Source organism: Amycolatopsis sp. NPDC058340, from assembly GCF_042723975.1.
Classification (GTDB): domain Bacteria; phylum Actinomycetota; class Actinomycetes; order Mycobacteriales; family Pseudonocardiaceae; genus Amycolatopsis.
This window is the reverse complement of the sequence record NZ_JBHXIB010000037.1, coordinates 20,650-74,080: the sequence shown is the minus strand read 5'-3', so window position 1 is coordinate 74,080 and position 53,431 is coordinate 20,650. Positions and strand designations below refer to the sequence as shown.

Here is a 53,431-nt window from a genome sequence, read left to right as displayed (position 1 = left end):
ACTTCCCGGTCAGCGAGCCGAGCCGCACCCCGCCGCCGCTCAGCTCGGCCCACACCAGGTCGTCCTTCTGCCGGTACAGGGTGACCGGCGCGTCCGGGTCGCTGCTGACCTTGCGGAACCGTTTCCCGTCGTAGTTGATCATCCGTCCTGCTCCGTCCGAGTCGGGAACCAAAGGTCGTCCGTGGTCAGATCCGCGAGGTCGTACTTTCCGAGCGCGCTGGCGAGCAGCCGCAGTTCGAGTTCGAGGCAGCGCACCAGCCGCACGAGCCCTTCGTCCGCGTCCTCGTCGACGGCGAGCAGCGCCGCACGCCCGAGGCCGACCGCGGAAGCGCCCATCGCCAGGCACTTCAGCGCGCGGGCTCCTTCCCAGATCCGTCCGGACACCAGCAGCGACGCGTCGGGTTTGCCGACCCGCCGCAGGCATTCCACCAGCGGCAGCCCCACCTGGTCGAGGAAGACCGACGGCGCCCAGCCGGTGCCGCCCTCGGCACCGTCCACGGTGACGGCGTCCGCTCCCGCCGCCCACGCGACCCGCGCGGCTTCGCCGACGTCGCGGCCCGGGTGCAGTTTCACCCAGGCACGCGCCCGCGGGTAGTTGTTGCGCATCAGGTGGATCTGCTGGCGCAGGATCTCCCCGGTGAACGTGCCGGGACTGCTGGACCGCAGCACCATGGCCTGATCCCTGCCGAAGGCTTCGTCCACTGTGTACTGTTCGGCGATCTCGCCGGCGGCCGTGCGCGAGAGCACGGTCATCCCGCCGAGCCCCGGTTTGGCGCCCTGACCGACCTTGAGCTCGAACGCCAGCCGCCCGGTTTCCAGCAGTTCCGTCGCGGACGGGTCGCTGTAGACGAGGTTCCACACCTCCGCGTCGGCGTCTTCGGTGCTCTGCTGCACGACGACACCGCCCAGCCCGTCCGGTACGGCGCCCGCGTACGCGCGGATCCGGCCGAGCAGACCGTCCTCGACGCTTTCGCCCATCCGGCCGTAGCCGTGCATCGGCACGACGTTCTCGCCGATCACCATCGGCATCCCGAGCCTGCCCGCCTGCTCGCTCGCGGCGATGCCGAGCCCGCTGCCCGCGACCTGCGTGGAGCCGAACGCGCACAGGAACACCGGCGACGGCGCGGTGAACCCGCCGAGCACGGTCGAGAGCCCGACGTCGCCGTACACCGGTTCGCGGGCGAGGTCGAACATCTTCTCCAGGCGCCGCGGGACGAACACCGGCGGCACGATCCGCGCGCGGTCGAGTTCGTCCGGCGGGATGCCGGCGTCCGCGCCGAACAGCGACCGGCCGTATCCCGCGACGTCGGGGAAGATCGCCGCGCTGCCTTCCCTCGCCCTGGCCCGGATCGCGTCCTCCGGGAGCTGCCGCGCGGTGATCACGGCGTCGCGATCCCGGGCAGCTTCGGATACGCGTTCGCCTGCCAGATCGCGTCCAGCCCGGCGATGTAGCGTGTCACCCGCTCCAGCCCCATCCCGAAACCGGCGCTCGGCGGCAGCCCCTCGCGCGCGAGGTCGAGGTACCAGGCGTACTTGGCCGGGTTCTCCCCCGTCTCCCGCATCCGCTCGATCAGCCGCCGGTACTCGTGCGTGCGCTCGCCGCCACTGCAGAGCTCGCCGAACCCGTCGGAGGCGATGAGGTCGAAGTTCCGCAGCACCCCCGGTTCGGTGCTGGACTCGCCGTCGGTGAACCCGCGCGACCCCTTGGGGTAGTCGACGATGAAGAACGGCCGGTTCGTCTGCTCCGAGATGATCCGCTCGCCCTGCCAGTCGATCTCCGCGTCGGCGCTCTGCCCGTGCCGGAGACCTTGCAGCCGCGAGACAGCCTCGCGGTGCGTCATCCGCTCGAAGTCCTCCTCCAGCAGCGCCGTGAACGCTTCCTGGTCCCGGCCCAGCGTGGCGAGGTCCACTTTGGACTCTCGCAGGGTGTGGGCGACGACGTGCCGCAGCAGGCCCTGCGCGATGTCGAGGACCTCCTCGCGGCTCGCACGGGCGACCTCGACGTCGATCTGGGTGAACTCGACCAGATGCCGTCCGGTGGTCGAGGTCTCCAGCGGCTCCAGCCGCACGTTCGGGGCGACGTAGAAGATCTTGTCGAACGCGAGCAGCGACGCCTGCTTGTACAGGATGACGCTGGTCATCATCTTGTACTTGTGCCCGTAGTAGTCGACGTCGACCTGTTTGGCCCCACGGCATCCCGGGTCGGTGACCGGGCCGATCAGCGGCGGCTGCAGTTCCACGAAACCGTTCATGCCGAGGTATTCGCGGGTGCCGGCGGTGATGCTGTTCTGGATGCGCAGGGCCGCCTGCGTCACCGGCGACGTCAGATGCTCGCGGGTGCCCGGCGGCAGCGCCGCGTCCGATGGTCCGGTCATGTCCTACTCCCCTGTGTCAGTCGGTTCACGGTCCCGATTCCGGGTAGCCCGTACTTCTCGTCGAACGACCGCTCGACGTACCGGAGCGCGTCCAGCAGATCGTTCGAGGTCATCCGCCGGTCGCCGGGCAGGTCGACGAGGTCGCCCAGCGGCATCGCGCCGATCCGCTGCCACTCCAGGCGGCCGTCGCCTGCCAGCCGTCCGCGGGCGCGGCCCGCGTTGTCCGGATGCAGGCAGAAGGGGACGTCCAGCTGGCCGCGCGCGAACGCGGTGACCAGCGCCCGGCCGAGGTCGGCGTCGAGCGAGAGAACGTTGTCCACCAACGCCTTCGCCTGAGCGTGGATCCCGGTGTCGCCGAGCCTGCCGATCCGGGAGACGCCCCGGGCGGCCTCGGCGGCGTGCTCCAGCGCGGTCACGTTCTCCGCCACGGTCGGCAGCCGGTGCGCTTCGGCGGTGGTCTTGACGATCAGCCTGCTCGCCCCGGTGCGGGCGGCCAGCCGCGCGGACTCCGCGATCAGCTCCAGCGCGCCGCCCGGTGTCCTCGGATAGACGCCCATGTAGCCGTAGATCACCACGTGCGTCCGCGCGTGCGGCACGTATTCCCTGATCAGCGCGTGCAGCGCGGCGACGGCCTCCTCGTCCTGCCCGGCGTGGGTCTGCTGCGCGTAGCTGAAGGACAGGCAGCGGATCCCGTGCCGCCAGAAGAACATCCCCTCCAGCACGCTGAGCGCGACCAGGAGCGCGGGCGGGCACAGCTGACCCATCATGCAGCCGCCGAAGGTCTCCAGATGCGGTTCCAGTTCGGGACCCCGGGCCTCGGCCAGCGTCTCGCAGGAGCGCCGCCAGCTGTCGACGGCCGCCGAAAGCGGCATCCGGCTGTACGGCAGGCAGTACGACACCGGGCCGCCCTCGGTCGCGTGCAGCCCGAAGTCCAACAGCGCCCGCACGATCCGGCGGGGATCCGCCGAACCGTGCCGCACCTGCACCGGGAAATCCACGGTCAGCGCCCCGTCGAGCAATGCCGTCGTCGTCACTGGGTCGTGGTCGACGAGCGGATAGCCGTTGAGGTCGGCGCCCGCCGCGAGTGCCGCGCGCGCCGCCTCGTGGTCGCCGACCCTGGTGTAGCTGTCGATCGTGATCGTGCCGACCGTCGCGGCCCGCGCCGACCGCGTCGCCAGCAGCCCCCTTGCCATCCGTCCCGGATCGGCGAACCCCATCCGGGGCTGGACGACCAGTTCCCCCTGCGCGTGGTGGCGTGCGACCACCTCGCCGAACGAAAGTCCCCGCGGCGGGGCGAGCACGTTCATCCCGCGCCCAGCGGGACACCGGGGGCGCGGACGGACAAGGTGCGGAGGAACGTGCGGAACGGGGTGAGCCCGGCGGAGTCCTCGAACACCGCGTCGAAGCCGGCCTCCAGCAGGCGGGCCGCGTTGCTGCCGCCCGTGACGTCGAGCTTCCCGCCGATGACGACCGGCGTCGTGACCAGCTCCGGCCGGGCGCGGAAGGCCTCCATCAGCCGGACGCCGTCCTGACGGCCGTGCCCGTTGAGGCTGCTGATCACCAGCAGATCCGGCCGCCGGGTGACGCATTCGCGCACGATGGTCGCGTCCGGGACGCAGGCGCCGAGGTTGGTGACCCGGCAGCCCAGTTCCTCCAGCAACAGCTCCAGGTACACCAGGTTCCAGGTGTGCGCGTCGGACGAAAGCCCGGTGACGATCACGTCGAGACCGGCGTCCGGGAGCGTGGGCTGGACGGCTTCGATGGTCATGGTGCGGCGTTCTCCCTCTCTCCACGGTCCGGCCGCACGTCGATCTCGATCAGCGCGACCGCCTCTTCGGCCAGGCGCGACGCCTCCGCCGGGCTGTCCGCGGTCACCATCAGATCGCCGACGCGGTCCCACGAACTGCGCAGCCCGTCGAACCGGTCACCCGCCGAGACACTGACGTCGCACATGAACACGCCTTCGGCCTGCGACGCCTTCTCCACCCCGCGCACGTCCTCGATACGGCCGGGTTCGATCGACAGAAACCGCACCGCGGCGCCGCGTTCGGCCTTGCGCGGCAACACGTCCACGACCGGTTCGTCCTTCATCACCGAGAAGTAGGCGCGGTTCAGCTCCACCGGGTAGGCGCGCTGGATCAGCTCGATGATGCCGTCGCCCGCGAACCGGCCGGCGCATTCGACCAGGTACGGGACGCCGTCCGAGACGATCCACTCGCAGTGGACGATCCCGGTGCGGAACCCGGTCGCGCCGGTGAGCCGCCGCGTCTCCTCGGTCAGCGTCGCGGTCAGCTCGTCCGGGATGTCGGCGGGGACGATATGCGCGAGTTCGATCGGACGCGGACCGGGGAACAGCCGCTTGCCGGTGACGTTGGCGAACAGCGGCTCGCCGTCCCGCAGCAGCATCTCGACGCTGAACTCGTCGCCCTCGACGAAGCTCTCGGCGAGCATCTTCAGGTCCATCGCGCGGTCCGGGACGAAGATCCCCTCGTCCTGCACGACACAGTTCGTCCACGCCTGCTCGGCCTCGGCCGGGTCGGTGAGCACCTGCGTCCCCACCGAGGCCTGCCGGTTCGACGGCTTCAGCACGATCTTCCCCGGATGCCGCGCCATGAACTCACGGACCTGCTCCGGGCTCTCGACGCGCGCCGACGCCGGGTTCGCGATCCCCGCCGCCCGGCTGACCAGGCGCAGCACCGCCTTGTCCCGCAGGATCTGCGCCGCGCCGAACCCCGCTCCCGGCAGGCCGTAGCGTTCCGCGAGCCGGGCCGCGAACGGCGTCGCGTACTCGGTCAGCGGGACGACGGCGGCCGGGCCGAGGTCGTGGTGGACGTGGTAGAACTCGTCCGCCTTGCCGGGCAGGTGGAACTCCCACTCGATGAGCTCGCGGACCAGCGCCGAACCGGCCACCGTCTTCCGCGCTTCGCGTTTGCGGACGACGTCGGGTTCTTCCACGAAGATGACCGAGCCGTCCGGCTGGAAGTCCTTGATGGACGAACCCAGCGCCGCGGCCACGAACCCGACCAGCACCACCGGCCGCGTCATGACTGCTCCTCGACGTAATACCAGTTCTCGGGGTTGATCAAGCCGTACGGGTTGATCGGCGAGAAACCGCGCAGATTCCCCGCGACCTCGAACAACCGCCGGGGGAACGTCGGCATGAAGATCACCGGCGCCTGCTCGGCGATGTACTCCTGGTATTCGTAGAGCGCTTCGAGCGAGTCGGTGGTGACGGTCTTCGCGATCAGCTCGTCCGCCTTGGCGTCGCGCCAGTTGCTGAAGTTGCAGGCCGCGCCGCTCTGGAAGAGGTTCTCCCCTGTCGGGTAGTTGTAGACCCAGCCACCGCCCCAGCAGGACAGCTGCCACATCCGCTTCTCGCCCGGACCGTCCTCCGCCACCAGGACCGAACCCATCACCTCTTCGAGGCGGATCTCGATCCCGGCCTTGGCCGCGTCGTCCCGGAACTGCGCCATGAGCCGCGCCAGCGACGGCCGCCCTTCCCAGTAGCGCAGGGAAAAGCTCAGTTCGGTGCCGGCGGGGATGCCTTCACCCGCTTCACCGGGACCGGTGCCGGGCCGCACGCACACCGCGGGCGAGGTGGTGACGTCCCAGCCGTTGTCTGCGAGCAGCTGCCGCGCCTTCTCCAGGTCGAACGGCCAGAACCCGCCGCGCTCGGTGATCTTCGGCGAGACCAGGTCGCTCTTGGGCAGCACCGGGATCGAGCCCGTCTGGCTCCAGCCGTATCCCTGGTAGACCTCGCGAGCCCCGTACTCCTGGTCGAAGCAGCTCTGGAGGGCCTGTCGGACGTACGGCTGCCGGATCATGTTCCCGGCGACGGTCGGGTTGCTGAAGTTGACCGCCATGAAGTTGATGTTGAACAGGATCTGCGGTTCCAGCTGGAAGCCGTCGCCCAGCGGGTTCGGACCGCCCTTCGTCGGGTCTCCGTCCGGCTGGACGCCCATCCCTGGTGGCAGGAAGCCGACCTGGACGTCACCGGACTGCAACAGCTCGTACTGCTGCTCGTCCGACGTCGTCGAGACCTGGCGAAGCTCGTCGAGATGCGGCGGGTTGGGCCCGCTGTAGTGCTCGTTCGGGACGAAGGTGACGACACCTTCCTCGGTGTAGCTCTTGAGCCGCCACGGCCCGTTCACGACACTCCACACCGGACTGTCGGCCCAGCGTGTGCGGTGCGAGTTGTCCTCTTCGACGACGTCGCCGTTCTCCGCCATCAAGAACTCGTAGACCGCTTCGGCCTGCCCGATGTCGTGCGTCGCGTCGGCCGGGCCGTCCGCGGTGCGGTCCCACGCCTTCGGCATCGGCGTGATCATGGTGAGCTGGTTCAGCAGCACCCAGTTCTTCGAGTACGCCTTGTCGAAGGTGAAGCTCACCTTGTCGTCGGCGACCTTGGCGAACGACACCAGGTTGTCCGGGAAGTAGCCCTCGGAGTACGCCCCGAACCTCGGCCCCTTCACCTTCAGCATGTTCATCCAGAAGATGACGTTGTCCGCGCAGAGTGTCTCGCCGTTGGACCATTTCCACGGTTTGATCCGGACCACGCAGGTGCGGCCGGTCTCGTCCCACACCGGCTCTTCGCCGATGCTGAGGTCCCAGTCGATCTCCGGCGCGCCGTCCCGGCCCAGCCAGTAGAGCGGCCGGTACATCAGCATCTGGAACTCGTAGAGGCTCCGCACGCCGAAACGTTCACCCGGGGTGAAGGGGAAGATCACCGCGGGCGGGAACCCGGGCAGGCAGGCCCAGGTGGCGACGCCACCCTTGATCGGCTTGTCCGTCATGACTTTCGCTTCCTCCGCATGTCGGCCGCGCTTAGTGGTTGCCATCGGATGTCCTTCGGGGGTATTCGGTGGATCCAGGTTTCCGCTGGGCGTGCGGTCGTGAGGTCCTCGTACCGGGGTTGTACTCGGGCCTCGCGGCCGTGCGTCCAGCGGGAAGCTGGGCCGTCGAGAGCTCCGGAGGACCTCCGATGGTGACCACTTACGCGGCGGTCGCCTCGAGAACCTCGGCCGGCCGCTTCTCCTGCGCCGACAGCGGTTTCGCCAAGCTGAAGTAGGTACCGATCACGATCGCGCCCTGCAGGATCGCCAAGCCCCAGAAGGCGTAGGGCACGGTGGTCGCGTCCGCCAGCGAGGACAACGCGACCGTCGCGCCGACGCCGAGCCCGAGACCGAGGGCCTGCGTGCCTCCGAAGATCCGGCCGACCCGCTCCTCCGGGCTGGCCCGCATCAGCAGCGTGCGGGCCGCGATCCGGCCCTGCGCGAAGCAGAACCCGGCGAACGGGATCGCCGCCATCAGCGCGATGTAGTGCAGCGGCTGGATCGCGAGGCAGATCAGGTTGCCCAGCGTGCCGAACACGGCCAGATGGATGCCCTTGAACCGTTTGCTGACCTTGCCGTACGCGGCGGCGCCGACGATGAACCCGACACCCGCCAGCGCGTCGACCACGCCGATCATCCACGCGCCCTGATTGAAGGTCTGCAGGATCAGCGTCGTCAGGATGACGTTGGCGACCATCAGGCCGATGTTGCCGTTGGCGTACAACAGCGCGAGCCGCTTGATCGGCTGGCGCACAGGGACTTCGGCCGGCGCCGACGGGTCGGTCGCGACGGTCTCCTCGATCACCGGTGCCTTGGCGGGTTTGCGGCCGATCGCGTAGACCAGCACGGCCGAGAGGACGAAGCTCAGCGAGTTGAACACGAACAACGGCGTGGCGCCGAACCAGATCACCAGGAAGCCCGCCAGCGAAGACGCCAGCAGCATGCCGGCGTTGCTCGCCATCTCGAAATGCGAGTTGAACTTCCCGAGCCGTTCGTCGCGGATCCGTTCCTTGATGAGCCCGTTGCTCGCGGGCATGAACAACGCCGCGGTGCAGGCGAGCATGAAGTTCGCTATGTAGGAGCCGAGGTTCGCCGGGCCGCCGATCCACAGCCACACGGGCAACGCGAACGCGGTCATCGCGCTCACGAGGTCCGCCGCCACGCACAGCATCCGGCGGTCGACCTTGTCGACCAGCTTCCCGAACAGGACCGCGAGCGCGACCTGCGGGATGGACACCGCGATGAACAGCCAGCCGACCGCCAGGGTGGTCTGCTCGGCGTGGAAGACCAGGATCGCGGCGGCGGTGATCTGGAAGGCGTTGCCCGCGGTGGTGATGAATCCCGCCGGGACCAGCAGGCGTTCGGCGAGCCGGGAACTCCGGATCGCGTCGGTGGACAAGGTGCTGTCGAGTGACATGGTGGGTCAGACCTCGCTCGTCGGGGGGAATTCCAGTGATGGCACGGGGAAAGCCGTGGTGTGCGTGACGTCGAAGGCGGCCGCGGTGATCCGGGGCTCGAATCCGCCCGCTTCGGCGGCGCGTTCGGCGAGGTCGATCAGGATCGGCGAGGCACAGCCGATCAGGGCCCGCAGTTCGAGGAAGAGGTCGCCGAGCCGCGCGCGGAGCATCTCCTGGTCGAGGTTGCCCTTCAGCGTGCGTTCCGTCGCCGCCCGCAGGCGTTCGACGTGCTGCACGATCAGATCGGCGGCCCGGCTGAGGCTGAAGTCCTCCAGCTCGTAGTTCAGGGCGAACCGGGAGACCATCGCCGCCGCGCGTTCCGTGGCTTCGGTCGACACCGGGAGCGAGCCGTTCTCGCCGCCGATCTCGGCGGTGAGCTTGGCCAGTGTCTCGGCGAGCTCGTTCCAGGGCGTGACGAGCCGCTCCCCCGCGACCTTTTCCAGTGCGGCGCGGGAGAAGTTGGTCCGCGCGAACTCGGGGGCGGTGAGGTTGAGGTGGAACCGCGCGATGTCGCGCGGCACCTCGGCCGCCAGCTCACGGGCCCAGACCACATGTCCCTTGCTGGTGGAGAACTTCTCGTTCTCCAGTTCGTAGAACTCGTTGACCAGCAAGGTGTCCGGGAGGACGTAGCGGCCTTCGAGGGCGATCAGCTCGGCGACGTGGACGACGCCCCAGGTGAACAGCGGATCGAATCCCATGAACACCACGACCCGCGCGTCGTTCTCCGCGAGCCAGGCGTCGTCGTCGGCGGCCATCGGCTTCCCGTTGCGCCGCAACGCGTACTCGGTGCAGTACATCGAGGCGGGCATCCCCTCGACCCACGCGTTGAGCCGTTGCCCCGGTGTCTGGAGGAACGGCGCCGGCAGCCCCCATTTCACCGGGTACGTGATCGCGAAGTCGGGCAACGGCCCGGCGAGCAGTTCCCGCATCAGCCCGAGCACGTGCGGCCGCCACGCGGGGCCGCGTTCCTCGTAATAGGCCAACAGCTGTTCGCGGTACTCCGAAACCGGGAAGACCATGATCTCGGTCTCGCGGTAGGTCACCTCGTCGGCCGGGTCGAGGACCGAATACGGCTCGATCAGCGCGTCGAAGTCGATCGGATGGCCGCAACCCTCGCAGAATCCGCCACGGCTGTCGGCGAGACAGGTCGGGCAGCCACCGCCGACGAACCCCTCGACCAGGAACTCGCCCTTGCGCTCGCTGTAGGGCAGCCGCACCTTGCGCAGGCGCAGCTTTCCCTTGTCGTACAAGCGCTTGACGTAGTCGTAGACGAGCGCCTTGTAGCCTTCGTCCGTCGGTGAGAAGCCGTCGACCTCGACCCCCATCGCCTTGAACGTGCGCTGGATGTTCTCGGTCGACTGCTCCACCAGCTCGGGCGGCGTCAGCCCGACCCTTGCCGCGCTGGTGACGAGGTAGGTCTGGCTGTCGTCGGTGCAGGAGGCGAACACGGCCTCGCGGCCCGCCGCGCGCAGGTACCGGCGGTGCACGTCGGCACCGAGGTACGGGCCCGCGATATGCCCGATGTGCAGGTCGCCGTTGGAGGTCGGCGGGCCGCCGATGATCACCACCGGTCGCTTGTCGGCCATCCTCACGCCTCCGCTTCATGGCGAGCGGCGAACTTCGCCGTCATGTCGGAGTCCCACCAGATCGCGTACATCTCGAAGTCGTCGGCACCGTCGTTGAGGATGCGGTGCTCGGTGCCGGGCTTGTGGAACTCGATGTCGCCGGGCCGGAACGCGCGGCGCTCTCCCCCGGACTCGACGACCGCCTCGCCGCTGACGGCGATGAAGATCTCGTACTCGTGGTGGGAATGCGCGCCCGTCGCGCCGTGCGCGGGCACCGTGACCCAGGCGCCTTCGAACGGCGCGTTCAGCGCCGCCCACGGCAGCAGCCGCTGGCCGTAGGCACCGTTCTCGAAGACCATCTTTTCCCGCTCGAGCGGACGGATCTCCATGACTTCCCTTCCTTCTCGTTGGTCAGCGGGTGGCGACGATGGGGGCGGTTTCCGAGGTCGGCTGCGGTGGCACCGAAGGGGTCTCGCCGCGATGGGCGAGGATGTCCTGCAGGATGTCGTTGGCACGCGGGGCGAGGACGCTCAGCAGCGAGTCCGCGATCCCGTGCGTCGCCTCGTTGACGCCCTGGAGGTAGACGGCCGCGGTGGCGGGCTGCTCGATCTCCAGCCGGTAGTCGCGGGTCACCTTGATCTCCGACAACCCGATCGACTTCGCGATCTCCTGGACCATCCTCGGCATCTCCGGGGAGAAACCGGTGCCGAGCAGCACGAGATCGGTGCGCAGTTCCTGGACCTCGCCGGTGCGCCGGTCCGTCAGTTCCAGCACGATCTCGTCGCCCTCGTCGCGGGCGTCGGTGATGTCGTTCATGGTGATCATCGACAGCCGCGAACGGCCGGAAAGGCGGTCGAGGTAGATCGAGCGGTAGAGCGCGTCCATCGTGCCCGGGGCGAGCCCGGAGTAGTTCGTGTGGTGCATCTCCTTGAGCATCTGCTCGCGCGCTTCGGGCCGCGCTTCGAAGAACTTGTCCACATGGGACGGGAAGAACAGCTCGTTGTTGAACTTGCTGCTCTCGTAGTAGTTCAGGCCGATCGACCGCATCACCATGGTCGGCTTGCATTCGGGCAGATCGTTCTGCACCGCGCTGAACAGTTCCGCCGCGCTCTGCCCGGCGCCGATCACCGCGACGCGGTACGGGAGATCCTTGCGCAGCTTGGCGATCCTCGGCAGGTACTGCGTGCTGTGGATGACGCGGTCCTGGTTCACCGTGCGGAGCAGATCGGGGATCCGCGCGTCGCGGCCGGCGCCGACGACCAGGTACCGGCTGCGGATCGTCTCGCCGTCGGCGACGTGCGTGTCCCAGCCGGTGAGCGTGCCGTCCGTCCACACGGGAGTGATCTCGCGGCATTCCCGGCCGCGCTGCAGGTCCACCAGCGACAGCGAGTCAGCCGTCCACTTGAGATAGTCGGCGAGCTCCACCCGGTACGGGACGAAGCTGCCCATGTTCACGAACTCGTTGAGCCGGTCGGTGGCGTGCAGGTAGTTGAGGAACGAGAAGCGGCTGCGCGGATTGCGCAGGGTCACCAGGTCCTTGAGGAACGAGACCTGCGAGAGGGCCTCGGGCAGGAGCATCCCCCGCTGCCAGGAGACCTCTTCGTCGCGTTCGAGCAGCACCGATTCGCGGGCAAGGCCGGGCGCGAGTTCTTCCAGCGCCACGGCCAAGGCCAGGTTCGACGGTCCTGCTCCGACTGCGAGCAGCTCGACATCACGGTTCGCCATTTGTTCGCTCCGCCATCTTTGTGAGTGCTGGGAAGGTGTTCTGTGGTTCCGGTGCGCGATCAGCCACCGGCGGCCACCGAGGGCAGCAGGGGGTGCGCGGTCAGCCGGACCTGGGCCATGGCCTTGTCCAGCACCGCTTCACAATCGCCGGGATCGACGCCGGCGCAGATCACGTACGCGTGGCGCGAGATGAACTCGGCCGGCGGCAGCCGCAGACGCGAACCCGGCTCGACGAGCACGTCCGCGGCGAGGATCCCGTTGTTCCGCAAGGATTCGGGCACGGACACCGACTCGACGACACAGTCCTGTTTCGGATAGCCGAACCGGACGCCGACCCACCGGGGCTCGGCCTCGTGCGGGATGTGGGGACGCATGCCGAGCGCGACGTCGACCGCGGCCGCGCCGGGGTCGATCCCGGTCGCGAACTTGGCGAGCAACGGGATCAGGTCACCGCCGAGCCTGCCGTTGATCTCCACGATCACCGGTCCGCGCGCGGTGAGCTTGAGCTCGGTGTGGGTGATGCCGTACCGGAAGTCGATCGCGCCGTGCGCGCGGGCCAGCGTCGAGCGCAGGGCCGGGTCGGCGAGCAGTTCGTCCGCGGAACTGACCAGATGGCCGAGCTCCTCGAAGTACGGATGCATGCCGACCGTCTTGTGCGCGACGAACATCGGCGTGTACTCGCCGTCCACGACGGCGCCGTCCACACTGATCTCCGGGCCGCTCAGGTACTCCTCGACCAGCGCCCCACCCTTGTAGGCGGGCGAGCCGCCGAAGCTGGCGTCCTCCGCGGTCCGGAACGCCTTCCGCACCGCCTCGGCGTCTTCCGCGAGACTGACGCCGATGCTGGCCCCGCCGCCGCGCGGTTTGACGACGACCGGATATCCGATCCGCTCCGCGACGCGGACCGCCTGGTCGTCGTCGTGCACGAACCCGAAGTCGGGCTGCGCGACGCCGGCCGCGGTGAGCGTCCGGCGGCTGAACCACTTGTCACGGCAGCCTTCGATCGCGGAGACCCCCGCACCTGGGACGCCGAGCTCGTCCGCGACATGCGCCGCGGCCACGATCAGCGCCTCGTCCCAGGACACCACGCCGAGCACCGGCGTGGTGGCGTGGAGCGCGCGGGCCGCGGCCAGCACGGCGTCCTGGTCCTGCGTGTCCAGCACCGTCGCGCCGGTGATGTAGCGCTCCTGCCAGGTCGGTTCGCTCCCGTTGAACAACCACAAGGGATGCCGGTGCCCGGCCGACGCCAACAGGTACTCCCGGTACGGCCGCATCCCGCAGCCGATCACCAGGACAACACCCTCCGCTGAGCTCATTCCCTCTCCCCACCAGCCCGTCACTTCGTCGCGGGCTACTACATCCCGGGGGCGGGTTGACCGGAACCCTTGATTCGGGAAGAACAATCAACGGGATGCGTGGCGCCGGGGCGGACGCCATGAGGAATACGACCGGCAGGAGGCCGTGATGCTCGAACCTCAGACCGCGAGCGGGAAGGTGCTCTGACACTTCACGATGTCGCTCGACGGCTTCGTCGCGGGCCCGGGCCACGGCATGGACTGGATGACCGGCACCACCTTCCGGCCGGACCTGGTCGGCGAATACGCCACGACCACCGGCGCCGTCCTCGGCGGCCGCGACGGCTGGGACGCCTACCCCGACCCGAGCGGCATCTACGGCGGTGCCTGGAAAGGGCCGCTGTTCGTCCTCACCCATCACCCCGAGGACGCCACACCGACCCCCGGTGTCACGTTCCTGAACTGCGGCGTGGACGAAGCCGTCCGGATCGGCCTGGAAGCGGCGAACGGGAAGAACCTCGAAGTGTTCTCGCCGGACATCGGCCGTCAGTTGCTCGCCTTGGGGTTGATCGACGAGATCGACCTGCACATCGCGCCGGTGCTGCTCGGCGACGGCGTCCGGCTGTACGACAACCCCGGCGGGGCGCCGATCCACCTGCGCGGCGTCGGCCGGGAAGATCCCCACGCGGCGATCGACGTGCGGTTCCGGCCGGCCTAGGCAGGACACCGCCTAGTTGCGGTTGCCGTACGACTGCTAGCACGAGTACCCGTCACGGTCGGCGTCCCGGCTCAGCGGGCGCCCCGCGGTCACCCAGGCGTTGTACGCGTACGTGCAGGAGAACCCTTCGGCGGACAGGCGCTGGCACGACGTGAGCGAAGGCGCCCGGGTGACCGTCACCGGCGGCTCGGCCACGACCACCGAGGTGGCGGGCGGCGGGACGACGGCGGTGGTCGTGGCGGGCGGCGGGACGATCTCCCGCACCACGGTGACCGGTGTCCCGGCCGTCGTCGTCCCGCAACCACCCAGTGCCGCGACGGCACCCGCAAATACCAGCGGTGCCGCGAATATCCTGTTCATCCTCTTGCCTCCCGGTGGAACCGCCGAATCCTCACGTGAGGAGAACGGCGGTTCCACCGGTGACATAACGGGTTCCGCGCGATCGGAGCCGCAAGTCCCCGGAAGCCGGGAGCTTCGGCACGGACCGGGCGAGGCCGGAAGGCCCTAGGATTGAATGACGTTCACCATCCACGAGATGCCGAACTTGTCGGTGCAGGCACCGAATACGTCGCCCCACATCTGCTTTTCGAAGGGAACCGAAACGGTACCTTCGGCGGAGAGTTTCTCCCAGTATCCGCGCAATTCCTCACCGTCGTCGCCGCTGAGGCTGACCGACACGTTGGTGCCCGGTTTGTGCTCCATTCCCGGCGGCGTGTCCGACGCCATGATCGTGTAGCCGCTCGGGGAATCGAGCTGGCTGTGCATGATCTGATCCTCGGCAGGCGTTCCCGCCATACCGGACTCACCGAACGTATTCAGCGTCAGTTCCCCGCCGAACACCGACTTGTAGAACTCCATGGCCTGCCGGGCGTCGCCGGCGAAGCTGATGTAGGGATTGAGACGAGAAGCCACTGGAACGCTCCTTCTGGTCGGGTCACGAGCATCCTGGCAGACGCCCCCTGACGCGACAACGGCTGGACTACGGCCGGGTGAATCCTTCGCGCAACGAAAAATTCAACCCCGTTCGCCGAATACGTGAGCGATTTCCCGAGTGCCGCTTTAATGTCGCCACATGCCCTCGTTCCGGATCCATCCCGCGACCGCCGACCGGTTCGGCGACGTCGCGACCATCCTCAATCCGAACGGGAACGATCGCGCCTGCTGGTGTCTCGCCTACCGCGCGAAACCCGCGGACTACAGCCGGTTGCGCGGCGACGAACGCGCCGGGCACGTCCGCGCCCTGTGCGCGGCGGATCCGGCGCCGGGCGTGCTCGCCTACGACGGCGCCACCCCGGTCGGCTGGTGCGGCGTCGGCCCGCGCGCGCGGCTGCACCGGATGACGCGTTCCCGCACGATGCCGCCGATCGACGACATCCCGGCGTGGACGGTCGTCTGTTTCGTCGTCCGGGCAGGCCATCGCCGGAAAGGTGTGGCGCACGCGCTGCTGGACGGCGCCGTCTCCTACGCGCGGTCGCACGATGCCCCCGTCATCGAGGGCTATCCCGTCGACCCCGGCGAAGGGCGGATCAACTCCTCCGCGGCCCACGTGGGGACCATCGGGCTGTTCGCGGCGGCGGGGTTCGAACTGGTCGCGGAGACGAAGGCGCGGTCGGACCGGAAGCCGCGCTGGCTCATGCGGCTGGACCTGCGCTCCGGCTCGTGAGCGGCGCGTCGCGAAGCCTCGGACACCCGCCGCCGCAGGGCCAGCAGCGTCGCGAAAGCCACTTTCGCGACGTTGAAGGTTGCGAAAGTGGCTTTCGCAACCTTCCCCAGGACGCCCCAAGCGCCGCGCCCCGACGGCCCCGACCACAAACCCGCGCTGGCCGATGCGGCTGGACCTGCGCTCCGGCTCGCGGGCGGCGACCGGCCCGGCCCAGGGCGTCGCGAAAGCCACCCCACGAGGCGCCCGACCACCGCGGACTGAAGGGGCCTTTCACCGCGTCAGATGCGGCGAAGGACGCTTTCAGCCCACCGCCCCTCGATAGCTATCGATTGACTTTCGATAGATAACGCGCGAAACTCGATGCATGATCACAGCTCAACGGGCGGTCGCGCCCCTCCGGGTCTTCCTCGTGCTGCTCTTCGGGATCCTCGTCCTCTTCCAGACCATGTCCCTGCCAAGCCAGTTCGCGCATTTGGCACAGGTTGATCCGGAAATGGCGTACCTGCGCTGGCCCGCGACGGCGATCTCCGTCTTCTGGGTGCTGTGCGTCCAGGTCGTGATCGTCGCCACCTGGCAACTGCTCTCCCTGGTCAAGAAGGACCGGATCTTCACCGAGGCGTCCATGCGCTGGGTGGACGCCATCGTGTGGGCGATCCTCGCGGGCTGGGTGGTGCTGGCGGGCGTGTTCCTCTACGTCGGCTTCAACGCCGACGATCCCGCCCTGCCACTGCTGTTGTTCCTGCCGTTGATCGGCGTCGCCGTGCTCGGCCTGCTCATGATCGTGCTGCGCACCCTGCTGCGGCAGGCCACCACCCTGCGCTCCGACCTCGAACAGGTGATCTGATGCCGATCGTCGTCCGCATCGACGTCGAACTGGCCAAGCGCAAGCTGAGCGTCGGGGAATTCGCCGAGCTCGTCGGCCTCACCCCGGCGAACGTCGCGGTGCTGAAGAACGGCCGCGCCAAAGCCGTCCGGTTCAGCACACTCGAAGCGATGTGCCGGGTGCTCGAATGCCAGCCCGGCGACCTGCTCGAATGGGTCCCAGACGAGCCTTAGGCCGCCGAGAACCTCAGGTGGAAGTTGTCCAGCGTCGCGGGCAACGGCCGCTCCGGCCCGAGGACGGCACCGGAGGCCAGTTCCAAACGGCGGTCCTTGATCAGGTGCGCCAGCATCGTGCTCGTGCAGAACAGCACCAGATCCCGGCCGGGGCAGATGGCGGGCCCGGCGCTGAACGGGACCAGCGCGGGATTCGCCGCCGCACTGCCGTCGAGCCAGATCCCTGGTTCGAACCGGTCGGCGTAGGGCAGCGATTCGGGATCGCGGTGGAAGAACGGGGTGAAGATCAGCACCGTGGTCCCCGCCGGTCCCCACGCCGTCTCGGCCGTGCTCTCGCGCAGCAGCGCGGGCGTGGTCGGCCACAGCCGGACCGATTCGAGGGCGCAGGCGCGCAAGTACGGGAACTGGCCGGGCAGGCTCAGGTCGGCGGCCGCGACCTCCTCGTCGGCGCGTTCCCTGGCGGCCGGGTGGGTGGCCAGCAGCGCGAGCGCGCGGAACGTGACGATCCCGGCGGCGTCGAACGCGAAGAGCCAGTGGGCGACCTGGTCGGCGACGACCTCCATCGTCCGCTCGCCCGCCGGGCCCGCCGACGCGATGGCTTCGGCGAGGCTTCCCGGCTCCGCCCGTTCCAGATGGCCGATGAGCCGGGTGCGGAACTGATCGTGGAGCCGGTCGCGCCGAGGGTGCGCGTATGCCCAGTTCGCGTCCTTCCGCAGCCGGGCGAGCATGTCGGTGAGGCCGTCGTCGCCGGCCGCGGACTCGCCGAGCGTGACCCGGCGGACGATCCGCCACCAGGCGACGTTGAAGGTGTCCCAGTCCAGCGTGCCGCCGTCCCAGAGCGACGCCGCTTCCTCGCCGATCGCCGCGGCGAAGGGGGCGGCGAGGTCGTGCAACGGCTTGCCCGGTTCGAGGACCTCTTCGTTGAACTCGCGGCGCGGCGCCCGCTCCACCGCGTCCGACACGAGTACGCCGTGGGGCTGGAAATGCCCCAGTGCCGCCCGCTTCTCCTTGGTCGACGGGCTGAACGGGACCGGCGCGGCGGCGAGCACGTCACCGACGTCGTCCCCCGACAGCGCCAGATCGATGGTCCGGCCGGGCACCCGCAGGCGCAGCGGCCCCGGGCCGTACTGGGACCGGAGCCGGCACAACAGCCGCACCGCGGGACGGTCCAGCTGGAGTTTCTGCGCCGCGGCCAGCCCCAGCGGCCGCCGTTTGATCACCCCGCCGGCGAGCGTGGGCAGCACGACCCGCAGCGCGACACGCACGGTGTCCTGGACGGAAGCGATGGCTGGTCCGGTCGTAGTCGCCATGGCGAAGGGCTACCCGGCACGGCGCGCACGTAATCGGTTTGTCCCACGGCCGGGCGGGGAATCCGCCGGCCATGGCGACCAAGGCACCCGGGGCGGATCCGCCCGAGACCGCCGACCTGGGCGAGCTGCGTTCGGCGGCGTCCGGCTGCCGCGGCTGCGACCTCTACCGTGACGCCACCCAGACCGTCTTCGGCGAAGGCCCGCGCGCGGCGGAGATCATGGTGATCGGCGAACAACCAGGCGACCAGGAGGATCGGCAGGGCGCCCCGTTCGTGGGACCCGCCGGGCGGCTGCTCGACCGGGCCCTCGACGAAGCGGGCTTCGATCGCGGGAAGATCTACGTCACCAACGCGGTCAAGCATTTCAAATTCAGCCGCGGCGAACGCGGCAAACGGCGTATCCACAAGACACCGTCGAAGACCGAGATCGTCGCCTGCCGTCCGTGGCTGCACGCCGAACTGGCGGCGGTCCATCCGGATCTGCTGATCTTCCTCGGTGCGACGGCGGCGAAGGCGCTGCTGGGCGACGACTTCCGCATCACGCGAAGCCGCGGGGAGCGGATCGACCTCGCCGAGTTCGCCGCCACCGCGGTCGCCACGGTGCACCCGTCCGCGGTACTGCGCGCGCCGGATCGCGACGAGGCCTACCAGGCCTTCGTCGCGGATCTCGTGGCGGCGCGCGGCGCCCGCTGAATCAGGCCACTTCGGAGCTGCGGCCGCTGTCGTGCAGGCCGAGCATGTCCAGCAGGGTCGCGCAGTCTTCGGGGCTCTTGGCCCGCGAAGCCACGGCGAGGGCCGCCTTACGCCGGATGGCCTCTTGCTCCGGTGTGTCCTGACCCTCCGGCAGCAGGTCCGGTACCGGATGAAGTCCGAGGTCGTTGTGCATCGGTTCCCCCTTTGGCTGAAGGATGACGTGTCGCTCTGATACCCGCCTTCGCGGGTTTGAACACAGGTGCCCCCGTTCGGGTGTGCGGAGACACAGCGTCCCTACTCCGTCTGTGTGAATCAGCTCCGCAGTGCCGGGAGCAGCGTGTCCTCGGCGAAGCGCAGGAAGCCTTCCTGCTGGTCGCCGCCGATCTGGATCAAGGCAAGATCGGTGAACCCGGCCGCCTCGAACTCGCCCGCCCGTTTCACGATCCCGTCCACGTCGGGACCGCACGGGATCGCCGCGGCGACGTCGTCCGGCGTGACGAACTGCGTCGCCCCGGCGAACCCCGACGGCCCCGGCAGTTCGGCGTTGACCTTCCAGCCACCGCCGAACCAGCGGAACTGCTCGTGCGCCCGCCGGATCGCGGCGTCGCGATCCTCGCCCCAGGACACCGGCAGCTGGGCGATCTTCCTGGCGGGCGGGCCGAGTTTGGTGGCGTCCCACTCCCGGCTCAGGGATTCGTCCGGTTCCACCGCGATCATCGCGTCGGCGATCGGCGCGAAACGGGTCACCGACTGCGACCCGGACACCGCGACCGCGAGGGGCACGCGCTGTTCCGGCAGATCCCAGAGTTTCGCCGAGTCCACCCGGAAGTGGTCACCCTTGTAGTTGAAGTAGCCGCCGTCGAAGAGCCCGCCGATGATCTGGACCGCTTCGGCCAGCATCTCGTGGCGGATGTTCGCCGGCGGCCAGCCGCGGCCGACGACGTGCTCGTTGAGGTTCTCCCCCGCGCCGAGCCCGAGGGTGAACCGGCCGTTCGACAGCGCCTGGACGGTCGCCGCCTTCTGCGCCACCACCGCCGGGTGATAGCGCATGGTCGGGCACGTCACGAAGGTCATCAGTTCGACCCGTTCGGTGCTCTGCGTGACCGCGCCCAGCACGCTCCACGCGTACGGCGAATGCCCCTGTTCGTCGAGCCACGGCGAATAGTGGTCACTCATCACCTCGAAGTCGAATCCCGCCTTCTCACCCCCGGCGGCGTATCCCACCAGGTCCTTCGGTCCGGCCTGTTCGGTCATGAGCGTGTAGCCGATGCGCATCGAAGCCTCCTTCGCGTCCGACCCCCGCGTACCCGCCCGTTCCCGGGGTCAACCGGACGTTTATCCGGCGAATCGAACGGGGTACCTGACCCGAAGAAGGAGAGGAGCCGCGATGCCGCAGCAGGCTTGGAGCGACAAACGAGAACGTCAGTACGAGCACATCAAGGATTCGGCGAAGGACCGGGGCGCGAGCACCGACCGGGCCGAGGAGATCGCCGCGCGGACGGTGAACAAGAACCGCGCGCAGGCGGGCGAGTCACGCGAGGCGAGCCGGACGTCCCTGGAGGACATGTCACCGCAGCGGCGTGGTGGCAAGCGCTCCGGGAACCGGCTGGGCCCGAACGGCCCGACGAAGGACCAGCTCTACAACGAAGCGAAGCAGCGCAACGTCAAGGGCAGGTCGAAGATGTCCAAAAAGGAGCTTCAACGAGCTCTGGGCCGTTGAGCACGCGTCACGCGGCGGATCCCCGCCGCGGTCTACCCACGGCCATGGACGGATGGACTTCGTAATGGATGCATACGGGCGGGGCGGCCTGACCCCGCAGACCCGGTCCCAGTCGGACGGCCTGTCCGACCGGGTCGAACTGCGTCTGCCCGCCGAGGCGGAGCAGATCCCTCTCGTCCGCACACTCGCCCACGGTCTCGTGGCCCGTGCGGACTTCGGCTTGGACGCCATTTCAGACGCGAAGATGGCCGTCGACGAAGCCTGTTCCCAACTTGTCCAGCCCGCAGAACTGGGAGCCGTTCTTTGTTGTGTCTTTCACGAGATACCGGAAGGAATAGCCGTCTCGATCTCCACGCGGACGAGCAGGCCCTACCTGCCGAGCGAGACGACCTTCGGCTGGCATGTCTTGACGACCTTGACCGGGTCGGTGACCGCGCGATGCGAACCGATCCCCGGCGAACTGGGGGGCACGACGACGATCGAGCTCGTCCTGACCCCGGGAACGAGCGACGGGTGAGTGGCGAGCGCAAGACCCTCACCCGGCAGGCTGACGACTACGCCCATTGCGAACCCCTCTTCGAGGAGTTGTCGTCGCTGCCGGAGGACTCCCCGCGCCGCCAAGATCTGCGCGCCCGCCTCGTCACCGAGCTCCTGCCGCTCGCCGAGCACATCGCCACCAGGTTCTCCGGCCGGGGAGAACCCCGCGAGGACCTGGTGCAGGTGGCGCGGATCGGCCTGATCAACGCGGTCGACCGGTTCGACCCCGGCCGTGGGCACGATTTCCTCTCGTTCGCCGTGCCCACGGTGATGGGCGAGGTCCGGCGTCACTTCCGGGACACCGGCTGGTCGGTGCGGGTTCCGAGGCGGCTCAAGGAACTCCACGTCTCGCTCAGCCAGGGCACCGCCGCGCTGTCCCAGCGGCTCGGCCGCGCGCCGACGCCGACCGAACTCGCCGAACACCTCGGGCTCGAGGTCAACGACGTACGCGAAGGGCTGCTGGCCGGCCAGGCGTACCAGACGCTGTCGGTCGACAAACCGGTCCACGACAACGCCACCGAGGCCCTCTCCCTCGCCGACACGATCGGCGAGGAGGACCACGAGATGGCCTTGGTCGAGACCCACGAGGCGCTGCAACCGCTGCTGCGGGAACTCCCGAAGCGCGAACGCGCGATCCTCGTCATGCGGTTCTTCGGCGGCTACACCCAGACGCAGATCGCGGAACGGATCGGCATCTCGCAGATGCACGTTTCGCGGCTCCTGTCGCAGACGCTGGAACAGCTGCGCGGGAAGCTCTCGGAGTAGCGCTCAAAGCCGAACTCGCGTGCTTACAGGCGTAACTCGCGTGATTGGAGGCGTAACTCGCGTGTTCCGCCTTCAATCACGTGAGTTACGCCTTGGCGCCCGGGCCGGAAAGTACGTGAAGGCCCCCTTCACTGCGTCCAGCGCAGTGAAGGGGGCCTTCACGGAAAAGGATCAGGCGGGTTTCAGCGGATCGTGCCCCACCGACATCAGCTTGTGCCGCCAGTGCGCCTCGCCCGCGACCGGTTCCAGATCGTCGCGTCGTTCCGCCTCGACCCGCCGCACGACCGAGCGCATCACCCGCTCGTCCTCGGCGGTGAGGTCGGTCCGGCGCTTGCCGAGGATGCCCAGCACATGGCGCCCGGTCGGTGTCCCCGCCTGATCCGGCAGTGCTTCGTCCTCGTCGTCGGCCGACCGCGTGCGCAGCCAGTCGGCCAGTTCCCGCGAGGTCATGTTGACCACGCGATGGAATTCGTCCCACAGTTCGTCATCGATCTCGTGCACGGCGAAACCTCCTGCCAGCACTCGACTTCTACGGCGTCGTGTACGGCGCCTGGTTTTCGATCGACGGGCTCGCCGCCGGGTAACGGCCGTCCTGCCCGGGCACCGGCGTCACGGTCGTGCCCTGCTGTTCGGGCTCGACGCGCTGCCTGGGCCGGTTGATGACCGCTTCGGCCTCCTGCTCACCACGGATCCGCGAAAGCACGCTGAGCGTGATCGCGTGGGCGATGGCCAGCACCAGCAGCAGGACACCGAGCCTGCCCACCACACCGGGAAGGTCGCTGCCCCCGATGTCGATGGTCGACAGCAGCGCCAGAACGCCCAAGGTCGCGAGGTGGAACAGCACCGTCACGAGCCACGTCATGGACGCGCCCGCGGCCGGATCTCCGTGCGAACCCCGCAGATAGCGTTTACCGCTCTGGTAGATGATCAGACCGTCGAGCATGACCAGCGCCACCCCGATGACGAGGAAGGCCACGTATGCGTTGGTAGTCATGCCGGAACGCTCCCTTCGTAATGGACCTCACCCACTGTGATACCCGGGACCTCCCCCTGGAAAACGCGGTCTTCCAGGGGAGGTCCCGGGCGGTGGTCAGCTGCCGGGGCGGTCCACGTCACCGCGCCACGCGCCGGACTCGCGGCCGCGGCTCTCGATGAAGTCCTTGAACCGCTTCATATCGCCCTTGATCCGGCGATCGAGCACGCCGAGTTTGTCGGCGACGTTCTCGGCGAAGCCTTCCGGGTCGATCTCCATCTGCGCCGTGACACGGGTCTTGTTGTCGTCCAGGCGATGGAAGGTGATGACGCCCGCGTGGTCGGGACCGGAGTCCGACGTCCACGCGACACGTTCGTCGGGATGTTGTTCGGTGATCGTCGCGTCGAATTCCCGGCTCACCCCACCGAATTTGGTCACCCAGTGGGTGTGGGTCGCGTCGATCTGACGGATCTCCTCGACACCTTCCATGAACTGCGGGAAGCTCTCGAACTGGGTCCACTGGTTGTACGCGGTCTTCACCGGGACTTCGACGTCCACCATTTCGGTGATCGTGCTCATGCATCCTCCTGTCGGTTGGGTGCTTTTCGAGCCGGCACTCCCCGGCTACCCGGCGCTCAGTGGAGCGAAACACGCTGTGATTGACCCGCCGGACGGCCGGGTACCCGGCGGGCAGAACGCTCCGAGGAGGTGCCCCATGATCGAAGAGACCCACCGGAAGCCGCCCGAGGAAAGGTCGGTCGGCGAACTGGTTTCCGATCTCGGTGACGAGGTCAAACACCTGGTCCGCGACGAGATCCGGCTCGCCGTGTTCGAGTTGCAGGGCAAGGGGAAGAAAATGGGACTCGGCGCCGGATTGTTCGGCGTGGCGGGCATTTTCGCGCTCTTCGGCCTGGCGACCCTGATCGCCGCGGTGGTGCTGGCGCTCGCCTTGGTCATGCCGGCGTGGCTGGCGGCCGTGGTGACGGGCGCGGCGCTGCTGCTGATCGGCGGTCTTTCCGCGGTCGTCGGCAAGAAGGAGGTCTCGAGCGCGACCCCGCCGGTGCCGGAAGAGGCGATCGAGGGTGTCCGTGACGATGTCGACACCGTCAAACAAGGAGTGCGCTCATGACCGATTTCCCCAAGAACGCCGAAGAAGCCCGCGCCGATCGCGACGTGACGCGTGAAGAACTCACCGAGACGCTCGACGCGCTGGGCAAGAAGATGGACGTCAAGACGAGGGTGAACGACAACCTCGACGCGAAGGTCGATCAGGCCAGCTCCGCGATCTCCGACAAGGTGTCCGAGCCGGCGGCCGAAAAGTTCCGCCAGGGCACCGAAATCGTGCGTGCCAATCCCCTGCCGATCTTCGCCGGGGTGCTCGCGCTGCTCGTCACCATCCGGCTGATCCTGCGAAAGAGGTCTTCGTCGTGAACAAGGTTCTCTACAAACCGCTGAACATGGTCGTCAGCGCCGCGGGCGGTGTGCTCGCCGGGATCGCGTTCAAGCAGATCTGGAAACGCGTGAGCGGCGACGAGGACGCGCCGAACGCCACCGACCGGGATTTCACCTGGACCCAGGTGATCGTCGCGGCCGCCGCGCAGGGCGCGATCTTCGGCGCGGTGAAGGCGGCCACGGAGCGCGCGGGCGCGGTCGGCTATCGCAAGGCGACCGGCGACTGGCCCACGGAGGACTGACGATGCGGGTGGTGATCATCGGAGGCGGCTTCGCCGGGTACAACGCGGCGAAGACCCTGCTCAAATCGGCCGGCGACGACACCGAGATCGTGGTGCTGAACCCGACCGACTACTTCCTCTATCTCCCCCTGCTGCCCGAAGTCGCCGCCGGGATCCTGGAACCGCGGCGGATCTCGGTCTCCATTCCCGGCACGCTGCGCGGCGTGCGCCTCGTGCTCGGCACCGCGACGTCGGTCGACTTCGACGGCCGCACCGTGACCTACACCGACCCCGAGGACCGCGAGCACCATCTCGGCTACGACCGTCTCGTGCTCGCCGCGGGCAGTGTCAACAAGCTGCTGCCGATTCCCGGCGTGCCGGAGTACGCCCACGGCTTCCGCGGTCTGCCCGAAGCCCTGTACCTGCGGGATCACGTCACCCGGCAGATAGAGCTCGCCGCCTCCGCCGAGGATCCGGCCGAACGCGACGCGCGCTGCACGTTCGTCGTGGTCGGCGCGGGGTACACCGGCACGGAGGTCGCCGCGCAGGGGCCGGCGTTCACCGCCGCGCTTGCCGCCCGGCACCCCGAGCTGAAGGAGCAGAAGATCCGGTGGCTGCTTTTGGATCTGGCCGACCGGGTCCTGCCGGAACTCGACCGGCGGCTCGGCGCCACCGCGGACGAGGTGTTGCGCGCACGCGGCGTCGAGGTGCTGATGAAGACGTCGATCGAGAACGCCGGGCAAGACGGCGTCACTCTGACCTCCGGCGAATCCGTGCCGACCCACACGCTGGTGTGGTGCGTCGGCGTCCGGCCGGATCCGCTCATCGAGGATCTCGGGCTGAAGACGGCCAAGGGCAGGCTGGTCGTGACGGCGCAGCTGAACGTTCCCGGGCGGCGCGACGTCTACGCCTGCGGGGACGCGGCGGCCGTGCCGGATCTGACCAGGCCCGGCGAGTACACGCCGATGACGGCCCAGCACGCCGAACGGCAGGGCAAGCTCGCCGGACGGAACGTGGCGGCGTCCCTCGGGCACGGTTCGCACGGCACCTACCGGCACCACGACCTCGGCTTCGTCGTCGACCTCGGCGCCCACCAGGCCGCCGCGAATCCCTTGCACATCCCGCTTTCCGGATTCGCCGCGAAAGCGGTCACCCGCGGCTATCACCTGCTCGCCATGCCGGGCAACCGGCTGCGGACCGCCACGGACTGGGCATTGGAAGCGGTGACGAAACGCCAGACCGTCCAATTGGGACTCGTCCGCTCGGGTTCCGTGCCACTGGACACGGATTCCCCCGAACTCCCCCGTATGAACCGCTAGAGGAGACGCCCATGACCGCCGAATCCGATCCCGTCCGCGCCGAAGGTCCCTCCGTGGTCACCGAAGGCGGCGACGAAGCGGCGAAGCTGCTGGTCCTCGACCCCGCGGGCGAGGGGAAGCACGGCGAACTCCCGGCGACATGGCGGCCGCTCGCGGCCCAGCGTCAGGTCATCTGGTGCAGGCTGCCCGTCGACGGCGCGCTCAGCCAGGCCGAAGACGTCCTCGGTGACGCGGAACCCGGTGGCCCGCCGATCGACGTGGTGGCGGCAGGCGGCTCGGCCGCGGACGCGCTGCGGCTGGCCGAACGGCATCCCGGCGCCGCGGCCCATGTCCTGCTGGTCGACCCGGTACCGGACGAATCCTCCGAACTCGCCGAACGGGTGCGCTCCGCCGGGACCGCGGTGGAGGTGCTCGCCCACAGCACCGGTGAGCCGTACAACCGGATCCCGCCGCCGCTACCGCTCGGGCATCCGGACGTCGTCGCGGGGATCACCAAGATCCTCCAGGACGTTTAGGCGCCGGACCCGGGCGGTATCCGGCGGCCATGAGCGAAACCGTTGCGGACCATGTTCTGACCAGGCTGCGCGAATGGGACGTGGAGCAGGTCTTCGCCTATCCCGGCGACGGCATCAACGGGCTGGTGACCGCGTTCGGCGCGGCCGAGAACAAGCCACGTTTCGTACAGACGCGCCATGAGGAGATGGCGGCGTTCGCGGCCGTCGGATACGCGAAGCTGAGCGGACGGCCCGGTGTCTGCATGGCGACGTCCGGCCCCGGGGCGATCCACCTGCTCAACGGCCTGTACGACGCCAAACTCGACCACGTGCCGGTGGTGGCGATCGTCGGCCAGACGGCGCGCAGCGCGATGGGCGGCAGCTATCAGCAGGAAGTGGACCTGCAGGCGCTGTTCAAGGACGTCGCGAGCGAGTACCTCGTCGAGGTCAACGTCCCCGAACAGCTGCCGAACGCCCTCGACCGCGCCCTCCGCACGTCCATCGCCCAGCGCGCGCCCACGGCGCTGATCATCCCGGCGGATCTGCAGGAGGAGACCTATCAGCCGCCGCAGCACGAGTTCAAGCACGTGCCGTCCTCCCCGCCCGATCACCCGCGGGCCAGTGTCATCCCGCCGTCGGAAGAGGTCGCCCGTGCGGCGGAGGTGCTCAACGCGGGCGAAAAGGTCGCGATCCTGGTCGGGCAGGGCGCGCGCAACGCCGTCACCGAACTGCGCGAGGTCGCCGGACTCACCGGTGCCGGAGTGGCGAAAGCGTTGCTGGGCAAGGACGTCCTGCCCGATGACCTGCCGTACGTCACCGGCTCCATCGGGCTGCTCGGCACGCGGCCGACGTACGAGATGATGCGGGACTGCGACACGCTCCTGATCGTCGGCTCGAATATGCCGTACGCGCAGTTCCTGCCGGAATTCGGTCAGGCCAGGGCCGTCCAGATCGACATCGATCCCCGGTTCCTCGGCCTGCGGTATCCGACCGAGGTGAACCTGCTCGGCGACGCGAAGGGCACCTTGCAGCAGCTGATCCCGTTGCTGGAGCGCAAAACGGACCGCGGCTGGCGGGAAAAGATCGAGAAGAACGTCGGCGAATGGCAGGAGACGCTGACCCGCCAGGCGATGCTGGACGCGGAACCGGTCAACCCGATGCGGATCGTGCACGAGTTGTCCGAGCGGATCCCCGAGGACGCCATCGTCACCGCCGACTCCGGTTCGGCCACCAACTGGTACGCCAGGAACCTCCGGATGCGCGGCCGCATGCGGGGCACGCTTTCCGGCACCCTCGCGACGATGGGTTCCGGTGTCCCCTACGCCGTCGGCGCGAAGTTCGCCCATCCCGACCGGCCGGTGATCGCGCTGGTCGGCGACGGCGCGATGCAGATGAACGGGATGGCGGAACTGCTGACCATCGCCCGGTACCGCGAACTGTGGACGGACCCGCGGTGCGTCGTCTGCGTGTTCCACAACGGCGATCTGAACCAGGTCACCTGGGAACTGCGCGCGATGGGCGGCGCGCCGAAGTTCGAGCCGTCGCAGACCCTGCCGGAAGTGTCCTATTCGGACTTCGCGCTGGAGATCGGCCTCGGCGGGATCGCCGTCGACGATCCCGCCCGGCTGGGTGAAGCGTGGGACGTCGCGTTGTCGACCGACGTGCCGACCGTGCTCGACGTCCGCTGCGATCCCGAGGTGCCGCCCATTCCGCCGCACGCCACCTTCGACCAGGTGAAGGCCATGACCGAAGCCGTCCTCAAGGGCGAACCCGACGCCTGGCACCTGCTGACGCAGGGCATCAAGACGAAGATGCAGGAACTGCTGCCTTCACGTCGCTGAGGGTCACGCGCTGGCGCCGCCGTCGAGGACGATGTCGTGCCCCACGACGAACGCGGACTCGTCCGACGCCAGCCACAGGACCGCCGCGGCGATCTCGTCGACCGCGCCGACCCGGCCGAGCGGGATGACCGCGCCGAGCCGGGCGGCCCGGTCGGCCTCGGTCTCGCCGGGCCGGAACGACATGCCGGTGTCGGTGGCGCCGGGGCTGACCGCGTTGATCCGGATGCCCTCGGCGATGTGGTCGCGGGCGGCGGTCCTGGTCAGGACGTCCACAGCGGCCTTCGAGGCGGCGTAGGCGGCCATCCCCGGCAGACGGGTGTGCGAGCCGATGTTGGACGACATGTTGACGATGGCGCCCCCACCGGTCTTCCTCATCTGGGCGATCTCGTGCTTCATGGAGAGCCAGGTGCCGGTGAGGTTGGTCCGGACGACGGCGTCGAAGCCGTCTTCGTCGAGATCCGCCGTCGGCGCGGGGCTGCCGAGGATGCCGGCGTTGTTGAACGCGATGTCGAGTTTGCCGTGCCTCCGCACGGTCTCGGCGACGAGACTCTCGACTTCCGCGCCGACACTCACGTCCGCGGTCACCGCGTCGGCAATTCCGCCGTCGGCCTCGATCTCCTTCACAGTCTGACGCAGCTTCTCACCGTCCCGCCCCGAAACGATGACCTGAGCACCTTCGCGTGCGAAGGCCGCCGCCGTGGCGCGCCCGATCCCGGACCCTCCGCCGGTGACCAGGACGACCTTGCCGCTGAATCGCTTCCCCACAGTTTCACTCAACTTTCTGGTCCGATCGTTCCATTATCAGTGTTTGCGAGCGGCTTCGAGAACCGCGATGGCCTGCCTCGCCGTCGCCTTGGCCCGCGCCGCGGGGTCCGGCCCCTTGCTCAGCACCCGCATACCCTGCAGGACGGTGAGCAGGAATCCGGCCAGCTCCTCGGGATCGGCGGAAGCGTCGAGTTCGCCCTGCGCCTTCGCGCGGCTCAACGCCATCCGCACCGCGAGCTCGAGCGCGTCCCAGCTGCGCTCGATCACCCGCACCACCTCGGGATCCTTCGGCATCATCTCCATGGCGGCGTTGACAACGAAACAGCCTTTGCGTCCCGATTCACCCAGGATTTCGGCGAGATACCGGTCGATGAGCCGTCGCACTCCGTCGAGCACCGGCCCCGGTCCGGCGAAGTCCTCGACGAACCGTTCATTGCCACGGGCGATGTAGCGATTCAAGGCCGTCAGGTACAGCTCGTGCTTGGTGCCGAAGGTCGCGTACAGGCTCGCCTTACCGATGCCGAGCTCCGCGACCAGGTCACTGACGGAGGTGGCTTCGTACCCCTGCCGCCAGAACAGTTCCAGCGCGGCCTCGCAGGCCGCGTCGACGTCGAATTCCTTCACCCTGGACACGGCGGAAGCTTAGCCATATCTGGACCGATCGGTCAAATAAGCGGCGGTTCGCTACTGGGCTCGTGAGTGGTGAGGACGGTTCTAACCGTCCTCACCACTCACGAGACTTGACCCACCACGCCACCGCCGCCCTCGCCCGGCCCTCGCGGATCTGCAAGGAAGCCGCTCAACTACCCGCGTCGTAAGCCGACCGTGCCTCTTCCACCTTCGGCAGGTTCTCCGTCGACCAGTCCGCGAGGGTCGCGAAGAGCGGCGCCAGGCTCCGGCCGAGGTCGCTGATCTCGTACTCGACCCGGGGCGGCACCTCGGCGTGATAGGTCCGGGTGATCAGGCCGTCGCGTTCCAGTTGCCGCAGCCGCTGCGTCAGCACCTTCGGCGTGATCGAGCCGATGCGCCGCTCGAGTTCGACGAACCGCTGCCTGCCGAACTCGTTGAGCGCCCACAGGATCGGCGTGGTCCAGCGGCTGAAGACGAGGTCGACCACCGGGGCGATCGGGCAGGCCTGTTCGGGGGTCGTCGTGACGTCGGCGCGCATGAAGCCAAGGTACGCGGGTTGCCGAGTTGTCATGATCCGGACACCCCATGGCCCCATCCGTGCGCGTAACGTTCTGTTATGGACTTGACCACCGAAAGGCTCGTCGTCCGTGATTGGTCCGAGGACGACGCCGAAGCCGCGCTGGCGATCTACGGCACCACCGACGTGACCCGTTGGCTCACCCCGGCCATGGACCGGGTGACCGACGCGGCGGCCATGCGTTCGGTTCTGCAGGCCTGGCAGCAGGCGCAGCCGAATCTCGTGCCGCCGCGCGGAAGATGGGCGGTGCAGCGCAAGGAAGACGGCATGGTCGTCGGCGGGCTCGGCATCCATCTGCTGCCACCGTACGAAGAGGACCTGGAGATCAGCTGGCAGCTGCACCCGGACGCCTGGGGCGAGGGTTACGCCTCCGAGGCCGCCCGCGCGCTGATCGGCTGGGCGTTCACCCAGGACACGGACGAACTGTTCGCCGTCGCCCGGCCGAACAACACGCGCGCCATCGCGACCGCGAAACGGCTCGGCATGGTCTGGGTCGGGGAAACCGACAAGTACTACGGGCTTCGCCTGCAGGTGTACCGGATCCGACACACGGACACGGTTTAGGCACTGTCCACACGGGACACCTCGCCCGAGACCGCGTGTCCCGCGCCGCGCCCGTCCGCGGTGGCGACGATCCGGCCCCGGTCGACGCGGATCGCGGCCTCGGTCTCGTCGCTGACCGCGAGCACCCCCGCCGCGGCCGCCAGTGTCCCGGTCGCGTCGCACACCACGCGCACCCGGGGCCACGACGATTCCGGGAACGCCTGCCGCAGCCCGCCGCACACTTCCGCGACGATCAGCCGGGTCAGTGGCACCAGCTCGTCGGGATCGCTCGTCACGGCGACGACGGCGACGTCGCCACCCGAGGCCCGGACGGCCTCTTCCGCCGCGGCCAGCCGGTGAGTGCCCAGTACGACGACCACGCCGTCGCCGGGCACGAAGGGTTCGGCGCGCACGAGGTCTACGGCCCCGGGCGGTGACCACGGCCGGTCGGCAGCCTGCGCCGTCGGCGCGATCACCGGCGGCGCCCACCAGTCGTTGAAGGCCAGCCCCGCCAGCCGTTCGCACGCGCTCACGACGTCGAAGGGCTCGACGAGCCCCGGCGCGGTGGCCGCCAGCTGGCCGGCACCGTGCAGGGTGGTCAGCACGGTCTCCGCGAGCCGGACCCGACGCGGGATCGGCGATCCCGACGGCCGTTCCGGCGGGTCCAGCCGCTCCAGCGCGAGCCCGAGCAGCAGCCCGTTGAGCTTCGCCAGCTGGGCGAACGGGCGCCGGACGTGCTCGTCCGCGAGCACCTCGGGCATCAGGTCGCGGGCGAGCCCCGCCTGGTCCTCGTCCAGGGGAAACGCCGCCACCCGCGCCCTGGCCAGCGCGCCCAGCGCGCCCTGGAGCGTCTCACCGGGCGCGGCGTGCGGCGCTCCGGCGGACCGTTCGGCCAGCTCGGCGAGGACGGCGAAGTACAGCGCGCGTTTCCCCGGGAAGTTCGAGTAGACGGCCCCGCGGGTGAGCTCCGCCCGTTCGGCGATGACGTCGATCTTGGCGTCCCGGAAGCCCTGCTCCGCGAACTCGTCACGCGCGGCGGCCAGCACCTTCGCGCGATTGCGCTCCTGCGTCTCCGCCCTGCTCAGCCGGACCATCGGCCTCCCGTCAGCCAACACGATTGCTCTCGGACCCGGATCAAGATACCTTGACCATTCAGATGATGAGAACATCTGATTTGAACATCCGAACTGGGAGAGCCACCTTGTCCGACGTTCCCGAGATCCTCCTGACCGACCCCGACGTCCTGCGCGACCCGTTCACCGCCTACGGCCCCGTCCGCGAACGCTCCCCGATCGCCAAACTCGCCGCGCCGGGGTTCTCGATATGGGCGGTCCTGCGCCACGAAGAGGCACGGAAGATGCTGAGCGACCCGCGGTTCGCCCTGAGCGCGAACAGCTACCAGCGGATGGACATCCCCGATCACTGCCGCCCGTACATGCGGACGATGCAGGAGGTCGAGGGCCCGGAGCACCTCCGGCTCCGGCGGCTCGTCGCCCCCGCGTTCACCCCTCGCAAGGCGGCCGCGCTCCGCGAGGGGATCGAGCGGCTCGTGAACGATCTCCTCGACGAGCTTGCCGGAGAGGACCGGATCGACCTGGTCACCGCGTTCGCGCGTCCGCTGCCGGTGGACGTGATCTGCGCGCTGGTCGGCATCCCCGAGGCCGACCGTCCGCGATGGCGCGAATACGGCGCCTTGGTCTCGGCCGGCGACGGCGCGGGGCTCGCGAAGGCGGTCCCCGGGATCGTCGAGGGCGCGCTCGCCGCCATCACGGACCGGAAGCTGGAGCCTGCCGACGACGTCGTGTCGCAACTGCTTCAGATCCAGGCCGAAGACGGCGACAGGCTGAGCGAAACCGAACTGGTCGCCCTCGTCTGGCAGCTCGTGCTCGGCGGCCAGGTACCGGGGAACCTCATCGCCAACGCCGTCGAAACCCTGCTGTCCCACCCCGAACAGCTGGCCGAGCTTCGCGAAGACCCGGCGCTCATGCCCGGCGCTGTCGAGGAGGTGATGCGCTGGCAGAGTCCGCAGCTGCTGACGATCCCCCGGTTCGCGACCACGGACGTCCGCATCGGCGACGTCCTCATCCCTGAAGGAGAACCTGTTACCGTCGCGATCGCCGCGGCGAACCGGGACCCGAGGGCATTCGGAGACCCGGACGTCTTCGACATCCGGCGGGCGGCGGGGCCGGCGTGGCATCTCGCCTTCGCCCACGGGCCACACTTCTGCCTCGGCGCTTCTCTGGCCAGGGTTCAGGTCGAGGTCGCGCTCACCGCCCTGCTGCGCAGGTTCCCCGATCTCGCCCTCGCCGACGGCCTCCTGCGGATCCCGGATCCGGGCACCTGGCGGCTGAACGCCCTGCCGGTCACGCTGCACGCCACGGTTGCAAACTGAAACACGTTCTAATACCGTGGGCGGCTGTGAGACACGGGATTGTGCTGTTCACCAGTGACCGGGGCATCAGTCCGGCGGCGGCCGCGCGGGCGGCCGAAGCTGCCGGCTTCGACGCCTTCCACGTGCCAGAACACACGCATATCCCGGTCAAACGGGAGGCTCCGCATCCGCGCACCGGCGATGCGTCGCTCCCCGACGACCGCTACCTGCGCACGCTGGACCCGTGGGTCGCGCTGGCCACGGCGGCCTCGGTGACCACGCGGATCCGGCTCGCGACGGCGGTGGCCCTCCCGGTCGAGAGCGATCCGATCACGCTGGCGAAGACGATCGCCAGCCTCGACCATCTCTCGGCCGGGCGGGTCACGCTCGGCGTCGGCTTCGGCTGGAACGTCGACGAGCTGGCCGATCACGGCGTCCCCGGCGGCAAACGCCGTACGGTGCTGCGCGAGTACCTCGAAGCGATGCGCGCGCTCTGGACGCAGGACGAAGCCTCGTACGCGGGCGAGTTCGTCTCGTTCGGCGCCAGCTGGGCGTGGCCGAAACCGGCCCAAGCGCATATCCCGGTGATCGTGGGCGCGGGCGCGACGGAGAAGACCTTCCGCTGGATCGCGAAATCGGCCGACGGGTGGCTCACCACCCCCGGCGACACGGACATCGAGGACAAAGCGCGGCGGCTGCGCGAGATCTGGCATGAAGAGGGCCGTGCCGGGGAGCCGGAGATCTCGGCGCTCGGTGTCCGCCCGGATCCGGAAAAGCTGGCCGAGCTGGAAGCGGCTGGGGTCACCGAGACGATCTTCGGTCTCCCGGACCGCTCCCCCGACGAGGTCGAGGCCTGGCTTCAGCGCCTCGCCGGGAAACTCAACCTGCCCGCTGGGAGTCGATGAGGTACCGGCCGTCCTTCTGGACCAGGACGAAGGTCTCCCTGCCGGTCGTGGTCCCACCGGAGGCCCGCACGTAGGTGAGGGTCGCCGTCACCGTGTTGCCGGATTCGGTCACGTTCGACACGGTCACCGCGCTGAACTGCCTCCAGTAGTTCGAATACCGCTCGAAGCTCTGGTTCCTGGTCTGCTTGAAGTTGTCGCTCAGCGTCGCGAACCCGGCCTGGAGATTTCCCGGGATGAGCGTGTAGTACGCCGCGAGCGCCTGCCCCGGCGTCTGCGCCGGAGGCGGCGCGGCCGAGGACGACGAAGAGGGTGTCGAGGGCGGCGCTGAGGATGGCGACGGCGGCGGCGCGACCGGCTCCGACGTGGTCGGGGCCGCGGACTGCGACTGGGAAGCCGGCGGCGGGGCCTGCCCCGTCGAGGCGTCGTCATCGCGGTTGAGCACCACGACCACGGCCGCGGCGGCGGCCGCCGCGAGCACGAGGAACACCGCGAGCACGCCGATCAGCATCCCCTTGCGCGCCTTCGGCGGCGGCTCCTCGGCGACGAGCGTCGTCGGCTCCCCCGCCGCCAGCGCCCGCAGCTCCCGCTCGGTCTCGGACATCGTCGGCCTGCTGTCCGGCCGGACGTCGAGCAGCCGGTTCAGCAGCGGTGTCAGGATCCCGGACCTGGTCGGCGGCGTGATCTCGCCGCTCGACGCGCGGTACAGCAACGCGATCGGGTTCTCCGCCGTGCCGTACGGCGTGCCGCCTTCGAGCGCGGTGTACAGCGTCGCGCCGAGCGAGAAGACGTCGGAAGCGGACGTGGCGTCCTCACCACGGGCCACCTCGGGTGCCAGGAATGCCGGGGTCCCGGAGATCTCGCCGGTCGCGGTGAGCTGGACATCGCCCATCGCGCGCGAGATCCCGAAGTCGGTGATCTTGACGGTGTCGTCGTCGCCGAGGAGGACGTTGCCGGGCTTGATGTCGCGGTGGACGATGCCCGCCCGGTGCGCGGCCGCCAGCGCCGAACAGAGCTGGATGCCGAGACGGATGACGTCGTCGACCTCCATCGGCCCCTCGCGCAGCTTCTCCGCGAGGCTGGTCGAGGGCAGGTACTCCATGATGATCCACGGGCGGTCCTGCTCGTCGATCACCCCGAAGACGGTGATGGCGTGCGGATGCACCAGCCGAGCGGCGATCCTGGCCTCGCGCAGCGCGCGGTTCTTGGCCTCGTCGGCCTTCTGCTCCCCGGCGCCGTGCGGCAGCAGGAGTTCCTTGACCGCGACCGTGCGCTCCAGATTCTCGTCGCGCGCCCGCCACACGGTGCCCATGGAGCCACCGCCGACGGGCTCGATGAGATCGAACCGGTCGGCGAGGCGGCGGATCTCCTCCATTGTCGACGTCCCCCTGGAGCTGTGGTGTTCGCGCGAACCTTGCCAGCATGCCAGGAACACGCCGGGACGCCGGACCCGGCAGGGTGGTTCGCGGCGCGGTGTCGGTCACGTCGGCGGATGGGCCGTTCAGCGGAACCCTGCCCGATCGGCTGCCCGGAAGTTCGTATCCCGGCAGGCCGCGGGCGCACTTTACTTCTCCGGTGTGTCCTGTTTTCGGGAAAGGGCGGCGATGCGGGAGACCATTGGCGGACGCGGTGTGCTCGAAGGCGCGTTCGCGTTGCTCGAAGCACTCAACGAGCACGGCGGGCAGGCCGGGCTGACCCAGCTCGTGCGGACCAGCGGGCTCCCGAAGACCACCGCGCACCGGCTGCTTGACCAGCTGGCCGACCTGGGCGCGGTCGAACGGGCGGGCCGCGGCTACCGGATCGGTTCGCGGGTGTTCCGGCTCGGGCGGTACTGGCAGCCCGAACTACGGGACCTGGCCAAGGAATGGCTGCCGGCGCTTTCGGCGCGGATGCGCGCGAGCCTGGTGCTCGTGGTGCCGAGGGAAGGCCGTGCGCTCGTCGCGGCCGGGGCCGTCCTGCCCGCCGACGACGTCCCCGTGTGGCCGGGCAGCCCGCTGCCGCCCGGGACCGCGGCCGGACGGCTCCTCGCCGCCCATCACCCGGCGCTCGCCGAACCGGACACCGACGCGCTGGAGATCCGCGCGGCCGGGTTCGCGGCCGAGTCGGAGACGATCACCGAAGGGCTCGGCTGCGCCGCCGTCGCCGTCCGGACCCCGGACGGCCGGGTCGGCGCGGCACTCGCCGCCGTCCTGCCCGCCCGCCGCGACCCAGTTTCCGCGGTCACCGCGCTGACGAGCACCGCCCGTTCCTTCGGTGACGCGCTCGCCGAATGCTCACGGCAGCACCGGGCCGGATGATCGGCGAACCCCGAACAATCCCCGACCAACGCGGAAACCGGGCGACCGGCCGAATACGGGCGGAATATTTCCGACGAAATCCCGGAAATCGCCTCACCGTGCGTCCACGACCGGTGCCACCCCGTGCAGAACCGTTGGGCCACCGGCTGTTTGCGTGACCGACCGCCTACCGGCCGAGGCGTACGCGCGGCGATTAAATCACCGTCCCGCCAGCTTTTCCGGCACTTCCGAAACGGGGTGACACACGTACTGTTCAGGAATTCTTTCGACCAAGGAGGGAATTCCTTGACAAGACATTTCTTGAAAAGACGTGGCGCTGCCGTGGCGGCGTTCCTCGCCATGGTGTCCGTGGCGTCCGTCACCACGGCCGTCCCGGCGTGGGCCGCGGACCGGTCCGGCCGTCCCGTCGTGGCCGGGATCGACCTGGAGCGGGCGACGATCCCCGATCTGCAGCGGGCGATGCGCTCCGGGCGGCTGTCCTCGGTCGAGCTGACCGCCTTCTACCTGCACCGGATCCGCAAGCTGAACCCGACGCTGCACGCGGTGCTCACCACGAACCCCGACGCGCTGCGGCTCGCCGCGGAAAGTGACCTGCGGCGGCACCGGCACCGCTCGAAGGGCCCCATGGACGGCATCCCGGTGCTGCTCAAGGACAACATCGACACCGCGGACCGGCAGCCGACCACCGCGGGCTCGACCGCGCTGCTGGAGTCGCGCCCCTACCGTGACGCCGGCGTGGTCGAGAACCTGCGCGAGGCCGGGGCGGTCATCCTCGGCAAGGCCAACCTTTCGGAGTGGTCGAGCTACCGCTCCACCAGTTCGTCGAACGGCTGGAGCCCGCTCGCCGGCCAGACCGCGAACCCCTATGTCCTCGACCGGAACCCGTGCGGCTCGTCGTCCGGCCCGGGGGTCGCCGTCGCGGCGCATCTGGCGACCGTCGCCGTCGGGACCGAAACGGACGGTTCGATCAGCTGCCCGTCCGGCGCCAACGGCATCGTGGGCGTCAAGCCGAGCCTCGGGCTCGTCAGCCGCAGCGGGATCGTGCCGGTGTCGAAACAGCAGGACACCGCGGGCCCGATGGCGCGCAACGTGGTCGACGCCGCGATCCTGCTCGCGGCCCTCAACGGCGCCGACCGCCGGGACCCGATCACCGTCGACGCCGCGAGGCAGTCCCTCGACGACTACACGAAGTTCTTGCGTCCCAACGCTTTACGCGGGAAGCGGATCGGTGTCTGGCGCGAGGTCTACACCCCGGACGACACGACGAAGGCGGCGTTCGAGCAGGCGTTGACCAGGCTGCGGAAGCTCGGCGCGACCACGGTCGAGATCACCATCCCCTACCTGGACGTGATCGCGGCCAACGAGTTCCCCGCGATCAGGACCGAGTTCAAGCACGACATCAACGCCTACCTCGCCTCCACCGGCGGCGAACATCCCGCCGACCTGGCGGGGCTGATCCAGTACAACCTCGACAACGCGGCCGTCGAAATGCCGTACTGGACCCACAATCTCTGGGACCGCTCACAGGCCACCACCGGTGATCTGAACGATCCGGCGTATCGCGCGATGCGGGAAGCCGCGACGAGCGCCGCCCGGCGAGGCCTCGACGAGACGCTGCGCGGCGCGAAACTGGACGCGATCGTCGCGCCGACGAACAACGCCGCGTGGAAGACACAACTCGGCGTCGGCGACGGCGCGCTGCTGATCGACTCGTCCGGCCCGGCGGCCGTTTCGGGCTATGCCAACATGACCGTCCCGATGGCGTACGCCGGGCCGTTGCCGCTGGGACTGTCGATCATGGGCGGGCGGTTCAGCGAACCGTCGCTGCTGGCCATCGCCTACGCGTTCGAGCAGGACACGAAGGTCCGGCGGCTGCCGACCTTCATCCCGTCGATCGGCTGACCGCGGGTTCGCATGAGGGGTGTGTGGAGATAGGGACGCTCAATGTCCCTATCTCCACACACCCCGTCCTGAGCGGACCTGTCACGGCTGAGCGCGGGCTCGCGGTCACGTCGCCCAGCGGCCACTCGACGTGATCAGGGACGCGTGAGTGTCACGACGGGTGAGCGGTGTGTGGAGAAAGGGACGCTCAATGTCCCTATCTCCACACACCCCGTCCTGAGCGGACCTGTCACGAGGGACTGCGTGGATCTCTGGTCATCCAAGGCACCGAAATCCACACAGGGCGCGCCCTCGGCTAATGGACCAGAAGCCCGAGGCTGCGCTCGGCCTCGGCGACGGCGGAATCGCGCTCGACGTGACCGTCGATCACGAGCGTGGCGAGACCATGGAGCAGGCACCAGAGCGTGACCGCGAAGCCGCCCGGATCGTTCCGCTCCCCCACCCGATCGGCCAGCACCGCACAGGTCACCCGGTGCGCCTCCGCCAGTTCCGGATACGCGGCACGGTCACCGATCCCGGCGCCCGCCATCAAGCGATACAGCGCGGGGTTCTCCAGGGCGAAGCCCAGGTAAGAATGCCCGAGCGCGGTCACCGTCCCGTCGCCGCAACCCCGCAGACATTCCTGCAACCCGGCATGCCCTTCCAGCGCGACCGCGACCAGCAGCGCGTCCTTGTCGCGGAAATGCCGATATGGCGCCGCGGTGGACGCACCCACCTTCGCGACGGCGGCGCGCAAACTCACCCCCTCCGGACCTCGTTCGACGAGGAGCTCCCGTGCGGCGAGGACGAGCGCACGACGAAGATCCCCGTGGTGATAGGCACGTTTGATGATCATGGCGGACCCCCCAGCCCTTGATGCCACGCGAACGCCTCACCTTAACGGGTGCGGTCACGGCCGGGTGCGGGGAACGCGGTGGCGACCGATCCTGGTGACCGGCGGGGCGAGCGACTCAGCTGATCTTGAGCGCCCAGTCCGTGAAGGCCTCCTTGAGGGACTCTGGATCCCTCAAGGAGGCCTTCACGGACTGACCCAACAGCAACAACTCAGACACGTTGTCAGAGTTACCCGCGCCAGCTATGTTTGACAGCATGTCAAAGATAAGGCCGGCTCTCGTCACCGGTGTCGCCCTCCTGTCGACTGGACTGCTCGCCGGGGCGTTCGGCTACGGCGCGGTCAACGTCGCCGCCACGTTCGACGTCGTCCCGCTCGACGTGCGGTTGACCTTCCACACGGCGCTGATGCAGCGGAACGGCGTCGTCATGCAGACCGCGATGGCGCTCGCGGCGGTCAGCTCCGTCGCGCTCGCCCTGCTGAGCCGAGGCCTGCCGCGGCGGCTGGCCGGCGTGGCCGCGGCCCTGGTCGTGACGTCGTTCCTGGTCACCCGCTTCGGCAACGTCCCGATCAACGGCCGGATCAAGGTCTGGGCGGTCACCACGGCACCCGCCGACCACGCGGCGATCCTCGATCGCTGGGAGACCTACAACGTCATCCGGACCGTCGCCGCCCTCACCGCTTTCGCGCTCGTCATCGCCGTCTCACGGCTCAAGCTCCCGAATCGCGCCTTCGCGCCGACGCGATAACCCACCGAAGATCCCCAAAGCCCGTCCGCACAGCACTGTCACGTATTCGCCAGATTCAAAACCTGTCCCGCGCTGCGATCATGGTTCGATGGTCGATGATTCGCACCCTCCGGAGAAGCCGCGAACCCGGTCTGCTTCGCTCTCCAACGGGAAACACCGGACCTTGTCGAATCGCACCATCGCCCTGTGTGCCGGGCTTCTGCTCGCCTTCGCTGTCTCAGCCTGCTGGGTGCTGTTCGTCCTCTACGGAAAAGGAACCGACGCTGACAAAGCCCGGCTGGAAGGTGTGCGCACCGTCGGCACGATCGTGCTCGGAGCGGGCGGCGCCATCGCATTGCTCCTGGCCGCTCGACGCCAGCAGACCGCGGAACAAGACCTCCTCACCAAACGTCATGACCTCCAACTACGAGAGCGCGCCAATGACGACGCTCGCCACGATGCCGCAGAGCGGCGGATCAGCGACCTGTACCTCAAGGCCGTCGAGCAACTGGGGTCGGACAAAGCGCCCGTCCGGCTCGCTGGGCTGTACGCGCTCGACCGCCTGGCACAGGACAATCCTCCGCAGCGTCAGATGATCGTCAACGTAATCAGCGCATATCTGCGCATGCCTTACGAACTACCCGACAAGCCTCCCGATACCGACGCGGAGAAAGAAGTCCACGACGAATACCGAAGAGACATTCAGGAACGCGAGGTACGAACGACGGCCCAGCGCATCCTCGCCGACCATCTCGACCCGAATTACCAGGACGGACAAAAGTTCTGGCCGGACATCGATCTGGATCTCAGCGGCGCGCTGCTGATCGACGCCATGTTCCGAGACTGCAGGCTCAACAATGCCCGCTTCTCGAACGCCCGGTTCTGCGGTGACACTTTACTGATAGGCATCCACTTCGACGGGGAGACCAGGTTCGACGGCGTCACGTTCACCGGCGACTCATGGTTCTCGGAGGCACGGTTCACCGGCAACGTCCGGTTCGATCAGGCGACCTTCGAGGCAATGGCCAGATTCGACGCGGCCACCTTCAAAGGAACCGCCACCTTTCGCGCTGCCTCGTTCTTGCGCGAAGCACGGTTCACGAACACGACGTTCACCGGGATCGCCGTTTTCAGTAAAGCCACCTTCATCGACCGCGCGACCTTCGATGACGCCACGTTCTTCGAAGACGCCTACCTTCCCGGTGTGACGTTCGCGTACCGGTCCTACTTCACTGAAGCCGCGTTCGCGGGTGACGCCTGGTTCAACCAGGTGACGTTCAGCAGCTACACCACTTTCGACGGCGCCACCTTCAGCGGTGACATCAGGTTCACCGACTCCACCTTGGACGGCGTTCCCTTTCTCCCTGCACAACTTCAACCACACAAGCCGATCGAAGACGAGTGATCCGTCAGCGCGAAGCCTGATCGGCGAGGTCGTTCGCCGCGACGTACCCGAAGGTCATCGCCGGGCCGATCGTCGACCCCGCACCCGCGTAACTGTTGCCCATCACCGCCGCACTCGCGTTCCCGGCCGCGTACAGGCCGGGAATGACCGAACCGTCCGCCCGCAGGACCCGCGCCCGCGCGTCGGTGCGCATCCCGCCCTTGGTACCGAGGTCGCCCGGCACGATCTTGAACGCGTGGAAGGGCGGCTCCCACAGCGGGGCCAGGCACGAGTTCGGCAGGACGTACGGGTCGGTGTAGTAGTGGTCGTAAGCGCTGGCGCCGCGATGGAAATCACCGTCCACACCGGACAGTGCCTGCCCGTTGAACCGGTTGACGGTGGCACGCAACGCCTGCGGCGGGACACCGATCGCGGTGCCGAGCGATTCCACGGTCCACGCCTTCTTGACCGCGCCCGCCGAGTACCACTCGTCGGGAAACGGCAGCAGCGGCGCGACGTCGCGGAAGAGATACCGGTTGCGGTAGTGCTGATCGACGACCAGCCACGCGGGAATGGCTGGCGACGTCGGGTTCCGGTCGTACATCGTGTGCACGACGTCGCTGTACGGCGCCGCTTCGTTGACGAACCGCTTGCCCGCCGCGTCCACCATCAGCCCGCCGGGCAGGGTCCGCTCGGCGAGGCAGAAGTACGGTTCGCCGGGCAGCGGGATCGCCGGGCCCCACCAGGCGTCGTCCATCAGGTCCAGCGCCGCCCCGGCGCGCTTTCCCGCCAGGATCCCGTCGCCGGTGTTCGACCGGGCGCCGACCGTCCATTGTGTACCGATCGGCTGGCGCTGGTATTCGGCCCGCATGGCGGCGTTGTGCTCGAAACCGCCGGAGCCGACGATGACACCGCGCCGCGCCTTCACCACGCCCGCCGCGACGGTCACCCCGGTGACCTTCCCGTTCTCGACGACGAGATCGGTCAACGGCGTGTTCAGCCAGACCGGGACACCGGCGCGCTGCAGCCCGGCCCGCAGTCCCGCGGCCAGCGACTGGCCCATGGTGAGCGGTTTCTGCCCGGCGAGCGCGGCGGCCGTGCCGCGGGCGAGGCAGGCGGCCGCCACCGCGGCGCCCTTCGGGTTGACCGCGGCCAGCGCGAGCCATTTGTAGTCCGCGCTGAACACGACCATGCCCGCGGGCGTGGCGAGATAGGGCGGGTTCAGGTTGGCCAGTTCGGCGCCGAGGATGTTCCCGTCCAGCTGGTCGGGTTCGATCGAGCGGCCGTCCGGCATCCCGCCGGGCAGTTCCGGGTAGTAGTCGCTGTAGCCCTCCATCCACCGGAACCGCAGCGGGCTGTTGGCCATCACGAAGGACAGCATCGCCGGGCCGTTGGCGAGGAACGCTTCTTGCCGCGAGGCTGGGATCGACGGGCCGACCACGGCGGCCAAGTACCGTGCGGCCTGTTCCGGGGTGTCACGGACGCCGGCCTGTGCCAGCACCGAATTGCACGGAATCCAGATCCCCGCCCCCGACCGGGCGGCCGAACCACCGAATTTCGCGGCCTTCTCCAGCACCACGCAGCTGAGCCCCCGCTTGGCCGCCGTCAGCGCGGCGGTCATCCCCGCCGCGCCCGCCCCGACCACGACGACGTCGTACTCGCCGACCACCGCGGAGCCCGCCGAAGCCGTCCCGGCGAACGGCAGTCCCGAAGCGAGCGCGAGCCCGGTGCCGAGCAGGACCTGGCGCCGGGACAGACCGGAATCGGGATCCATGAATCCTCCTCGCGTGGGGATCGAGCGAGGTCATGTTCTCCAGCCGAGGGCAAAAGTGAAACAAGTTCTACCCGCTTGGAGCAGGCGTCGACCGCCGCGTTCGGCCGGTCACCTCAACCGGCGCTGGCATTCAGCCCAGTGCCCGGACCAGGTCCAGCGCGCGCCCCAGGGTCGTGAGCCGGTCGGCGACCGTCTCGCCCGCCGGATACAGCCGGACCGTGTCGACGCCGGCGTCCTGCCAGACACGCAGCCGTCGCGCCACCATCGGTTCGGTGCCGATCAGCGTCGTGGCGAGCACCATCTCGTCGGTCACCAGCGCGGCCGCGCCCTCCCGGTCGCCCGCCTGCCAGCGCTCCCGCACCGCCGCGGCGGCGTCGGCCCAGCCTTGCCTGCTGTAGGCGTTGTTGTAGAAGTTCGTCTTCGCCGAGCCCATCCCGCCGAGACTGAACGCGAGTTCGGCCTTGCGGCTCGCGACCATCCCGCGCAACTCGTCCTCATCCCCGGCGAAGGCGACCTCGGCGCCCTGGCAGACTTCGAGGTCGGCGCGCGATCGGCCCGCCTTCGCGAGGCCGGCGTCGAGATGCGAGAAGCAGGCCCGCGCCCCTTCCGGCACGAAACTGGTGCCCAGCCAGCCGTCCGCGATCTCACCGGTCAGCTCCAGCAGCTTCGGCGAAAGCGTGGCCAGATGGATCGGGATGTCCGGATTCGGCGCCGTCGACAGCCGCATCGGCCTGCTCTCCCCCGGCAGCGGGATCTCGAACTCCTTGCCGGAGAACGCGATCTTCTCCCCGGCGAACGCCTGGCGGATGATCGCGACCGTTTCCCGCATCCGCGTCAGCGGCCGGGCGAACGGAACACCGTGGAGCCCCTCGATCACCTGTGGCCCCGAAGCGCCGAGCCCGAGGGCGAACCGGCCCTCGGAAAGTTCCGAGAGCGTCAGCGCGGCCTGGGCGATCGCCACCGGGGTCCGGGTGCCGAGCTGGATGATCCCCGAGCCGAGCCGGATCCGCTCCGTCCGCGCCGCGAGATAACCGAGTACGGACGGCGCGTCCGAACCCCACGCCTCGGCGACCCAGCATTCGTCGAGACCGAGTTTTTCCGCCTCCAGCACGAAATCCAGCGTCTCCCGCGGGCCACGGGAAGCCTCGACCGTGGTCGCCGTCCGCATCACGCGCCGCCCGCCTCCGCCCGCTCCTTGATCGCGGCGAGGGTGCCGGTCATCGCTTTCTCGAATTCACGCAGCCGGACGAAGACGATCTTCTCCTCCTTGTCCGGCATCCGGTCGATGGCCAGCGACAGACCCGACCTTCCCGGCCCCAGCTGCATCCATTGCCGGAGTTTCGTCCCGCCGTTCTCGGGTTCCAGCGTGAAGCGCCACAGCGCCGTGGGTGTCTCGGCGTCGTGCACGGCCCAGGCGAACACACGCGGCTCGTCGCATTCGACGACGTGCGACGTGGTCTCCCATTCGCCGAGGGCGTCGTGTTTGCTGCGGCCGACGAACCGCCTGCCGACCGCGGCCGCGCCTTCCGCGCCGTCACACCATTCCGCGGCCTGGAGCTCCTGGCTCATCTCGGGCATCAGCCGCACGTCGGAGACGATCGACCAGACCCGGTCCGGGACGGCGTCGACCCACGCCTCGACCTCGACCGTCGGCTTGTCGGCGTACTTGGCGCCCGTCCACTCCATCGTGGCCCGCCTCCCATGCTCGTGACCTCGATAGTTGCGTAGGTGGACTTACCTTGTCAAACCCTCCTGCGCGGCGAAGCGGCGCACCACGTCCGGCCGGTCCGCGAGCTTCGGCGGGTAGCCGGGACCGAGCCGCGCACGGGTGTTCTCCCCGGTCAACGGCCCTGCGCACCGCGCGCAGACGACCTCCGCGTGCGTGTCCTGCCCGCAGGTCTCGTGATGCAGGGTGACGGGCGGCCCGGCCTCCCCGGAGAGCCAGCGGTCGCCCCAGCGCGACATCGCGGCGAGCACGCCGTAGAAATCCGCGCCCTTCTCGGTCAGGACGTAGTCGTAACGGACCGGGTCGGCCTGGTAGGCGCGCTTTTCCAGCAACCCCTCCCCGACCAGGCGGCGCAGCCGGTCGGCGAGGGTGTTCCGCGCGATACCGAGCTCCTGCTGGAACTCGTCGAACCTGCGGATCCCGTAGAAGGCCTCGCGCAGGACCAGCGGCGTCCACCAGTCGCCGAGCAGGTCCATGGTGCGCGCGATCGAACACGGCCACTGCGCGAACGAAGTCCGTTTCATACCCGCGAGCCTACGCCCGGCGAAATTGATCCGGTCATTCCTCCACCTATTCTCCGGCACTCAGGCACTGGCCCGAAACGTTGCGATCCGGTCAAGAATATCTCGCGCATTAATATCGCCGACCCGCTTCCGCACGCTTTCCGACAGGGGTTTCAAACGATCTCGCGTTCGCGCGGAACGGATCCCGTCCGCGATCTCCATCGCGGCGAGACCGACCTCCGCGGCCCGGTCCAGATCGCCTTCCAGCGCATGGTCGACGGCGAGCCAGATCATCGTCAGCGACCGGCTGCGCAGCATGTCCGGGCCGTAGCCGTCGATGGCCTGGGTGAGCGCGGGAATCGCCTCCCGGCAATGACGGACGTCGACGAGCCTGGCGAGTTCGGTGCGCACCGTGCCGATCATCGCGGCCAGGTCGTTGGCCGTGAAGAAGGCGGACCACGAGGGGACGGCGTCGCCGGCCGAGCTCGCGAATTGTTCCGGGGCAAGGGAAAGCTTGTCCAGCGCCTGGCGGACGTCACCGAGCAGCGCGTACGCCCACGCCTCGTTCGCCGACAGGATCGCCTGCGACAGCGGCCGCCCCGCCCGGCGCGCCGCGAGCTGCCCCTGAGCGAACTGCTCGAGCGCCTCCGCCGGCGAGCGGTGATGCAGGTACATCCGGCCGAGCCGGTAACGGACGTTGGAGAGGAGATCGTCGTCGCCCGCCTCCGCCGCGAGTTCGAGCGCGCAACGGAAGTGCCGCTCGGCCCGCACGGGGCGGCCGGAATCGAATTCCGTCCAGCCCCTGAGGTTGTGCAGATCGGCGACCACGCCCGCCAGCCGTCGCGCCAGCTGCTCGGACATCATCCCCCGCCGCAGCGCGGCGCCGTAGGGCTCCAGCACCTGGAGCAGTTCCCGGCAGGACCCGCCGCCTTCCCGGTAGTCGCGTGCCCGGAGCGCGGCGATGACACCCTCGAGCCGGTCGATGTCGGCCTGCCCGACCCGCATGGGGAGCCGCTCAAGCACGGCGACGCCCCTGAACACGGGGCACCGCCGGCGCGGTCACCACATCCGGCGAGGCCGGTGCCGATCTCGGGACCACCCGGCCGCGCGACGGGTGGACCGTGTTCCGCTGCCCGGCGGCCTGCCTGGGAATGGCGACGGTGATGCGTACGCCCATTACCGCTCCTTTCCCTATCCGCAACGACCATGCTCGCCGGGGTCCAGGACGGAGCCACGCCGATCTCCTGGAATACGTGAACGACGCATAATGATGTTAACCACGGGGAAAACCGATTCACTCCGCCGAACGGCTGGCTATTCTCATTCACCGGAATATGCACGTGCGGAGTCTCTTTCTTTTGCACGGCTGATCGCATTTCCCGGCCGCTCACCGCACGTGCCCGGCGGGAACCGTCCGTGAGCACGTGAGACGCAGCTCTCAGCCGAACGTGTGAACCTTGTCAACTCGGGTCACGAAAAGGCTTCACATTGCGTTATCAATAGCTGAAGATCAACAGCAACCGAACGTAAGGGGCTGAAGCGTTGGACAAGGAAAGCGACCTCATCCGGGGGACGATCGTCTTCGGCCTGCGCACTTTCGGTGCCGACCCGCTCCCCGTCCAAGCCGATCTCGAATACGACCCCGAAGACCCGTACGCCGTCGTGGTGGCTTACCACTCGGGCGGCGGGACGGTCCGCTGGATGTTCGGCCGTGACCTGCTCGCGGACGGGCTCCTCACCCCATCGGGTGAGGGCGATGTGATCATCAGCCCGGCCGACGACACCTCGATCGTGATTTTCGCGCTCAGCGCGCCCGACGGCTGCGCGGTTCTCGAAGCCCCGGCGCAGGAGCTGGCCGAATTCCTCGACCGCACCTACGACCTCGTCCCCGCCGGGTCCGAGCCGGAATGGTTCGACTTCGACCAGGAGATCGGCAAGCTCGTCACCGAGTCCTGACCACCGGTCTCGACCCGGTGGCGGCACCGCTCGCGCGGTGCCGCCCGCCACACCGGGTCAGGCGAGTTCGCGCAGCCCCGGAACGACCTGCTCGGAGAACGACCGCAGGAACCGCTCCTGGTCGTGGCCGGGACCGTGGAAGACGAGGTGGTTGAAGCCCGCCTCGACGTACGGCTTGATCTGCTCGACGGCGTCGGCCGGGTCGGAGGTCACGATCCAGCGGCGGGCGACCTGCTCGATCGGCAGCGCGTCCGCGGCCTTCTCCATTTCGGCCGGGTCCTCGATACCCGCCTTCTGCTCCGGCGTCAGCGAGAGCGGCGCCCAGAACCGGGTGTTCTCCAGCGCCTGCGCCGGATCCGGGTCGTAGGACAGCTTGATCTCGATCATCTTGTCGATGTCGCCGGCGCTGCGGCCTGCCTGCTCCGCGCCTTCCGCGACCGCGGGCAGCAGCTTCTCGGTGTAGAGCTCCATCCCCTTGCCGCTGGTGCAGATGAAACCGTCACCTTGTTTGCCGACGTACTTCGCCATCACCGGGCCGCCAGCCGCGATGTAGATCGGCACCCCGCCCTCGGGCCGGTCGTACACGGTGGCGTCGGTGGTCTGGAAGTACTCGCCTTCGAACGTGACGCGCTCCTCGGACCACAGTTTGCGCATCAGGTCGATCGCCTCGCGCAGCCGCGCGAACCGCTCCTTGAACGCGGGCCACTCGATCCGGGCGACCGCGACCTCGTTGAGCGCCTCACCGCTGCCGACGCCGAGCAGGACGCGGCCCGGGTACAGGCTGCCGAGCGTGCCGAACGCCTGCGCGACCACGGCCGGGTTGTAGCGGAAGGTCGCGGTCAGCACGCTGGTGCCGAGGACCACCCGCTCGGTGCGCTCGCCGACCGCCGCCATCCACGCGAAGGAGAACGGCGCGTGCCCGCCCTGATGCCGCCAGGGCTGGAAATGGTCGCTGACCATCACGCTGTCCAGCCCCACCTGCTCGGCGAGCACGGAGTACTCGACGAGGTCGCGCGGGCCGAACTGCTCGGCCGACGCCTTGTAACCGATCTTCAGTGCCATCCGGGGTCACCACCTGGACTCTTGGGTTGTTCCGCTCTTCACCTTGGCACAGAGTCGATCAGCCGCGCCCATGCCTCGGCGGGGTGAAGATGTCGGGAACACCACTGCGCGCACGGGAATGCGCGTGGAAAGGCCCCGTACCCGCCCTCGCCCTCCGGGACCGGCACGTGGTGATGAACTGTGCCGTTTGCGCCGTCACCTGTGTGCCGTGCTGGGCGGAGTTGTGATCGGGGAGTCGAACCCCACGCTGCCCGCCACGTACCAGGAGGCGGACCGGAATACCGCCGGTCCTCGGCTTGTGCCCGCTTCCCGGAGGGCTACCTGCTTTCCACGTTCAGTCCAGGAGGTCGGTCTCCCAGTTGGTGCGCTGGATCTCGACGTCGACCGCCCGGATCTCCCCGGCGACGCGGTCCGCGCGGGACCGCAGTTCCGCGACCGGCAGCGCGGAGAGGTAGCGCAGTTCCGAACGGAGCTGGCGGCCGTAACCGCCCTGATTGCGCCCCGCGGCGGCGTCGGCGGCCGCGGTCAGGACACCGTGCCTGAGCCGGAGGACGTCCCGGCGCGCGATCGCGTCGGTGATCGTGCCTTCCCCGAGCCGGGTCGCGGCGTTGGTCCGGTTGATCCGCCGGATCAGCGATTCCAGTTCGTCCAGCGCGGTTTCGGCTTCGACGAGCAGGGCGGAGGCGTCTTCCGACGGTTCCTCGCCCTCCTGGTGCCGCGCGTTGTCGACGATACGGGAGCGCAGTGCCTCCACCTTCTTGGTCGCGTCGGCGCGCAGAGCGAGCGCTTCGGCCAGCTTGATCCGGGACATGCCGGGAAGTATCGCCAAGATCCACGGCGGCCGCACCCGGTTTTCAGCCCGCCGGTGAATGTCTGCGGTAGGACGAATCGGGCTCGGTGTACTCGATGCCGTTCTCGTCGAGCGCGTTGAAGACGGTGAACCGGCCGTGCGGGAAGACGAAGCCGAGCGCGACCATGCCGTTCGCCATGTCCCGTGTCGCGCACTCGAGCAGCTCGACGTCTTGGAGCACCTGACCCTCCAAAGCGGACAGTTCCGGGAAGACGTCCTGCCGCCACCGGAGCGGGCTGGGCTCGGCCGGATCACCCCAGTCCCATGAGGACTTCCCGTACGGATCGATCGTGTTCCAGGTCAGGGAAAGCTCGTCGAACTTCCAGTGCGTGATCTCCAGCCGCTCTTCGCCGAAGTCGGCCACGACAGGCGCGTCCGAGAGCCACTCGGCGTACTCGGTGAACCAGGTCAGGTGGACAGCCCGCAACCGCCTGCCCACCAGGGAACGCAAGCGATCCCCGTGCGCCCTCCGGATCGCCTGGAGCCCGGAGAGCCACACGGGTTCGTAACCCTCGATGTCGAAGAACGCCACCGAGCGAGTATGCCGGGTCAGTCGTAGGACAGGGCTTCCACCAGTTCACCGCTGTCCGGGTTGGGCAGGGCCCTGGCCACGTCGGCCTGCGCCACGATGCCGACGAGCTTGTGCCCGTCGATCACCGGCAGGCGCCGGACCTTGTGGTTCGCCATGGTGCGCATGATCTCCTCGGCGTCGTCGTCCGCGCCGATCGTCACCGCCTCGCCCTGAGCCAGCTCCGAAGCGTGCAGCGCCCTCGGGTCCTTGCCTTCGGCCAGCACCTTCACCACGATGTCGCGATCGGTCAGCATGCCCTTGAGCTTGCCGTCCTCGCCGCAGATCGGTACCGCGCCCACGGACTCGGCGGCCATCTTCTTCGCCGCGTCGAGCACGGTTTCGGAGGCGGACACACAGGTCGCGCCCGCGGTCATGATGTCTCGTGCCGTGGTCATCCCATCGCTCCTTCCGTCAGGGTCCATCCACCGGATACCCGGCTTCGGCGGGCCGACACCTCAGGCCGCCGACGGCTCCAGAAGGATCTTGACGGCACCGTCCTGCTTCTTCTGGAAGATCTCGTAGGCGTGGGGCGCGTCCTTCAGCGGCATCTTGTGCGTCGCGAATCCCTCGACGCCGAGCGGATCGGCGGAGTCGGTGATCAGCGGCATGATGTCGTCGATCCAGCGCCGTACGTTGGCCTGCCCCATCCGCAGGGTGAGCTGCTTGTCGAACAGGTCCATCATCGGCAGCGGGTCGACCATGCCGCCGTAGACGCCGCTCAGCGAGATCGTGCCGCCGCGACGGACGCAGTCGATGGCCGCGTACAGCACGCTGAGCCGGTCGATCGCGGCCTTCTCGGTGATCTTCGCGCCGATCGGGTCGGGCAGCAGGGCGACCAGGTTCTGCGCCATTCGCCCGATCGGGGCACCGTGTGCCTCCATCCCGACGGCGTCGATCACCGAGTCCGCTCCCCGGCCGCCGGTGGTCTCGCGGATGAGGTCGCCGAGGTACTTGTGTTCACGCGTGTCGAAGGTGATGGCTCCGGCCGCGGCCGCCTTCGCGAGGCGTTCCGGCACCAGGTCGATGCCGATCACCTTGCCGGCGCCGCGGTGTTTCGCGATCCGGCAGCAGAACTGCCCGATCGGACCCAGCCCGAAGACCACGACCGTGCCGCCTTCCGGGATGTCCGCGTAGTCGACGGCCTGCCAAGCCGTGGGCACGACGTCGGAGAGGTACACGAACCGCTCGTCCGGCGGGCCGTCCGGCACCTTGATCGGGCCGTAGTGGGCCTGCGGGACGCGCAGGTATTCGGCCTGGCCGCCCGGGACCTGCCCGTAGAGCTTGGTGTAGCCGAGCAGCGCCGCGCCCTTGCCTCGTTCGGTGACCTGGGTGGTCTCGCATTGCGACTGCAGGCCGCGGTCGCACATGAAGCAGTGGCCGCAGGAGATGTTGAAGGGGACGACGACGCGATCGCCGGGTTTCAGGTTCGTCACGCCGGAACCGACCTCTTCGACGACGCCCATGGGCTCGTGCCCGAGGATGTCGCCCTCGTCGATGAAGGCGCCGAGGACCTCGTAAAGGTGCAGGTCGGACCCGCAGATACCGGTCGAGGTGATCCGCACGACGGCGTCGGTCGGTTCGACCAGTTTCGGATCCGGGACGGTGTCGACCCGGACATCGCGTTTGCCGTGCCAGGTGACGGCCTTCATGGTGCTCCCTTCGGCGAGTGGCTCTGCTCCCCGCCGGATGCCCGTCCGCGTATCCGGCAAACCTCGCCGTTCCGTGCCACCGTGGATCCATGCGCACCCGGATGCTCGCCGTCGCCGTCGACTGCCGTGAGGCCGAAGCACTGGCCGCGTTCTGGAAGGAAGCACTCGGCTACCCCGAGACCGAGCGGTGGACCGACGGTCATGGCGTGACCTATGTCGAGCTGAAGAGCCCCGGCGTGCCGAGCCTGCTCTTCCAGCCGGTGCCCGAGGGGAAGTCGGGCAAGAACCGGCTGCACCTCGACCTCGCGCCCACCGAACTCGAGCAGCGCGAAGAGGTCGCCCGGCTGGTGTCACTCGGCGCCAGGATCGTCGAAGACCCCGAGTCGGACGACTGGGTCGTCATGGCCGACCCGGAAGAGAACGAGTTCTGCGTGCTGCCGCGGCGTTGAACCTCCTGAGCCGTTTGGGGCTCGTGAGTGGCAAGGACGGTTCTAACCGTCCTCGCCACTCACGAGCCCGAATGGCCTCAGGCGGCCTCGTCCTCGGACCGCACCGCCTTTTCGGAATGCAGCCCCAGCATCTCCAGCAGCATCCGGCAGTCCGTCGCGTCGCGGGCGTTCGCGACCACCGCTTCGGTCGCCTTGCGCAACACCGCCGCCCGCACGGTCGTCGCCCCACCGTCGACCAGTTCCCGCACCGGACGCAATTCCTCGATCGGGTTCCCCATGACCCACCTCCGTCGTCCCTTTCGTTGATACCGGATTCCGGCCGGGAAAGCCCCCGTGTTCTTGCGGTCCGGCGGCGCCTCCGCCGGTTTCTCCCTAGACTGAAGCCATTCGGACGAGCGGACGGAGCGGGGAACTGACCACCGAGTTGCGCGGGGAGATCGTGACACTGACCCCGGTCACCGAGGCCCACGTCCCGGACCTGCGGCGGATCCGCGGCACGGCCGAGGTCGGGGCGCGCTGGGGTTCGGTCGACGACTCCCCCACCTGGCCGTTCGACGACCCCACGACCGCCTGTTTCACGGTACTGGAAGGGAACGTCGTCCGAGGCTTCGTCCAGTACGGCGAGGAGGAGGACCCGATGTACCGGCACGCGTCGGTCGACCTCTTCCTCGACCCGGCCGCGCACGGCCGGGGGCTGGGCACGGACACCGTCCGCACGATGGCGCGGCATCTCCTGCACGATCGCGGGCACCATCGGCTGGTGATCGATCCCGCCGTGGACAACGACGCCGCCATCCGCTGCTACAAGGCCGTCGGCTTCCGCGAGGTCGGTGTGATGCGCGGCTACGAACGCGACACCGACGGCGAGGGCTGGCACGACGGGTTGCTGATGGACTTGCTCGCCGAAGACCTCACGTAGCGCGTCAGCGCGACTCCGAGCAGCACCACCGCCATCCCGGCGAGCACCCGCGGGCCGAGGTCCTCGCCGAGCACGATCGCGCCCAGCGCGACCGAGACGACCGGCAGCAGGTACCCGACCGTCGCCGCGGAGGTCGCGCCTTCGTCGGCGATGAGGCGGTAGTTGAGGTAGAAGGTGACGCCGGTGCCGAAGATCCCGAGGACCACGACGGCGAGCACCGCGGTCACGTTCAGCGGCCCGGCCGGTGCGGCGTCGAAGGGCAGCGCGAGCGCGCTGAGCCCGGTGGCGGTCAGCAGCTGGGCGGCGGAGATCGCGACCGGACCGCCTTCGCCGACGAGTTTCCTTCCCATGTAAGCGAAAGCGATCGCGTAACTGATTCCGGCGCCGAGCAGGGCCAGCGTCCCCCAGCCCAGCAGGCCGCTCTTCTGCCAGGGCGCGAAGATCAGCAGGATGCCGGCGAAACCGAGGACGAGCCCGCCAACGCGGACCACCGTGAGCCGTCGTTCGGTGCCGATCCCGATCCCGATCAGCAACGACCACAGCGGCGTCGTCGCGTTCATCACCCCCGCGACGCCGGAATCCACGGTCAGTTCACCGATACTGAACAACGCGAACGGCAAGGCGTTGCAGAAGAACGCGGCGACGAGGAGCCTGCCCCAGATCCGGCGGCCGCGTGGGAGGCGTTGCCCGGCCCATCGGCTCAGCACGAGAAGGACGGCCGCGCCGAGGGCGCAGCGGATGACGGTCACCTGAACGGGCGGCAGCCCGGTCAGCGCGAGCTTGATCCACAGGAACCCCGATCCCCACGCCCACGCGAGAACGCCCATCCGGGCCAGGGTTCCCGGCGCGCCGATGCTCACTTGGTTCCTTTCGCCGGGCCGCTCGATACCTCTCCAAGCTGCCTCGGGCGACTCGTCAGGACAAGTGAAAAGATCTACACCGACGTTAAGCGGTCCTACATGTTCCGAAAGGTCCCGGTCGTGGGGGGGGGGGGGGGGGGCGCCCCCCCCGGGGCGCGGAGGAGGGGCCAA

The 53,431-nt window shown here is 68.9% G+C and carries 62 protein-coding genes (1 of these 62 cut by a window edge); 24 read left to right on the top strand and 38 right to left on the bottom strand.

Annotated features, from left to right (window positions below):
• The 12 genes from ACFWIW_RS30720 to ACFWIW_RS30665 form a co-directional block, all read right to left on the bottom strand.
• A protein-coding gene (locus ACFWIW_RS30720) for a hypothetical protein (protein ID WP_378371687.1) crosses the window boundary here: on the bottom strand, positions 1–142 show its start. Its footprint begins 188 nt before the window's first position; the window shows 142 of its 330 coding nt (coding positions 1–142); it begins with the start codon at positions 140–142; the stop codon falls past the left edge of the window.
• Positions 139–1,383: a glutamate synthase-related protein gene (locus tag ACFWIW_RS30715; protein WP_378371686.1), complete on the bottom strand. Its 1,245-nt coding sequence runs from the start codon at positions 1,381–1,383 to the stop codon at positions 139–141. The genes ACFWIW_RS30720 and ACFWIW_RS30715 overlap by 4 nt, the downstream gene beginning before the upstream one ends.
• Positions 1,380–2,375 carry an asparagine synthetase A gene (locus ACFWIW_RS30710; RefSeq protein WP_378371685.1) on the bottom strand — a complete coding sequence of 332 codons (996 nt, stop codon included), beginning with the start codon at positions 2,373–2,375 and terminating at the stop codon, positions 1,380–1,382. The genes ACFWIW_RS30715 and ACFWIW_RS30710 overlap by 4 nt, the downstream gene beginning before the upstream one ends.
• Positions 2,372–3,682 carry a methylaspartate mutase gene (locus ACFWIW_RS30705; RefSeq protein WP_378371684.1) on the bottom strand — a complete coding sequence of 437 codons (1,311 nt, stop codon included), beginning with the start codon at positions 3,680–3,682 and terminating at the stop codon, positions 2,372–2,374. The genes ACFWIW_RS30710 and ACFWIW_RS30705 overlap by 4 nt, the downstream gene beginning before the upstream one ends.
• A complete protein-coding gene (locus ACFWIW_RS30700) occupies positions 3,679–4,143 on the bottom strand; it encodes a cobalamin B12-binding domain-containing protein (RefSeq protein WP_073842209.1) in 465 nt (154 codons plus the stop codon). The genes ACFWIW_RS30705 and ACFWIW_RS30700 overlap by 4 nt, the downstream gene beginning before the upstream one ends.
• Complete coding sequence (locus tag ACFWIW_RS30695) at positions 4,140–5,420, bottom strand: ATP-grasp domain-containing protein (RefSeq protein WP_378371683.1); 1,281 nt, start codon at positions 5,418–5,420, stop codon at positions 4,140–4,142. The genes ACFWIW_RS30700 and ACFWIW_RS30695 overlap by 4 nt, the downstream gene beginning before the upstream one ends.
• Positions 5,417–7,168, bottom strand: coding sequence for an ABC transporter substrate-binding protein (locus tag ACFWIW_RS30690; protein ID WP_378371682.1), 1,752 nt, complete (start codon positions 7,166–7,168; stop codon positions 5,417–5,419). Before ACFWIW_RS30690 ends, ACFWIW_RS30695 begins: the two co-directional genes overlap by 4 nt.
• A gap of 199 nt (positions 7,169–7,367) precedes the next feature.
• On the bottom strand, positions 7,368–8,624 hold the full coding sequence (locus ACFWIW_RS30685) for an MFS transporter (protein WP_378371681.1): 1,257 nt from the start codon (positions 8,622–8,624) through the stop codon (positions 7,368–7,370).
• A gap of 6 nt (positions 8,625–8,630) precedes the next feature.
• Complete coding sequence (locus ACFWIW_RS30680) at positions 8,631–10,250, bottom strand: class I tRNA ligase family protein (protein ID WP_378371680.1); 1,620 nt, start codon at positions 10,248–10,250, stop codon at positions 8,631–8,633.
• Positions 10,251–10,252: 2 nt separating this feature from the next.
• Positions 10,253–10,618, bottom strand: coding sequence for a cupin domain-containing protein (locus ACFWIW_RS30675; RefSeq protein ID WP_378371679.1), 366 nt, complete (start codon positions 10,616–10,618; stop codon positions 10,253–10,255).
• A 22-nt stretch (positions 10,619–10,640) separates the two neighbouring features.
• The gene (locus tag ACFWIW_RS30670) at positions 10,641–11,954 is read right to left on the bottom strand and encodes a lysine N(6)-hydroxylase/L-ornithine N(5)-oxygenase family protein (protein ID WP_378371678.1); all 1,314 of its coding nucleotides are present in this window, start codon (positions 11,952–11,954) and stop codon (positions 10,641–10,643) included.
• Between the two features lie 59 nt (positions 11,955–12,013).
• Positions 12,014–13,270 (bottom strand): ATP-grasp domain-containing protein, encoded by a 1,257-nt coding sequence (locus ACFWIW_RS30665; RefSeq protein ID WP_378371677.1) that lies wholly within the window; start codon positions 13,268–13,270, stop codon positions 12,014–12,016.
• Between the two features lie 196 nt (positions 13,271–13,466).
• On the opposite strand from ACFWIW_RS30665, the gene ACFWIW_RS30660 reads away from it, so the two are divergent.
• On the top strand, positions 13,467–13,967 hold the full coding sequence (locus ACFWIW_RS30660; protein WP_378371676.1) for a dihydrofolate reductase family protein: 501 nt from the start codon (positions 13,467–13,469) through the stop codon (positions 13,965–13,967).
• Positions 13,968–14,003: 36 nt separating this feature from the next.
• Here ACFWIW_RS30660 and ACFWIW_RS30655 read toward each other — a convergent pair whose 3' ends face one another.
• Together ACFWIW_RS30655 and ACFWIW_RS30650 are read right to left on the bottom strand one after the other, a co-directional pair.
• Complete coding sequence (locus ACFWIW_RS30655; RefSeq protein ID WP_378371675.1) at positions 14,004–14,327, bottom strand: hypothetical protein; 324 nt, start codon at positions 14,325–14,327, stop codon at positions 14,004–14,006.
• A 144-nt stretch (positions 14,328–14,471) separates the two neighbouring features.
• Complete coding sequence (locus ACFWIW_RS30650; protein ID WP_378371674.1) at positions 14,472–14,879, bottom strand: VOC family protein; 408 nt, start codon at positions 14,877–14,879, stop codon at positions 14,472–14,474.
• Positions 14,880–15,039: 160 nt separating this feature from the next.
• Between ACFWIW_RS30650 and ACFWIW_RS30645 the strand changes: the two genes are divergently transcribed.
• From ACFWIW_RS30645 to ACFWIW_RS30635, 3 genes are all read left to right on the top strand, one after another.
• On the top strand, positions 15,040–15,630 hold the full coding sequence (locus ACFWIW_RS30645; RefSeq protein ID WP_378371673.1) for a GNAT family N-acetyltransferase: 591 nt from the start codon (positions 15,040–15,042) through the stop codon (positions 15,628–15,630).
• A 364-nt stretch (positions 15,631–15,994) separates the two neighbouring features.
• On the top strand, positions 15,995–16,474 hold the full coding sequence (locus ACFWIW_RS30640; protein WP_378371672.1) for a DUF2975 domain-containing protein: 480 nt from the start codon (positions 15,995–15,997) through the stop codon (positions 16,472–16,474).
• Entirely contained in the window at positions 16,474–16,686 is a 213-nt protein-coding gene (locus ACFWIW_RS30635; protein ID WP_016333493.1) for a helix-turn-helix transcriptional regulator, read from the top strand. The genes ACFWIW_RS30640 and ACFWIW_RS30635 overlap by 1 nt, the downstream gene beginning before the upstream one ends.
• On the opposite strand, the gene ACFWIW_RS30630 is transcribed toward ACFWIW_RS30635, so the two are convergent.
• On the bottom strand, positions 16,683–17,996 hold the full coding sequence (locus ACFWIW_RS30630; RefSeq protein WP_378371671.1) for a cytochrome P450: 1,314 nt from the start codon (positions 17,994–17,996) through the stop codon (positions 16,683–16,685). The genes ACFWIW_RS30635 and ACFWIW_RS30630 overlap by 4 nt on opposite strands.
• A gap of 71 nt (positions 17,997–18,067) precedes the next feature.
• On the opposite strand from ACFWIW_RS30630, the gene ACFWIW_RS30625 reads away from it, so the two are divergent.
• Complete coding sequence (locus ACFWIW_RS30625) at positions 18,068–18,688, top strand: UdgX family uracil-DNA binding protein (protein ID WP_378371670.1); 621 nt, start codon at positions 18,068–18,070, stop codon at positions 18,686–18,688.
• 1 nt (position 18,689) lies between these two features.
• On the opposite strand, the gene ACFWIW_RS30620 is transcribed toward ACFWIW_RS30625, so the two are convergent.
• Complete coding sequence (locus ACFWIW_RS30620) at positions 18,690–18,881, bottom strand: hypothetical protein (protein WP_378371669.1); 192 nt, start codon at positions 18,879–18,881, stop codon at positions 18,690–18,692.
• Between the two features lie 119 nt (positions 18,882–19,000).
• Positions 19,001–19,963, bottom strand: coding sequence for a TIGR03557 family F420-dependent LLM class oxidoreductase (locus tag ACFWIW_RS30615; RefSeq protein ID WP_378371668.1), 963 nt, complete (start codon positions 19,961–19,963; stop codon positions 19,001–19,003).
• 112 nt (positions 19,964–20,075) lie between these two features.
• Between ACFWIW_RS30615 and ACFWIW_RS30610 the strand changes: the two genes are divergently transcribed.
• From ACFWIW_RS30610 to ACFWIW_RS30600, 3 genes are all read left to right on the top strand, one after another.
• Positions 20,076–20,408, top strand: coding sequence for a plasmid stabilization protein (locus ACFWIW_RS30610; RefSeq protein ID WP_360095590.1), 333 nt, complete (start codon positions 20,076–20,078; stop codon positions 20,406–20,408).
• Positions 20,409–20,472: 64 nt separating this feature from the next.
• On the top strand, positions 20,473–20,925 hold the full coding sequence (locus ACFWIW_RS30605) for an anti-sigma factor (RefSeq protein ID WP_378371667.1): 453 nt from the start codon (positions 20,473–20,475) through the stop codon (positions 20,923–20,925).
• Complete coding sequence (locus ACFWIW_RS30600) at positions 20,922–21,710, top strand: SigB/SigF/SigG family RNA polymerase sigma factor (protein ID WP_378371666.1); 789 nt, start codon at positions 20,922–20,924, stop codon at positions 21,708–21,710. The genes ACFWIW_RS30605 and ACFWIW_RS30600 overlap by 4 nt, the downstream gene beginning before the upstream one ends.
• 171 nt (positions 21,711–21,881) lie before the next feature.
• Here the strand turns inward: ACFWIW_RS30600 and ACFWIW_RS30595 are convergent, their stop codons facing one another.
• The 3 genes from ACFWIW_RS30595 to ACFWIW_RS30585 all read right to left on the bottom strand — a co-directional run bounded on the left by ACFWIW_RS30595 (position 21,882) and on the right by ACFWIW_RS30585 (position 23,262).
• Positions 21,882–22,211, bottom strand: coding sequence for a DUF3140 domain-containing protein (locus tag ACFWIW_RS30595; RefSeq protein ID WP_378371665.1), 330 nt, complete (start codon positions 22,209–22,211; stop codon positions 21,882–21,884).
• Positions 22,212–22,239: 28 nt separating this feature from the next.
• On the bottom strand, positions 22,240–22,704 hold the full coding sequence (locus ACFWIW_RS30590) for a hypothetical protein (protein WP_378371664.1): 465 nt from the start codon (positions 22,702–22,704) through the stop codon (positions 22,240–22,242).
• Between the two features lie 96 nt (positions 22,705–22,800).
• Positions 22,801–23,262 (bottom strand): SRPBCC family protein, encoded by a 462-nt coding sequence (locus tag ACFWIW_RS30585; RefSeq protein ID WP_038515258.1) that lies wholly within the window; start codon positions 23,260–23,262, stop codon positions 22,801–22,803.
• 136 nt (positions 23,263–23,398) lie between these two features.
• On the opposite strand from ACFWIW_RS30585, the gene ACFWIW_RS30580 reads away from it, so the two are divergent.
• From ACFWIW_RS30580 to ACFWIW_RS30555, 6 genes are read left to right on the top strand one after another with little or no spacing between them, the layout of a single operon-like run.
• Complete coding sequence (locus ACFWIW_RS30580) at positions 23,399–23,812, top strand: phage holin family protein (RefSeq protein WP_378371663.1); 414 nt, start codon at positions 23,399–23,401, stop codon at positions 23,810–23,812.
• Positions 23,809–24,114, top strand: coding sequence for a DUF3618 domain-containing protein (locus tag ACFWIW_RS30575; RefSeq protein ID WP_378371662.1), 306 nt, complete (start codon positions 23,809–23,811; stop codon positions 24,112–24,114). The genes ACFWIW_RS30580 and ACFWIW_RS30575 overlap by 4 nt, the downstream gene beginning before the upstream one ends.
• Positions 24,111–24,377 (top strand): DUF4235 domain-containing protein, encoded by a 267-nt coding sequence (locus ACFWIW_RS30570; RefSeq protein WP_378371661.1) that lies wholly within the window; start codon positions 24,111–24,113, stop codon positions 24,375–24,377. Before ACFWIW_RS30575 ends, ACFWIW_RS30570 begins: the two co-directional genes overlap by 4 nt.
• A 2-nt stretch (positions 24,378–24,379) precedes the next feature.
• Positions 24,380–25,675, top strand: coding sequence for an NAD(P)/FAD-dependent oxidoreductase (locus ACFWIW_RS30565; protein ID WP_378371660.1), 1,296 nt, complete (start codon positions 24,380–24,382; stop codon positions 25,673–25,675).
• 11 nt (positions 25,676–25,686) lie between these two features.
• Entirely contained in the window at positions 25,687–26,190 is a 504-nt protein-coding gene (locus ACFWIW_RS30560) for a hypothetical protein (RefSeq protein ID WP_378371659.1), read from the top strand.
• A gap of 29 nt (positions 26,191–26,219) precedes the next feature.
• Entirely contained in the window at positions 26,220–28,010 is a 1,791-nt protein-coding gene (locus ACFWIW_RS30555) for a thiamine pyrophosphate-requiring protein (protein WP_378371658.1), read from the top strand.
• Positions 28,011–28,013: 3 nt separating this feature from the next.
• Here ACFWIW_RS30555 and ACFWIW_RS30550 read toward each other — a convergent pair whose 3' ends face one another.
• The 3 genes from ACFWIW_RS30550 to ACFWIW_RS30540 form a co-directional block, all read right to left on the bottom strand.
• Positions 28,014–28,775 (bottom strand): glucose 1-dehydrogenase, encoded by a 762-nt coding sequence (locus tag ACFWIW_RS30550; RefSeq protein WP_378371657.1) that lies wholly within the window; start codon positions 28,773–28,775, stop codon positions 28,014–28,016.
• Between the two features lie 36 nt (positions 28,776–28,811).
• Positions 28,812–29,408 (bottom strand): TetR/AcrR family transcriptional regulator, encoded by a 597-nt coding sequence (locus ACFWIW_RS30545; RefSeq protein ID WP_378371656.1) that lies wholly within the window; start codon positions 29,406–29,408, stop codon positions 28,812–28,814.
• A gap of 166 nt (positions 29,409–29,574) precedes the next feature.
• Entirely contained in the window at positions 29,575–29,943 is a 369-nt protein-coding gene (locus ACFWIW_RS30540) for a winged helix-turn-helix transcriptional regulator (protein ID WP_378371655.1), read from the bottom strand.
• 78 nt (positions 29,944–30,021) lie between these two features.
• On the opposite strand from ACFWIW_RS30540, the gene ACFWIW_RS30535 reads away from it, so the two are divergent.
• A complete protein-coding gene (locus tag ACFWIW_RS30535; protein WP_072027711.1) occupies positions 30,022–30,546 on the top strand; it encodes a GNAT family N-acetyltransferase in 525 nt (174 codons plus the stop codon).
• Here the strand turns inward: ACFWIW_RS30535 and ACFWIW_RS30530 are convergent.
• The gene (locus tag ACFWIW_RS30530) at positions 30,543–31,619 is read right to left on the bottom strand and encodes a TetR/AcrR family transcriptional regulator (RefSeq protein WP_378371691.1); all 1,077 of its coding nucleotides are present in this window, start codon (positions 31,617–31,619) and stop codon (positions 30,543–30,545) included. The two genes, ACFWIW_RS30535 and ACFWIW_RS30530, sit on opposite strands and share 4 nt — an antisense overlap.
• Positions 31,620–31,726: 107 nt before the next feature.
• Between ACFWIW_RS30530 and ACFWIW_RS30525 the strand changes: the two genes are divergently transcribed.
• Positions 31,727–32,917: a cytochrome P450 gene (locus ACFWIW_RS30525; protein WP_378371654.1), complete on the top strand. Its 1,191-nt coding sequence runs from the start codon at positions 31,727–31,729 to the stop codon at positions 32,915–32,917.
• A 26-nt stretch (positions 32,918–32,943) separates the two neighbouring features.
• Positions 32,944–33,801: an LLM class F420-dependent oxidoreductase gene (locus ACFWIW_RS30520; protein WP_378371653.1), complete on the top strand. Its 858-nt coding sequence runs from the start codon at positions 32,944–32,946 to the stop codon at positions 33,799–33,801.
• Here ACFWIW_RS30520 and ACFWIW_RS30515 read toward each other — a convergent pair.
• Positions 33,776–35,173: a serine/threonine-protein kinase gene (locus tag ACFWIW_RS30515; RefSeq protein WP_378371652.1), complete on the bottom strand. Its 1,398-nt coding sequence runs from the start codon at positions 35,171–35,173 to the stop codon at positions 33,776–33,778. The genes ACFWIW_RS30520 and ACFWIW_RS30515 overlap by 26 nt on opposite strands.
• Positions 35,174–35,402: 229 nt before the next feature.
• On the opposite strand from ACFWIW_RS30515, the gene ACFWIW_RS30510 reads away from it, so the two are divergent.
• The gene (locus tag ACFWIW_RS30510) at positions 35,403–36,095 is read left to right on the top strand and encodes an IclR family transcriptional regulator (protein ID WP_378371651.1); all 693 of its coding nucleotides are present in this window, start codon (positions 35,403–35,405) and stop codon (positions 36,093–36,095) included.
• A 339-nt stretch (positions 36,096–36,434) separates the two neighbouring features.
• Complete coding sequence (locus ACFWIW_RS30505) at positions 36,435–37,997, top strand: amidase (RefSeq protein WP_378371690.1); 1,563 nt, start codon at positions 36,435–36,437, stop codon at positions 37,995–37,997.
• Positions 37,998–38,292: 295 nt separating this feature from the next.
• Here ACFWIW_RS30505 and ACFWIW_RS30500 read toward each other — a convergent pair whose 3' ends face one another.
• Positions 38,293–38,832 (bottom strand): TetR/AcrR family transcriptional regulator, encoded by a 540-nt coding sequence (locus ACFWIW_RS30500; RefSeq protein WP_378371650.1) that lies wholly within the window; start codon positions 38,830–38,832, stop codon positions 38,293–38,295.
• Between the two features lie 254 nt (positions 38,833–39,086).
• Here ACFWIW_RS30500 and ACFWIW_RS30495 point away from each other — a divergent pair, with 254 nt between their 5' ends.
• Positions 39,087–39,578, top strand: coding sequence for an anthrone oxygenase family protein (locus tag ACFWIW_RS30495; RefSeq protein ID WP_378371649.1), 492 nt, complete (start codon positions 39,087–39,089; stop codon positions 39,576–39,578).
• 88 nt (positions 39,579–39,666) lie between these two features.
• On the top strand, positions 39,667–40,962 hold the full coding sequence (locus ACFWIW_RS30490; RefSeq protein WP_378371648.1) for a pentapeptide repeat-containing protein: 1,296 nt from the start codon (positions 39,667–39,669) through the stop codon (positions 40,960–40,962).
• A gap of 4 nt (positions 40,963–40,966) precedes the next feature.
• Here ACFWIW_RS30490 and kstD read toward each other — a convergent pair whose 3' ends face one another.
• The 5 genes from kstD to ACFWIW_RS30465 all read right to left on the bottom strand — a co-directional run bounded on the left by kstD (position 40,967) and on the right by ACFWIW_RS30465 (position 45,949).
• Positions 40,967–42,715, bottom strand: coding sequence for a 3-oxosteroid 1-dehydrogenase (kstD, locus tag ACFWIW_RS30485; RefSeq protein WP_378371647.1), 1,749 nt, complete (start codon positions 42,713–42,715; stop codon positions 40,967–40,969).
• 130 nt (positions 42,716–42,845) lie between these two features.
• On the bottom strand, positions 42,846–43,883 hold the full coding sequence (locus tag ACFWIW_RS30480; RefSeq protein ID WP_378371646.1) for an LLM class flavin-dependent oxidoreductase: 1,038 nt from the start codon (positions 43,881–43,883) through the stop codon (positions 42,846–42,848).
• Positions 43,883–44,401, bottom strand: coding sequence for an SRPBCC family protein (locus tag ACFWIW_RS30475; RefSeq protein ID WP_378371645.1), 519 nt, complete (start codon positions 44,399–44,401; stop codon positions 43,883–43,885). Before ACFWIW_RS30475 ends, ACFWIW_RS30480 begins: the two co-directional genes overlap by 1 nt.
• A 48-nt stretch (positions 44,402–44,449) precedes the next feature.
• The gene (locus ACFWIW_RS30470; protein ID WP_240597233.1) at positions 44,450–44,965 is read right to left on the bottom strand and encodes a helix-turn-helix domain-containing protein; all 516 of its coding nucleotides are present in this window, start codon (positions 44,963–44,965) and stop codon (positions 44,450–44,452) included.
• Between the two features lie 60 nt (positions 44,966–45,025).
• Positions 45,026–45,949 carry a hypothetical protein gene (locus ACFWIW_RS30465; protein ID WP_378371689.1) on the bottom strand — a complete coding sequence of 308 codons (924 nt, stop codon included), beginning with the start codon at positions 45,947–45,949 and terminating at the stop codon, positions 45,026–45,028.
• A gap of 537 nt (positions 45,950–46,486) precedes the next feature.
• On the opposite strand from ACFWIW_RS30465, the gene ACFWIW_RS30460 reads away from it, so the two are divergent.
• Positions 46,487–46,900, top strand: a complete 414-nt coding sequence (locus ACFWIW_RS30460; protein ID WP_378371644.1) for an SsgA family sporulation/cell division regulator — start codon at positions 46,487–46,489, stop codon at positions 46,898–46,900.
• A 57-nt stretch (positions 46,901–46,957) separates the two neighbouring features.
• Here ACFWIW_RS30460 and fgd read toward each other — a convergent pair whose 3' ends face one another.
• From fgd to ACFWIW_RS30435, 5 genes are all read right to left on the bottom strand, one after another.
• On the bottom strand, positions 46,958–47,962 hold the full coding sequence (gene fgd, locus ACFWIW_RS30455) for a glucose-6-phosphate dehydrogenase (coenzyme-F420) (RefSeq protein WP_378371643.1): 1,005 nt from the start codon (positions 47,960–47,962) through the stop codon (positions 46,958–46,960).
• A 334-nt stretch (positions 47,963–48,296) separates the two neighbouring features.
• Complete coding sequence (locus ACFWIW_RS30450; RefSeq protein ID WP_378371642.1) at positions 48,297–48,773, bottom strand: DIP1984 family protein; 477 nt, start codon at positions 48,771–48,773, stop codon at positions 48,297–48,299.
• A 43-nt stretch (positions 48,774–48,816) separates the two neighbouring features.
• Positions 48,817–49,344: a hypothetical protein gene (locus ACFWIW_RS30445; RefSeq protein ID WP_378371641.1), complete on the bottom strand. Its 528-nt coding sequence runs from the start codon at positions 49,342–49,344 to the stop codon at positions 48,817–48,819.
• Positions 49,345–49,361: 17 nt separating this feature from the next.
• A complete protein-coding gene (locus ACFWIW_RS30440; RefSeq protein ID WP_240597237.1) occupies positions 49,362–49,778 on the bottom strand; it encodes a CBS domain-containing protein in 417 nt (138 codons plus the stop codon).
• Positions 49,779–49,838: 60 nt separating this feature from the next.
• Positions 49,839–51,032, bottom strand: a complete 1,194-nt coding sequence (locus tag ACFWIW_RS30435) for a zinc-dependent alcohol dehydrogenase (RefSeq protein ID WP_378371640.1) — start codon at positions 51,030–51,032, stop codon at positions 49,839–49,841.
• An 89-nt stretch (positions 51,033–51,121) separates the two neighbouring features.
• Here ACFWIW_RS30435 and ACFWIW_RS30430 point away from each other — a divergent pair, with 89 nt between their 5' ends.
• The gene (locus tag ACFWIW_RS30430; RefSeq protein ID WP_240597239.1) at positions 51,122–51,481 is read left to right on the top strand and encodes a VOC family protein; all 360 of its coding nucleotides are present in this window, start codon (positions 51,122–51,124) and stop codon (positions 51,479–51,481) included.
• A gap of 77 nt (positions 51,482–51,558) precedes the next feature.
• Here ACFWIW_RS30430 and ACFWIW_RS30425 read toward each other — a convergent pair whose 3' ends face one another.
• Positions 51,559–51,759, bottom strand: a complete 201-nt coding sequence (locus ACFWIW_RS30425) for a hypothetical protein (RefSeq protein ID WP_378371639.1) — start codon at positions 51,757–51,759, stop codon at positions 51,559–51,561.
• Between the two features lie 134 nt (positions 51,760–51,893).
• Between ACFWIW_RS30425 and ACFWIW_RS30420 the strand changes: the two genes are divergently transcribed.
• Positions 51,894–52,400, top strand: a complete 507-nt coding sequence (locus ACFWIW_RS30420; protein ID WP_378371688.1) for a GNAT family N-acetyltransferase — start codon at positions 51,894–51,896, stop codon at positions 52,398–52,400.
• Here ACFWIW_RS30420 and ACFWIW_RS30415 read toward each other — a convergent pair.
• Positions 52,325–53,260 carry a DMT family transporter gene (locus ACFWIW_RS30415; RefSeq protein ID WP_378371638.1) on the bottom strand — a complete coding sequence of 312 codons (936 nt, stop codon included), beginning with the start codon at positions 53,258–53,260 and terminating at the stop codon, positions 52,325–52,327. The two genes, ACFWIW_RS30420 and ACFWIW_RS30415, sit on opposite strands and share 76 nt — an antisense overlap.
• Between the last annotated feature and the right edge of the window lie 171 nt (positions 53,261–53,431).

Excerpts from the sequence above, each read along its gene's own strand:
- ACFWIW_RS30685 (WP_378371681.1), bottom strand. The coding sequence starts at position 8,624 with ATGTCACTCGACAGCACCTTGTCCACCGACGCGATCCGGAGTTCCCGG.
- ACFWIW_RS30430 (WP_240597239.1), top strand. The coding sequence starts at position 51,122 with ATGCGCACCCGGATGCTCGCCGTCGCCGTCGACTGCCGTGAGGCCGAA.
- ACFWIW_RS30510 (WP_378371651.1), top strand. The coding sequence starts at position 35,403 with ATGCGGGAGACCATTGGCGGACGCGGTGTGCTCGAAGGCGCGTTCGCG.
- ACFWIW_RS30515 (WP_378371652.1), bottom strand. The coding sequence starts at position 35,173 with ATGGAGGAGATCCGCCGCCTCGCCGACCGGTTCGATCTCATCGAGCCC.
- ACFWIW_RS30480 (WP_378371646.1), bottom strand. The coding sequence starts at position 43,883 with ATGCGGACGGCGACCACGGTCGAGGCTTCCCGTGGCCCGCGGGAGACG.
- ACFWIW_RS30495 (WP_378371649.1), top strand. The coding sequence starts at position 39,087 with ATGTCAAAGATAAGGCCGGCTCTCGTCACCGGTGTCGCCCTCCTGTCG.
- ACFWIW_RS30580 (WP_378371663.1), top strand. The coding sequence starts at position 23,399 with ATGATCGAAGAGACCCACCGGAAGCCGCCCGAGGAAAGGTCGGTCGGC.
- ACFWIW_RS30475 (WP_378371645.1), bottom strand. The coding sequence starts at position 44,401 with ATGGAGTGGACGGGCGCCAAGTACGCCGACAAGCCGACGGTCGAGGTC.
- ACFWIW_RS30665 (WP_378371677.1), bottom strand. The coding sequence starts at position 13,270 with ATGAGCTCAGCGGAGGGTGTTGTCCTGGTGATCGGCTGCGGGATGCGG.
- ACFWIW_RS30435 (WP_378371640.1), bottom strand. The coding sequence starts at position 51,032 with ATGAAGGCCGTCACCTGGCACGGCAAACGCGATGTCCGGGTCGACACC.
- ACFWIW_RS30555 (WP_378371658.1), top strand. The coding sequence starts at position 26,220 with ATGAGCGAAACCGTTGCGGACCATGTTCTGACCAGGCTGCGCGAATGG.
- ACFWIW_RS30540 (WP_378371655.1), bottom strand. The coding sequence starts at position 29,943 with ATGCGCGCCGACGTCACGACGACCCCCGAACAGGCCTGCCCGATCGCC.
- kstD (WP_378371647.1), bottom strand. The coding sequence starts at position 42,715 with ATGGATCCCGATTCCGGTCTGTCCCGGCGCCAGGTCCTGCTCGGCACC.
- ACFWIW_RS30660 (WP_378371676.1), top strand. The coding sequence starts at position 13,467 with ATGTCGCTCGACGGCTTCGTCGCGGGCCCGGGCCACGGCATGGACTGG.
- ACFWIW_RS30625 (WP_378371670.1), top strand. The coding sequence starts at position 18,068 with ATGGCGACCAAGGCACCCGGGGCGGATCCGCCCGAGACCGCCGACCTG.
- ACFWIW_RS30565 (WP_378371660.1), top strand. The coding sequence starts at position 24,380 with ATGCGGGTGGTGATCATCGGAGGCGGCTTCGCCGGGTACAACGCGGCG.
- ACFWIW_RS30590 (WP_378371664.1), bottom strand. The coding sequence starts at position 22,704 with ATGACTACCAACGCATACGTGGCCTTCCTCGTCATCGGGGTGGCGCTG.
- ACFWIW_RS30620 (WP_378371669.1), bottom strand. The coding sequence starts at position 18,881 with ATGCACAACGACCTCGGACTTCATCCGGTACCGGACCTGCTGCCGGAG.
- ACFWIW_RS30630 (WP_378371671.1), bottom strand. The coding sequence starts at position 17,996 with ATGGCGACTACGACCGGACCAGCCATCGCTTCCGTCCAGGACACCGTG.
- ACFWIW_RS30470 (WP_240597233.1), bottom strand. The coding sequence starts at position 44,965 with ATGAAACGGACTTCGTTCGCGCAGTGGCCGTGTTCGATCGCGCGCACC.
- ACFWIW_RS30560 (WP_378371659.1), top strand. The coding sequence starts at position 25,687 with ATGACCGCCGAATCCGATCCCGTCCGCGCCGAAGGTCCCTCCGTGGTC.
- ACFWIW_RS30500 (WP_378371650.1), bottom strand. The coding sequence starts at position 38,832 with ATGATCATCAAACGTGCCTATCACCACGGGGATCTTCGTCGTGCGCTC.
- ACFWIW_RS30670 (WP_378371678.1), bottom strand. The coding sequence starts at position 11,954 with ATGGCGAACCGTGATGTCGAGCTGCTCGCAGTCGGAGCAGGACCGTCG.
- ACFWIW_RS30680 (WP_378371680.1), bottom strand. The coding sequence starts at position 10,250 with ATGGCCGACAAGCGACCGGTGGTGATCATCGGCGGCCCGCCGACCTCC.
- ACFWIW_RS30440 (WP_240597237.1), bottom strand. The coding sequence starts at position 49,778 with ATGACCACGGCACGAGACATCATGACCGCGGGCGCGACCTGTGTGTCC.
- ACFWIW_RS30705 (WP_378371684.1), bottom strand. The coding sequence starts at position 3,682 with ATGAACGTGCTCGCCCCGCCGCGGGGACTTTCGTTCGGCGAGGTGGTC.
- ACFWIW_RS30695 (WP_378371683.1), bottom strand. The coding sequence starts at position 5,420 with ATGACGCGGCCGGTGGTGCTGGTCGGGTTCGTGGCCGCGGCGCTGGGT.
- ACFWIW_RS30690 (WP_378371682.1), bottom strand. The coding sequence starts at position 7,168 with ATGACGGACAAGCCGATCAAGGGTGGCGTCGCCACCTGGGCCTGCCTG.
- ACFWIW_RS30575 (WP_378371662.1), top strand. The coding sequence starts at position 23,809 with ATGACCGATTTCCCCAAGAACGCCGAAGAAGCCCGCGCCGATCGCGAC.
- ACFWIW_RS30615 (WP_378371668.1), bottom strand. The coding sequence starts at position 19,963 with ATGCGCATCGGCTACACGCTCATGACCGAACAGGCCGGACCGAAGGAC.
- ACFWIW_RS30450 (WP_378371642.1), bottom strand. The coding sequence starts at position 48,773 with ATGTCCCGGATCAAGCTGGCCGAAGCGCTCGCTCTGCGCGCCGACGCG.
- ACFWIW_RS30505 (WP_378371690.1), top strand. The coding sequence starts at position 36,435 with ATGGTGTCCGTGGCGTCCGTCACCACGGCCGTCCCGGCGTGGGCCGCG.
- ACFWIW_RS30605 (WP_378371667.1), top strand. The coding sequence starts at position 20,473 with ATGGATGCATACGGGCGGGGCGGCCTGACCCCGCAGACCCGGTCCCAG.
- ACFWIW_RS30585 (WP_038515258.1), bottom strand. The coding sequence starts at position 23,262 with ATGAGCACGATCACCGAAATGGTGGACGTCGAAGTCCCGGTGAAGACC.
- ACFWIW_RS30635 (WP_016333493.1), top strand. The coding sequence starts at position 16,474 with ATGCCGATCGTCGTCCGCATCGACGTCGAACTGGCCAAGCGCAAGCTG.
- ACFWIW_RS30530 (WP_378371691.1), bottom strand. The coding sequence starts at position 31,619 with ATGGTCCGGCTGAGCAGGGCGGAGACGCAGGAGCGCAATCGCGCGAAG.
- ACFWIW_RS30490 (WP_378371648.1), top strand. The coding sequence starts at position 39,667 with ATGGTCGATGATTCGCACCCTCCGGAGAAGCCGCGAACCCGGTCTGCT.
- ACFWIW_RS30675 (WP_378371679.1), bottom strand. The coding sequence starts at position 10,618 with ATGGAGATCCGTCCGCTCGAGCGGGAAAAGATGGTCTTCGAGAACGGT.
- ACFWIW_RS30465 (WP_378371689.1), bottom strand. The coding sequence starts at position 45,949 with ATGCGGGTCGGGCAGGCCGACATCGACCGGCTCGAGGGTGTCATCGCC.
- fgd (WP_378371643.1), bottom strand. The coding sequence starts at position 47,962 with ATGGCACTGAAGATCGGTTACAAGGCGTCGGCCGAGCAGTTCGGCCCG.
- ACFWIW_RS30710 (WP_378371685.1), bottom strand. The coding sequence starts at position 2,375 with ATGACCGGACCATCGGACGCGGCGCTGCCGCCGGGCACCCGCGAGCAT.
- ACFWIW_RS30535 (WP_072027711.1), top strand. The coding sequence starts at position 30,022 with ATGGACTTGACCACCGAAAGGCTCGTCGTCCGTGATTGGTCCGAGGAC.
- ACFWIW_RS30425 (WP_378371639.1), bottom strand. The coding sequence starts at position 51,759 with ATGGGGAACCCGATCGAGGAATTGCGTCCGGTGCGGGAACTGGTCGAC.
- ACFWIW_RS30645 (WP_378371673.1), top strand. The coding sequence starts at position 15,040 with ATGCCCTCGTTCCGGATCCATCCCGCGACCGCCGACCGGTTCGGCGAC.
- ACFWIW_RS30640 (WP_378371672.1), top strand. The coding sequence starts at position 15,995 with ATGATCACAGCTCAACGGGCGGTCGCGCCCCTCCGGGTCTTCCTCGTG.
- ACFWIW_RS30610 (WP_360095590.1), top strand. The coding sequence starts at position 20,076 with ATGCCGCAGCAGGCTTGGAGCGACAAACGAGAACGTCAGTACGAGCAC.
- ACFWIW_RS30700 (WP_073842209.1), bottom strand. The coding sequence starts at position 4,143 with ATGACCATCGAAGCCGTCCAGCCCACGCTCCCGGACGCCGGTCTCGAC.
- ACFWIW_RS30655 (WP_378371675.1), bottom strand. The coding sequence starts at position 14,327 with ATGAACAGGATATTCGCGGCACCGCTGGTATTTGCGGGTGCCGTCGCG.